Annotated in this window: 50 protein-coding genes (1 of these 50 only partly in view); 23 read left to right on the forward strand and 27 right to left on the reverse strand. The window is 72.9% G+C overall.

What is annotated here, in order from left to right; translation table 11 throughout:
• From AB0H71_RS30140 to yhjD, 3 genes are read left to right on the forward strand one after another with little or no spacing between them, the layout of a single operon-like run.
• On the forward strand, positions 1-915 hold the full coding sequence (locus AB0H71_RS30140) for an oxygenase MpaB family protein (RefSeq protein ID WP_357027579.1): 915 nt from the start codon (positions 1-3) through the stop codon (positions 913-915).
• A 22-nt stretch (positions 916-937) separates the two neighbouring features.
• The gene (trpS, locus tag AB0H71_RS30145; RefSeq protein WP_357027581.1) at positions 938-1,963 is read left to right on the forward strand and encodes a tryptophan--tRNA ligase; all 1,026 of its coding nucleotides are present in this window, start codon (positions 938-940) and stop codon (positions 1,961-1,963) included.
• A 33-nt stretch (positions 1,964-1,996) separates the two neighbouring features.
• Entirely contained in the window at positions 1,997-3,016 is a 1,020-nt protein-coding gene (gene yhjD / locus AB0H71_RS30150) for an inner membrane protein YhjD (RefSeq protein ID WP_357027584.1), read from the forward strand.
• 91 nt (positions 3,017-3,107) lie between these two features.
• Here the strand turns inward: yhjD and AB0H71_RS30155 are convergent, their stop codons facing one another.
• Both AB0H71_RS30155 and AB0H71_RS30160 read right to left on the reverse strand, forming a co-directional pair.
• Complete coding sequence (locus AB0H71_RS30155; RefSeq protein ID WP_357027586.1) at positions 3,108-4,391, reverse strand: D-alanyl-D-alanine carboxypeptidase family protein; 1,284 nt, start codon at positions 4,389-4,391, stop codon at positions 3,108-3,110.
• A gap of 54 nt (positions 4,392-4,445) precedes the next feature.
• On the reverse strand, positions 4,446-5,342 hold the full coding sequence (locus AB0H71_RS30160) for a phenylalanine 4-monooxygenase (RefSeq protein WP_357027589.1): 897 nt from the start codon (positions 5,340-5,342) through the stop codon (positions 4,446-4,448).
• Positions 5,343-5,497: 155 nt separating this feature from the next.
• Between AB0H71_RS30160 and AB0H71_RS30165 the strand changes: the two genes are divergently transcribed.
• The gene (locus tag AB0H71_RS30165; RefSeq protein WP_357027592.1) at positions 5,498-5,701 is read left to right on the forward strand and encodes a type II toxin-antitoxin system VapB family antitoxin; all 204 of its coding nucleotides are present in this window, start codon (positions 5,498-5,500) and stop codon (positions 5,699-5,701) included.
• A gap of 60 nt (positions 5,702-5,761) precedes the next feature.
• Positions 5,762-6,439, forward strand: coding sequence for a DNA repair protein RadC (gene radC / locus AB0H71_RS30170; protein ID WP_357027595.1), 678 nt, complete (start codon positions 5,762-5,764; stop codon positions 6,437-6,439).
• 59 nt (positions 6,440-6,498) lie between these two features.
• On the opposite strand, the gene AB0H71_RS30175 is transcribed toward radC, so the two are convergent.
• Genes AB0H71_RS30175 through sdhC form a run of 4 tightly spaced genes read right to left on the reverse strand, consistent with a single transcriptional unit; the run spans position 6,499 to position 9,888 of the window.
• On the reverse strand, positions 6,499-7,272 hold the full coding sequence (locus tag AB0H71_RS30175) for a succinate dehydrogenase iron-sulfur subunit (protein ID WP_357027598.1): 774 nt from the start codon (positions 7,270-7,272) through the stop codon (positions 6,499-6,501).
• Positions 7,272-9,041, reverse strand: coding sequence for a succinate dehydrogenase flavoprotein subunit (gene sdhA / locus AB0H71_RS30180; protein WP_357027601.1), 1,770 nt, complete (start codon positions 9,039-9,041; stop codon positions 7,272-7,274). Before sdhA ends, AB0H71_RS30175 begins: the two co-directional genes overlap by 1 nt.
• A gap of 15 nt (positions 9,042-9,056) precedes the next feature.
• Positions 9,057-9,488, reverse strand: coding sequence for a succinate dehydrogenase hydrophobic membrane anchor subunit (locus AB0H71_RS30185; protein ID WP_357027603.1), 432 nt, complete (start codon positions 9,486-9,488; stop codon positions 9,057-9,059).
• A 1-nt stretch (position 9,489) separates the two neighbouring features.
• A complete protein-coding gene (gene sdhC / locus AB0H71_RS30190; RefSeq protein WP_357027606.1) occupies positions 9,490-9,888 on the reverse strand; it encodes a succinate dehydrogenase, cytochrome b556 subunit in 399 nt (132 codons plus the stop codon).
• Between the two features lie 492 nt (positions 9,889-10,380).
• Here sdhC and AB0H71_RS30195 point away from each other — a divergent pair, with 492 nt between their 5' ends.
• The 3 genes from AB0H71_RS30195 to AB0H71_RS30205 all read left to right on the forward strand — a co-directional run bounded on the left by AB0H71_RS30195 (position 10,381) and on the right by AB0H71_RS30205 (position 13,582).
• Positions 10,381-10,782, forward strand: a complete 402-nt coding sequence (locus tag AB0H71_RS30195) for a cytidine deaminase (protein ID WP_357027609.1) — start codon at positions 10,381-10,383, stop codon at positions 10,780-10,782.
• Between the two features lie 78 nt (positions 10,783-10,860).
• Positions 10,861-12,150, forward strand: coding sequence for a thymidine phosphorylase (locus tag AB0H71_RS30200; protein WP_357027612.1), 1,290 nt, complete (start codon positions 10,861-10,863; stop codon positions 12,148-12,150).
• A 334-nt stretch (positions 12,151-12,484) separates the two neighbouring features.
• Positions 12,485-13,582, forward strand: coding sequence for an adenosine deaminase (locus AB0H71_RS30205; protein ID WP_357027614.1), 1,098 nt, complete (start codon positions 12,485-12,487; stop codon positions 13,580-13,582).
• Between the two features lie 4 nt (positions 13,583-13,586).
• Here the strand turns inward: AB0H71_RS30205 and AB0H71_RS30210 are convergent, their stop codons facing one another.
• The 5 genes from AB0H71_RS30210 to AB0H71_RS30230 are packed head-to-tail and all read right to left on the reverse strand — an operon-like array spanning position 13,587 to position 16,996.
• Positions 13,587-14,843, reverse strand: coding sequence for a primosomal protein (locus AB0H71_RS30210; RefSeq protein WP_357027617.1), 1,257 nt, complete (start codon positions 14,841-14,843; stop codon positions 13,587-13,589).
• Positions 14,844-14,876: 33 nt separating this feature from the next.
• Entirely contained in the window at positions 14,877-15,218 is a 342-nt protein-coding gene (locus AB0H71_RS30215; RefSeq protein WP_357027620.1) for a YbaB/EbfC family nucleoid-associated protein, read from the reverse strand.
• Complete coding sequence (locus tag AB0H71_RS30220; protein WP_357027622.1) at positions 15,215-15,565, reverse strand: hypothetical protein; 351 nt, start codon at positions 15,563-15,565, stop codon at positions 15,215-15,217. The genes AB0H71_RS30215 and AB0H71_RS30220 overlap by 4 nt, the downstream gene beginning before the upstream one ends.
• Positions 15,562-16,674, reverse strand: a complete 1,113-nt coding sequence (locus tag AB0H71_RS30225; RefSeq protein WP_357027625.1) for an NlpC/P60 family protein — start codon at positions 16,672-16,674, stop codon at positions 15,562-15,564. Before AB0H71_RS30225 ends, AB0H71_RS30220 begins: the two co-directional genes overlap by 4 nt.
• 4 nt (positions 16,675-16,678) lie before the next feature.
• A complete protein-coding gene (locus AB0H71_RS30230; RefSeq protein WP_357027628.1) occupies positions 16,679-16,996 on the reverse strand; it encodes a hypothetical protein in 318 nt (105 codons plus the stop codon).
• Between the two features lie 120 nt (positions 16,997-17,116).
• Between AB0H71_RS30230 and upp the strand changes: the two genes are divergently transcribed.
• Positions 17,117-17,740, forward strand: a complete 624-nt coding sequence (gene upp / locus AB0H71_RS30235) for a uracil phosphoribosyltransferase (protein ID WP_357027631.1) — start codon at positions 17,117-17,119, stop codon at positions 17,738-17,740.
• 10 nt (positions 17,741-17,750) lie between these two features.
• On the opposite strand, the gene AB0H71_RS30240 is transcribed toward upp, so the two are convergent.
• Both AB0H71_RS30240 and AB0H71_RS30245 read right to left on the reverse strand, forming a co-directional pair.
• Positions 17,751-19,253 carry a phospho-sugar mutase gene (locus tag AB0H71_RS30240; RefSeq protein ID WP_357027634.1) on the reverse strand — a complete coding sequence of 501 codons (1,503 nt, stop codon included), beginning with the start codon at positions 19,251-19,253 and terminating at the stop codon, positions 17,751-17,753.
• Entirely contained in the window at positions 19,254-20,033 is a 780-nt protein-coding gene (locus tag AB0H71_RS30245; RefSeq protein WP_357027637.1) for a purine-nucleoside phosphorylase, read from the reverse strand.
• Positions 20,034-20,138: 105 nt separating this feature from the next.
• On the opposite strand from AB0H71_RS30245, the gene AB0H71_RS30250 reads away from it, so the two are divergent.
• From AB0H71_RS30250 to AB0H71_RS30260, 3 genes are all read left to right on the forward strand, one after another.
• A complete protein-coding gene (locus AB0H71_RS30250) occupies positions 20,139-20,846 on the forward strand; it encodes an enoyl-CoA hydratase-related protein (RefSeq protein ID WP_357027640.1) in 708 nt (235 codons plus the stop codon).
• A gap of 72 nt (positions 20,847-20,918) precedes the next feature.
• Positions 20,919-22,124: a M20 family metallopeptidase gene (locus AB0H71_RS30255; RefSeq protein ID WP_357027642.1), complete on the forward strand. Its 1,206-nt coding sequence runs from the start codon at positions 20,919-20,921 to the stop codon at positions 22,122-22,124.
• A 35-nt stretch (positions 22,125-22,159) separates the two neighbouring features.
• Complete coding sequence (locus tag AB0H71_RS30260) at positions 22,160-23,305, forward strand: M20 family metallopeptidase (protein ID WP_357027646.1); 1,146 nt, start codon at positions 22,160-22,162, stop codon at positions 23,303-23,305.
• Here the strand turns inward: AB0H71_RS30260 and AB0H71_RS30265 are convergent.
• Positions 23,302-23,781, reverse strand: a complete 480-nt coding sequence (locus tag AB0H71_RS30265; RefSeq protein ID WP_357027648.1) for a gamma-glutamylcyclotransferase — start codon at positions 23,779-23,781, stop codon at positions 23,302-23,304. The genes AB0H71_RS30260 and AB0H71_RS30265 overlap by 4 nt on opposite strands.
• A 161-nt stretch (positions 23,782-23,942) precedes the next feature.
• On the opposite strand from AB0H71_RS30265, the gene AB0H71_RS30270 reads away from it, so the two are divergent.
• The 4 genes from AB0H71_RS30270 to AB0H71_RS30285 all read left to right on the forward strand — a co-directional run bounded on the left by AB0H71_RS30270 (position 23,943) and on the right by AB0H71_RS30285 (position 29,116).
• Positions 23,943-25,343 carry an NAD(P)H-quinone dehydrogenase gene (locus AB0H71_RS30270; protein WP_357027651.1) on the forward strand — a complete coding sequence of 467 codons (1,401 nt, stop codon included), beginning with the start codon at positions 23,943-23,945 and terminating at the stop codon, positions 25,341-25,343.
• Positions 25,344-25,598: 255 nt separating this feature from the next.
• A complete protein-coding gene (locus tag AB0H71_RS30275) occupies positions 25,599-26,645 on the forward strand; it encodes a hypothetical protein (protein ID WP_357027653.1) in 1,047 nt (348 codons plus the stop codon).
• Positions 26,646-26,714: 69 nt separating this feature from the next.
• The gene (locus AB0H71_RS30280; RefSeq protein ID WP_357027655.1) at positions 26,715-27,851 is read left to right on the forward strand and encodes a hypothetical protein; all 1,137 of its coding nucleotides are present in this window, start codon (positions 26,715-26,717) and stop codon (positions 27,849-27,851) included.
• 77 nt (positions 27,852-27,928) lie between these two features.
• Positions 27,929-29,116, forward strand: a complete 1,188-nt coding sequence (locus AB0H71_RS30285; RefSeq protein ID WP_357027658.1) for a PLP-dependent aminotransferase family protein — start codon at positions 27,929-27,931, stop codon at positions 29,114-29,116.
• A gap of 61 nt (positions 29,117-29,177) precedes the next feature.
• On the opposite strand, the gene glpK is transcribed toward AB0H71_RS30285, so the two are convergent.
• On the reverse strand, positions 29,178-30,677 hold the full coding sequence (gene glpK / locus AB0H71_RS30290) for a glycerol kinase GlpK (RefSeq protein ID WP_357027661.1): 1,500 nt from the start codon (positions 30,675-30,677) through the stop codon (positions 29,178-29,180).
• 331 nt (positions 30,678-31,008) lie between these two features.
• On the opposite strand from glpK, the gene AB0H71_RS30295 reads away from it, so the two are divergent.
• Positions 31,009-32,742 (forward strand): glycerol-3-phosphate dehydrogenase/oxidase, encoded by a 1,734-nt coding sequence (locus AB0H71_RS30295; protein WP_357027664.1) that lies wholly within the window; start codon positions 31,009-31,011, stop codon positions 32,740-32,742.
• A gap of 65 nt (positions 32,743-32,807) precedes the next feature.
• Here the strand turns inward: AB0H71_RS30295 and AB0H71_RS30300 are convergent, their stop codons facing one another.
• The 4 genes from AB0H71_RS30300 to AB0H71_RS30315 all read right to left on the reverse strand — a co-directional run bounded on the left by AB0H71_RS30300 (position 32,808) and on the right by AB0H71_RS30315 (position 40,876).
• Positions 32,808-33,950: a hypothetical protein gene (locus AB0H71_RS30300; protein ID WP_357027667.1), complete on the reverse strand. Its 1,143-nt coding sequence runs from the start codon at positions 33,948-33,950 to the stop codon at positions 32,808-32,810.
• A gap of 24 nt (positions 33,951-33,974) precedes the next feature.
• Positions 33,975-35,351 (reverse strand): hydroxysqualene dehydroxylase HpnE, encoded by a 1,377-nt coding sequence (gene hpnE / locus AB0H71_RS30305; protein WP_357027670.1) that lies wholly within the window; start codon positions 35,349-35,351, stop codon positions 33,975-33,977.
• Positions 35,352-35,407: 56 nt separating this feature from the next.
• The gene (locus AB0H71_RS30310) at positions 35,408-36,181 is read right to left on the reverse strand and encodes a DNA-formamidopyrimidine glycosylase family protein (protein WP_357027673.1); all 774 of its coding nucleotides are present in this window, start codon (positions 36,179-36,181) and stop codon (positions 35,408-35,410) included.
• A 105-nt stretch (positions 36,182-36,286) separates the two neighbouring features.
• Positions 36,287-40,876, reverse strand: coding sequence for an ATP-dependent helicase (locus tag AB0H71_RS30315; protein ID WP_357027676.1), 4,590 nt, complete (start codon positions 40,874-40,876; stop codon positions 36,287-36,289).
• Positions 40,877-40,923: 47 nt separating this feature from the next.
• On the opposite strand from AB0H71_RS30315, the gene AB0H71_RS30320 reads away from it, so the two are divergent.
• The gene (locus AB0H71_RS30320; RefSeq protein WP_357027678.1) at positions 40,924-41,460 is read left to right on the forward strand and encodes a histidine phosphatase family protein; all 537 of its coding nucleotides are present in this window, start codon (positions 40,924-40,926) and stop codon (positions 41,458-41,460) included.
• 4 nt (positions 41,461-41,464) lie between these two features.
• On the opposite strand, the gene AB0H71_RS30325 is transcribed toward AB0H71_RS30320, so the two are convergent.
• On the reverse strand, positions 41,465-42,985 hold the full coding sequence (locus AB0H71_RS30325) for an aldehyde dehydrogenase family protein (protein WP_357027681.1): 1,521 nt from the start codon (positions 42,983-42,985) through the stop codon (positions 41,465-41,467).
• Positions 42,986-43,112: 127 nt separating this feature from the next.
• Here AB0H71_RS30325 and AB0H71_RS30330 point away from each other — a divergent pair, with 127 nt between their 5' ends.
• Positions 43,113-43,565 (forward strand): Lrp/AsnC family transcriptional regulator, encoded by a 453-nt coding sequence (locus tag AB0H71_RS30330; RefSeq protein ID WP_067646402.1) that lies wholly within the window; start codon positions 43,113-43,115, stop codon positions 43,563-43,565.
• A 63-nt stretch (positions 43,566-43,628) separates the two neighbouring features.
• Positions 43,629-44,942 carry an L-lysine 6-transaminase gene (gene lat, locus AB0H71_RS30335; protein WP_357027684.1) on the forward strand — a complete coding sequence of 438 codons (1,314 nt, stop codon included), beginning with the start codon at positions 43,629-43,631 and terminating at the stop codon, positions 44,940-44,942.
• Here the strand turns inward: lat and AB0H71_RS30340 are convergent, their stop codons facing one another.
• On the reverse strand, positions 44,943-45,281 hold the full coding sequence (locus tag AB0H71_RS30340; RefSeq protein ID WP_357027687.1) for a hypothetical protein: 339 nt from the start codon (positions 45,279-45,281) through the stop codon (positions 44,943-44,945). It lies immediately after the preceding gene.
• Positions 45,282-45,498: 217 nt separating this feature from the next.
• Between AB0H71_RS30340 and AB0H71_RS30345 the strand changes: the two genes are divergently transcribed.
• Positions 45,499-47,550 (forward strand): protein kinase, encoded by a 2,052-nt coding sequence (locus AB0H71_RS30345; protein WP_357027690.1) that lies wholly within the window; start codon positions 45,499-45,501, stop codon positions 47,548-47,550.
• Here the strand turns inward: AB0H71_RS30345 and AB0H71_RS30350 are convergent, their stop codons facing one another.
• The 3 genes from AB0H71_RS30350 to AB0H71_RS30360 form a co-directional block, all read right to left on the reverse strand.
• Positions 47,551-48,468 carry a patatin family protein gene (locus AB0H71_RS30350; protein WP_357027693.1) on the reverse strand — a complete coding sequence of 306 codons (918 nt, stop codon included), beginning with the start codon at positions 48,466-48,468 and terminating at the stop codon, positions 47,551-47,553.
• A 351-nt stretch (positions 48,469-48,819) separates the two neighbouring features.
• Positions 48,820-50,613, reverse strand: a complete 1,794-nt coding sequence (locus AB0H71_RS30355; RefSeq protein WP_357027696.1) for an acetyl/propionyl/methylcrotonyl-CoA carboxylase subunit alpha — start codon at positions 50,611-50,613, stop codon at positions 48,820-48,822.
• 272 nt (positions 50,614-50,885) lie between these two features.
• Complete coding sequence (locus tag AB0H71_RS30360) at positions 50,886-51,797, reverse strand: sulfurtransferase (RefSeq protein ID WP_357027699.1); 912 nt, start codon at positions 51,795-51,797, stop codon at positions 50,886-50,888.
• Between the two features lie 161 nt (positions 51,798-51,958).
• Here AB0H71_RS30360 and AB0H71_RS30365 point away from each other — a divergent pair, with 161 nt between their 5' ends.
• Positions 51,959-52,768, forward strand: a complete 810-nt coding sequence (locus AB0H71_RS30365; protein WP_357027702.1) for a transcriptional regulator — start codon at positions 51,959-51,961, stop codon at positions 52,766-52,768.
• Here the strand turns inward: AB0H71_RS30365 and AB0H71_RS30370 are convergent.
• The 3 genes from AB0H71_RS30370 to AB0H71_RS30380 form a co-directional block, all read right to left on the reverse strand.
• Entirely contained in the window at positions 52,694-53,326 is a 633-nt protein-coding gene (locus AB0H71_RS30370; RefSeq protein WP_357027705.1) for a nucleoside triphosphate pyrophosphatase, read from the reverse strand. The two genes, AB0H71_RS30365 and AB0H71_RS30370, sit on opposite strands and share 75 nt — an antisense overlap.
• A 2-nt stretch (positions 53,327-53,328) precedes the next feature.
• A complete protein-coding gene (locus tag AB0H71_RS30375; RefSeq protein WP_357027708.1) occupies positions 53,329-53,655 on the reverse strand; it encodes an acyl-CoA carboxylase subunit epsilon in 327 nt (108 codons plus the stop codon).
• Between the two features lie 160 nt (positions 53,656-53,815).
• A complete protein-coding gene (locus tag AB0H71_RS30380; protein WP_357027711.1) occupies positions 53,816-55,456 on the reverse strand; it encodes an acyl-CoA carboxylase subunit beta in 1,641 nt (546 codons plus the stop codon).
• 170 nt (positions 55,457-55,626) lie between these two features.
• Here AB0H71_RS30380 and AB0H71_RS30385 point away from each other — a divergent pair, with 170 nt between their 5' ends.
• Positions 55,627-56,022, forward strand: the 5' portion of a protein-coding gene (locus AB0H71_RS30385) for a biotin--[acetyl-CoA-carboxylase] ligase (protein WP_357027713.1). It continues 390 nt past the right edge of the window; only the first 396 of its 786 coding nucleotides appear in the window; the start codon lies at positions 55,627-55,629; the stop codon falls past the right edge of the window.

A 56,022-nucleotide genomic window follows, 5' to 3' on the forward strand; every position in this document is an offset into this window, starting at 1 on the left:
ATGAGCACCGGATACTTCGCGGACAGCTCGATGGCCAGGCGAGTCATGAGCAAGCGCATCGTCGGCCTCACCTACGGGCAACGCGCCCTGGTGGTCGGGGCGGTGAACCCGCTGCTCTACGTCGGCACCGCGGAGAACACCGCGCACCGCGCCACCCCGTACACCCGGCTCGCGCTCACCGGCAGGCTCTTCGAGGCGGTCTTCCTCGGCACGAAGGACGAGGCCGATCGGGCACTGGCCTACACCGCCCGCAGGCACGCCCCGGTGCGCGGCGCGCTGCCCGAGGACGCGGGCGCGCACCACCCGGCCGGCACCACGTACTCGGCGAACGACCCGCACCTCATGTTCCTCACCATGGCCTTCACCTTCGACTCCGCCGAGGTCATGTACGACCTGCTGGTGCACCGGCTCACCGACGGCGAGCGCGAGGGGCTCTACCAGGACTACGTGCGCTGGGGTGAGCTCTTCGGCATGCCGCGCGCTGCCGCACCGGCCACCTACCGCGGCTTCCGCGCGTACTTCGACGGCTACCTGGCCTCGGACGAACTCTTCCTCACCGAGGAGGCCAAGCTGGTCGGCTCCTACCTGGCCGGGCAGCGGGTGCCGTATCCGCAGCGGCCGCCGCTGCAGCAGGTCACCTCCGGCTTCTTCCTGCTGGTGCAGGGCAGCCTGCCGCCGCGCATCCGGGAGATGTACGGCATGCGCTGGGGGCTGCGCGAGGAGGCCGGGTACCGCGCGCTGGTGCGGGCCGCGAAGGCCGCGCACCTGCGCCCGCCGCTGCTGCCGCCGGTCCTGCGCACCACGCTTGCCGGGCCCAGCGCGCCGATGTACAAGCTGGTCTCGAAGCGCGAGCAGCAGCTGATCCGCACCGGTAGGCCGAGCATGCCGGGGGTGGACACCCGGAATTCCGCTTGATGGGGCGTGCGAAGATCGGGGCATGTCCAGTCCCGCGCAGCCCGGCGAGCGCAAACAGCGTGTGCTCTCCGGGATCCAGCCGACCAGTTCCTCGTTCCACCTCGGCAACTACCTGGGCGCGTTGCAGTACTGGGTCACCATGCAGGACGACTACGACGCCCTGTACTTCATCCCCGACCTGCACGCCATCACCGTCCCCCAGGACCCGAAGGAGCTGCGCGCCCGCACCCGCGGCGCCGCCGCGCAGCTGCTCGCCATCGGCATCGACCCGAAGAAGTCGACGCTCTTCGTGCAGAGCCAGGTGCCCGAGCACGCCGAGCTCTCCTGGGTGCTGAGCTGCATCACCGGCTTCGGCGAGGCGAGCCGGATGACTCAGTTCAAGGACAAGTCGCTGAAGCAGGGCGCGGAGAACGCGACCGTCGGGCTCTTCACCTACCCGGTGCTCATGGCCGCCGACATCCTGCTCTACCGCCCGCACCAGGTGCCGGTCGGCGAGGACCAGCGCCAGCACCTGGAGCTGACCCGGAATCTGGCGCAGCGCTTCAACACCCGCTTCAAGAAGACCTTCGTGGTCCCCGAGGCGCACATCGTGAAGGGCACCGCCAAGATCTACGACCTGCAGGACCCGACGGCCAAGATGAGCAAGTCGGCCTCGACCGACGCCGGGCTGATCAACCTGCTGGACGACCCGAAGGTGACGGCCAAGAAGATCCGCTCCGCGGTCACCGACACCGAGCGCGAGATCCGCTTCGACCAGGAGGCGAAGCCGGGTGTCAGCAACCTGCTGGTGATTCTGAGTTCGATCGCCGGTACCCCGATCGCGACCCTGGAGAAGGACTACGAGGGCAGGGGTTACGGCGATCTGAAAGCCGACGTCGCCGAGGCGCTGGTGGAGTTCGTCACCCCGCTGCGCGCGCGGGTCGACGAGTACCTGAGCGATCAGGGCGAACTCGACCGGGTGCTCGCCGCGGGGGCGGCGCGGGCGCGCGAGATCGCCGGCAACACGCTCGCGCAGGTTTACGATCGGGTGGGGCTGCTCACTCGGTGAGTAAGCGCGGGGGCCGAGCCGAGGGGCGAGACCATGCAGGTGATCGACGACACCAAGGCCGGGATCGAGCGGCGCATCCAGGCCCGGCCGTGGCTGGACCACCTGGTCCGGGCCGGTGGCCGCTACCAGCGGCAGCGTGGTGACTACTACGCCGCCGGCATCACCTACTTCACCGTGCTCTCGCTCTTCCCGCTGCTCATGGTGGCCTTCGCCGTCGCCGGGTTCGTGCTCGCGGGCAACCCCGACCTGCTCGCCGAGCTGCAGCAGAAGATCGTCGAGAACATCCCCGGCTCGATGGGCGACCAGCTCAACGACCTGATCGACCAGGCCATCCGGTCCCGGAGCACGGTGGGTGTGCTCGGTCTGCTCATCGGCGTCTACACCGGGCTCGGCTGGATGGCGAACCTGCGCGCCGCGCTCACCGAGCAGTGGGACCAGAAGACCGAGGAGGGAAACTGGTTCACCACCAAGCTCTCCGACTTCATCGCGCTGGTCGGGCTCGGGCTCGCCATGGCGATCTCACTCGGGCTCTCCGGGCTGGCCTCCAGCGGGCTGGGGGAGGGGCTGCTGCGGTTCTTCAAGCTCTCCGAGCTGCCGGGGGCGCGGTTCCTGCTCGTCCTGATCGGCATCGTCCTCGGCGCGCTCGCCTCGTGGGCGGTGTTCTGCTGGATCATCGCCCGGCTGCCGCGCGAGCCGGTCACGCTGAAGAGCGCGGCCAAGGCGGCGGCCATCGCCGCGCTGGTCTTCGAGGTGTTCAAGCTGGTGGCCTCGCTCTACCTGCAGATGGTGCTGAGCAGCCCGGCCGGGGCCACCTTCGGGTCGATCATCGGGCTCATGGTGTTCAGCTACATCACCTACCGGATCGTGCTCTTCGCGACGGCGTGGGCGGCGACCGCCACGGAGAACGAGCGGGAGGCGGCGGTTCCGGCCCCCGCGCCGGCGATCATCGAGCCGCGGGTCGGGCCCGCCGGGACCACCGCCGCCGCGGGTGCCGCGTGGTTCGGGGCGGGGGCGCTTGCGGCGCTCGGGCTTTCGCTGCTCCGCAAGCGGTGAGCCGGGCGGCGGGTAGCGCTGCGCCACCGGCGGTGTGGTGCTCGACGCGCGCCGGGCGCTGCGTGCGGCCGACACGCAGCGCGAGTGGCTCTCAGCGGCGGCGGCGGTTGACGCTGCGCGCGGCGACGAGCAGCGCCAGCACCACGAAGACGCCGGCGGCGATGAAGAATAGGCGGGCGCGGTCGCGGGCGTCGCTGGACGCGGGCAGGTCCCGATCGCCGGGATCGGCGGCGGGCGGCGCGGCCAGCGTCGGCCCCCCGCTGGACGGCGCGGCGGAGGCGTCCGGCAGGGTGCCGACCCCGGCCCCGCGCTGCACGGCGAACCCGTAATCCAGCAACCGCGCCGCCTGCTCCCACGGCCGCAGCGGCAGCACATCCGCCTTGAGCAGCGTCACCACCAGCCTGCGGCCCCCGCGCTCGGCCCCGGCCACGAAGGTCTGCCTGGCGTCGTCGGTGAACCCGGTCTTGCCGCCGAGCGCCCCCTCGTAGTTGTAGAGCAGGTGGTTGTCGTTGCCGATCACGAAGCCGGGGTGGTCGGTGTCGCCGGGGATCCTCGGGTCCGGCGGGAAGCCGGGGAAGTCGATCTGCTCGGTGTGGATGAACTCGGCGAACCTCGGCTCGGTCATGGCCTCGCGGAAGAGCACCGCCATGTCGTAGGCGGAGGTGCTCATGCCGGGCCCGTCCAGCCCCGACGGCGTCGCGGCCCTGGTGTCCAGCGCGCGCAGCGAACGGGCCAGGTCGTTCATCTTGGCGACGGTCACCGGGTCGCCGCCGAGCTGGGCGGAGAGCGCGTGCGCGGCATCGTTGCCGGAGGCCATCACCAGCGCCTGCAGCAGCTGGCGGTTGGTGTAGCGGCCACCGGGGCCGATGCCGACCCGGGTGCCCTCCACATCGGCGTCGGCGGCGGTGCCGGTGATGACGGTGTCCAGCTTCAGCGCGCGCAGCGCGACCGTGGCGAGCAGCACCTTGATGGTGCTGGCCGGCCGGTAGCGGCCGTGCGGGTCCTTGGCGGCGAGCACCTCGCCGGTGTCCAGGTCGGCGACGACCCAGGCGGTGGCGGAGATGTCGGCGGGCGCGGGTCCGGCCGAATCGGGCAGTACGACACCACATTCCGCCATCCGTTTGCCGCCGACGGCGGGCGACGGCACCGGCAGCGGGTCGGGCGCGCGCTCACCCGGCTCGGGCACCTCGGAGGCGTCGATCGGGGCGGGCGGCTTGGTCCGCTGCGCGCAGTCGCCGGTATCCGGCGTGCGGAACGGGGTGGTGGTGGACGGTGCAGCGGGCTGGGCGAGGGCAGGCGCGGCCACGGCGCCTGCCAGCACGGCGGCGGTGGCCAGCACCGCGGCGACCGCGCGCCACGGGTCGCGAGTGTTCATCACCGCAAAGGGTATCGGGGTCTGGACAGGGCTCGCACCCGGCGGCCGCCGGGGTCAGACGGGGAGCCGCCCGTCCCTGGCACAGCGCGCGGGGGTGTCGTCGTCCATCGTGCTGAAGAAGGCGCCGAGCACCTGCTCGACCTCGGTGAAGGAGCGGGCGCAGTACAGCACCGGCTGGTAGTGGGTGATGTCGTAGGCGGCGGTGCCCATGGCGGCCACGTCGAGCGGGCGCAGCCGGGCGGCGCGGAACTCCTCGATCTCGCCGTACGAGGAGAGCAGCCCGGCGCCGTAGCAGCGGAGCTCACCGCGCTCCCGGAGCACCCCGAACTCCAGCGAGAACCAGAAGACGTCGGCCAGGAACTTCAGCGCGGCATCGGTGCGCAGCCGCCGGGCCGCCGCGCCCACCGCGACGTACAGCGCGGCCAGCCGCGGACTGGCCAGCTGGGTGCCGTGCCCGACGATCTCGTGCACCGCGTCCGGCTCCGGCGTGTACAGCGGCGCGCTGTGGTGCCGCAGGTACTGGGTCGCGTGGAAGACCCGGTCCGCGAACGAGCCGAAGAACGTCCGCAGCGGCACCAGCCCGGCCGCGGGCGCGTAGCGGAACCCGCTCAACGGCGCCAGCGCGGCGGAGACCTGGTCCAGCTGCGGCACGTGCTCCGCGGGCAGCCCGAATTCCCTGGTCGCGAGCCGGATCTCGGCGCAGGCGTAGCTGCGGTGCTTGCGCGCGAGCTCGGCCGCGACGGTGCGCCAGACGGCGTGCTCGCGCTCGGTGTAGGCCACCCGCGGCGCCGGCTCGCCCGCGGTGTGCGCCAGGGCGAGCGCCGCGATGGCATCGCGGCGCTCGCGGTACTCCGGGTCGTGCGCGCCCGGGTGGTCCGCGCTCAGCCGGACCCGGACCGCGCCGTCGCCGCCGCGGCTCACCGGCGAGTAGAGCTGCGCTTCGGTGAACATGCTCCGATGCAAGCACCGCGGGCCCGGCGCGGCAATCCGCCCCGCCGCAGCTGTACACACTGCGCAGCTGGGCGGGCCGAGCTGCGTGATTCGGGCCGAAGCCTCGCGCCCGCGCCGTTCTCGATGCAAGATGGCGAATGTAATAAGGAGGACGCATGCGTACAGTGCGGATCGATCTGGACCAGCGGCTGCTGGCCGCTGCCGCCGCCATCATGGGCACGTCGAGCAGCGATGCCACGATCAACGAGGCACTGCGCCGGATCGTGGTGCACGAGCGCCAGCTGCGCCACCGCGAGCTGCTCGGCGTGGATGCGCCGGCCGCGCTGCCGCCGCGCGAGCCGGTCGTGCTCGACGGCTGACCGGTCTGTCGGTACCCCCTGGCATCATGGCGACCCTGCACCGTGCATGGAGGGGGTTCGATGTCGGTACCGTTGGCAGGTCTGCCCGGCGATCAGCGTCCGCGGGAGCGGCTGCTCGCGCTCGGGGCGCACGCGCTCACCGATGGTGAGCTGCTGGCACTGTTGTTACGCGAGGGCAATCGCGGCATCGGCGTCGTCGACCTGGCGCTCGCCCTGCTCGCCGAGTACGGCGGCCCCGCCGGGCTGGCGGCGGCCAGGCCCGAGGAGCTGGCCAGGCGCACCGGGATGGGCGTGGCCAAGGCGTCGACGGTGGTCGCCGCCTTCCACCTGGCCGCGCGGGCCCGCGGCGCCGCCCCCGGCCGGGTGCTCACCGGCGCCGCCGATGTCGCGGCGGTGGCGGCCCCGCTCTTCACCGGCGCCCGGGTGGAGTGGCTGCTGGTGCTGGTCTGCGATGCCAGGCACCGGCTGCGGCACCGGGTCTTCGTGGCGCAGGGCGCGCTGGACGAGGTCGCGGTCCCGGTCCGGGAGATCCTGAACACCGTGCTCAGGCACGACGGCCGCGCCTTCGCCGTGGTGCACAACCACCCGTCCGGCGATCCCTCGCCCAGCTACGACGACCGGCGCGCCAGCACCGTGCTCGGCGCCGCCGCCGGCACCGTCGGGCTGCGCTTCCTCGGCCACGTCGTGCTCGCCGGCGACCGCTGGTCCCGCGCGGAGCCGCTGCCGGAGGGCTGGTGAGACGCCGACGGCCGCCCTCGCGCGGGGCGGGGGCGGCCGTCGGAGCGGTATCGCGGAGCTCAGCGGGCGAAGAGCAGCGCCCGCTTGACCTCCTGGATCGCCTTGGTCACCTCGATGCCGCGGGGGCACGCGTCGGTGCAGTTGAAGGTGGTGCGGCAGCGCCACACGCCCTCGACGTCGTTCAGGATGTCGAGCCGCTCGCGCGCGCCCTCGTCCCGGCTGTCGAAGATGAAGCGGTGCGCGTTCACGATCGCGGCCGGGCCGAAGTAGCTGCCGTCGTGCCAGTACACCGGGCACGAGGTGGTGCAGCAGGCGCAGAGGATGCACTTGGTGGTGTCGTCGAACCTGGCCCGGTCGGCCTGGCTCTGGATCCGCTCGCGGGTCGGCTCGTTGCCGGAGGTCATCAGGTAGGGCTTGACCGCGCGGAAGGCGTCGAAGAACGGCTCCATGTCCACCACGAGGTCCTTCTCCACGGGCAGGCCGCGGATCGGCTCGACGGAGACGGTGATGCTCTTGCCGTCCTTGGGCAGCATGTCCTTCATCAGGACCTTGCAGGCCAGCCGGTTCACCCCGTTGATCCGCATGGCGTCGGAGCCGCAGACCCCGTGCGCGCAGGAGCGGCGGAAGGTGAGCGTGCCGTCCAGGTAGGACTTGATGTAGATCAGCACGTTCAGGAACCGGTCGGTGGAGAGCACCGGCACCTGGAACGACTCCCAGTGCGCGCCGAGGTCGTCCTCCGGGTTGAACCGCGCCACCTTGACGGTGATCATGGTCGAGCCCTCGGGCACCGGCGCGGCAGCGGCCGGGGTGCCCTTGTCCAGTACGGCAGTCATCAGTACTTACGCTCCATCGGCTCGTAGCGGGTCTGCACGACCGGCTTGAAGTCGAGGCGGATGTCGGAGAGCAGCTCCGCGCCCTCCTTGTACGCCATCGTGTGCCGCATGAAGTTGACGTCGTCGCGGTCCGGGTAGTCCTCGCGGGCGTGGCCGCCGCGCGACTCCTTGCGGTTCAGCGCGCCGACCACGGTGACCTCGGCCAGCTCCAGCAGGAAGCCGAGCTCGACCGCCTCCAGCAGGTCGCTGTTGTACCGCTTGCCCTTGTCCTGCACGGTGATCCGCGCGTAGCGCTCCTTGAGCGCGTGGATGTCGGTGAGCGCCTGCTTCAGCGTGTCCTCGGTGCGGAACACCGACGCGTTGTTGTCCATCGACCGCTGCAGCTCGGTGCGGATGTCGGCCACCCGCTCGTTGCCGTGGTCGGAGAGGATCAGCGCGAGCCAGTCCTGCACCATGGCCGCCGGGTTCTCCGGCAGCTCGACGAACTCGGAGCGCTCCGCGTACTCGGCGGCGGCGATGCCCGCGCGCCTGCCGAAGACATTGATGTCGAGCAGCGAGTTGGTGCCGAGCCGGTTGGCGCCGTGCACCGAGACGCAGGCGCACTCGCCGGCGGCGTACAGCCCGGGCACCACGTTCTCGTTGTCGCGCAGCACCTCGCCGCGGATCCGGGTCGGGATGCCGCCCATCACGTAGTGACAGGTCGGGAAGACCGGGACCAGCTCCTTCACCGGGTCGACGCCCAGGTAGGTGCGGGAGAACTCGGTGATGTCCGGCAGCTTCTCCTCGAGCACGTCCTCGCCGAGGTGGGTCACGTCGATGTAGACGTAGTCCTTGTTCGGCCCGGCGCCGCGGCCCTCCAGCACCTCGAGCACCATCGAGCGGGCGACGATGTCGCGCGGCGCGAGGTCCTTGATGGTGGGGGCGTAGCGCTCCATGAACCGCTCGCCCTCGGCATTGCGCAGGATGCCGCCCTCGCCGCGGACCGCCTCGGAGATCAGGATGCCGAGCCCGGCCAGCCCCGTCGGGTGGAACTGGTGGAACTCCATGTCCTCCAGCGGCAGCCCCTTGCGGAACACGATCGCCATGCCGTCGCCGGTCAGGGTGTGCGCGTTCGAGGTGGTCTTGTACATCCGGCCGGAGCCGCCGGTGGCGAAGATGATCGACTTCGCGTGGAAGACGTGCAGCTCACCGGTGGCCAGCTCGTAGGCGACGATGCCGGTGGCGACCGGGCCGTGGTCGGTCTCGGTGAGCACCAGGTCGAGCGCGTAGAACTCGTTGAAGAACTCCACGTCGTGCTTGACGCAGTTCTGGTACAGCGTCTGCAGGATCATGTGACCGGTGCGGTCCGCGGCGTAGCAGGCGCGGCGCACCGGCGCCTTGCCGTGGTCGCGGGTGTGCCCGCCGAAGCGGCGCTGGTCGATCCGGCCCTCGGGCGTCCGGTTGAACGGCAGCCCCATCTTCTCCAGGTCGAGCACCGCGTCGATGGCCTCCTTGGCCATGATCTCGGCGGCGTCCTGGTCGACGATGTAGTCGCCACCCTTGACGGTGTCGAAGGTGTGCCACTCCCAGTTGTCTTCTTCGACGTTGGCCAGCGCCGCGCACATGCCGCCCTGGGCCGCGCCGGTGTGGCTGCGGGTCGGGTACAGCTTGGTCAGGACCGCGGTCCTGGCGCGCGGCCCCGCCTCGATCGCCGCGCGCATGCCCGCGCCGCCCGCACCGACGATCAGGACGTCGTAGCGGTGCTCTTGAACAGGACGAATGTCTGTCATCGAGGGTGCCTGTTCCTAACTGATGTTGGGGTCGAAGGTGAAGATGACGTACGTGCCGACGCTCACGATCAGGAGGATCGAGACCGCCAGCAGCGAGTTCAGCCAGAACCGGGTCGAGTCCTTGCGGGAGTAGTCCGCGATCACGGTGCGCAGCCCGTTGCCGCCGTGCAGCTGCGCGAGCCAGAGCATCGACAGGTCCCAGACCTGCCAGAAGGGGCTGGACCAGCGGCCCGCCACGAAGGCGAAGTTGAGCCGCTTCACGCCGCCGTCGAGCAGCAGCATGATCGACATGTGGCCGATCACCAGCACGATCAGCAGCAGCCCGGAGAAGCGCATGAACAGCCAGGCGTACTTCTCGAAGTTGTTGCTCGACCGGCCGCGCGGCGCGCGCGGCAGATCGAGGCTGGCCGGACGGTCGTAGGACTTACCGAGGACGGGTGCAGACATCTCAGTGCTCCGTGAAGAGGTAGAAGAACATCCGGCCGATGGCACCGCCGGCCAGCACCGCGGTGAGGCCGAGGATGATCCAGAGCATCAGCTTCTGGTAGCGCGGCCCCTGCGACCAGAAGTCGACCAGGATGACCCGCACGCCGTTCAGCGCGTGGAAGAGCACGCAGACGACGAGCCCCATCTCCATGAGCGCGACCAGGGGGTTCTTGTAGGTCTCGATCGTGTCGTTGTAGGCCTCGGGGCTCACCCGGACCAGGGCCGTGTCCAGCACGTGGACGAAAAGGAAGAAGAAGAGCGTGACGCCGGTGATCCGATGCAGCGCCCAGGACCACATTCCGGGGTCGCCTCGGTACAGCGTCTTCCGCTTCGGCTGAGCCGGAGCTTCGATCGTGGTCATAGAGTGCGGTGCCTCCAACGTCGTTGATGGACCCGGTCACAGATCCGACGCCGGCTGCGTGGAGGGGGCGAATGCCCAGGTGGCTGCGCTCCGGCCCGCCGCCGGGAAACTGAACCGTTCTGCGATCGACTCTAATCCTCCGGGTTTGCCGGAACTAATTCGGCGTGCCGTGCGTTAGCCGACACCGGTCCGAGTTAGGTTTACCTTTGTCGCAGCGGAAAGGGTTGTCGTGCGGTCGCCGCGCGCCCGTTTCCGGCACCTCGCAGTGGGTGCCCCGGTGCCTGTTTCCGGGTCTAAAATCCCTGCGTAGCAAGCGAAAAGGGGACTAAACCGGGTTCGTTCCCCGACTTCTCCGCATTCCGTGCCGGTAGCGGGGCGGTGATGCGTTGCTCGGCATTGCGGACCGGCGCAATGTGGAAAATGTCTCACCGCGTTGCCGCCTGTACCCGGAAAGCTACCCGGCGGTAATGAAGAGAACGAAAGTGGGTGCCGATGACGATCGACTGGAGCGGCTTGCGGGCGAGCGCGCGGGACGCGATGCACCGAGCCTACGCGCCCTATTCGCGATTCCCGGTCGGCGCGGCCGGGCTGGCCGGGGACCGGGTGGTGACCGGGTGCAATGTGGAGAACGTGTCCTACGGGCTCGGGCTGTGCGCGGAGTGCGTGCTGGTCGGCAATGCCGTCGCCACCGGTGGGGGGCGGCTGCGGGCGGTGTCGGTGTGCGATTCCCGCGGCGCGATCCTGATGCCGTGCGGGCGGTGCAGGCAGGTGCTCTTCGAGCACGGGGGTGCGGAGTTGCTCATCGATCACCCGTCCGGGCCCAAGCCGCTCGGCGCCCTGCTGCCCGATGCCTTCGGGCCGGACGATCTCGCCGCGGGCGAGCGGGAGCGCTGAACTCCCTTCCGGTAGCCGCCGCCCACACGGCGGTTTCCGGCCCGGCGGGGGCGAGCAGCCCTGTGCCACACTCGGCCCGTGACGGCACTCGACGCGATTTCCATCATCACGGCCAAGCGGGACGGCGGGGAGCTCACCGACGCGCAGATCGACTGGGTCATCGATGCCTACACCCGCGGCGCGGTGGCCGACGAGCAGATGTCCGCGCTGGCCATGGCGATCGTCTGGCGCGGGCTCGACCGCAGGGAGACCGCGCGCTGGACCGCCGCCATGATCGCCTCCGGGCGGCGGATGGACTTCACCGACCTGCCCCGGCCCACCGTGGACAAGCACTCCACCGGCGGCGTCGGCGACAAGATCACGCTGCCGCTGGCGCCACTGGTCGCCGCCTGCGGCGCCGCGGTGCCGCAGCTCTCCGGACGCGGGCTCGGGCACACCGGCGGCACGCTGGACAAGCTGGAGGCGATCCCGGGCTGGCGGGCGGACGTCCCCGTTCCCCGGATGCGGGAGATTCTGGCCGACCCGGCGATCGGCGCCGTGATCTGCGCGGCCGGCGCCGATCTGGCCCCGGCGGACAAGAAGCTGTACGCGCTGCGCGACGTCACCGGCACGGTGGAGTCGGTGCCGCTGCTCGCCAGCTCGATCATGAGCAAGAAGATCGCCGAGGGCACCGCGGCGCTGGTGCTCGACGTCAAGGTCGGCGCCGGAGCCTTCCTGCCCGACCTGGCCGACGCCCGGGTACTCGCCCGCACCATGGTCGAGCTCGGCACCGACGCCGGGGTGCGCACCGTCGCGCTGCTCACCGCCATGGACACCCCGCTCGGCCGGACCGCGGGCAATGCGCTCGAGGTCGCCGAATCGGTCGAGGTGCTGGCCGGGGGCGGGCCGGACGATGTGGTCGCGCTGACCCTCGCGCTCGCCGGCGAGATGGTGCGGGCCGCCGGGGCGGACGCCGACCCGGCCGATGTGCTCGCCTCCGGGCGGGCCATGGATCACTGGCGGGCCATGATCGCCGCCCAGGGCGGTGACCCGGATGCCCCGCTCCCGCGCGCGGCGCACACCGAGACCGTGGTCGCCTCCGCCGACGGCGTGCTCACCCGGCTCGATGCCCGCGCGGTCGGCATCGCCGCCTGGCGGCTGGGAGCAGGCCGCGCGCGCCAGGGCGATCCGGTGCAGGCCGGTGCGGGTGTGGTCCTGCACGTCAAGCCCGGCGAGCGGGTCCGCGCGGGCGCCCCGCTCTGCACCCTGCACACCGACACCCCCGCGGCCTTCGACGGCGCCCGCGCCGCGCTCGACGGCGCGACGACCATCGCCCCCGAGGGCGACACGTCACCCGCCGCCCCGCTGGTACTCGACCGCATCGGCTGACCCGGCCGGTGCATCAACCGGGCAGGCCCCGGCGACTCCCGCACGGAGCCCGCCCCGCAGCACACGGGCGGCGGTGAGGCGCGGCGGTGAGGCGCGGCGGTGAGGCGCGGCAGTCAGGCGCGGCGGTGAGGCGCGGCGGTGAGGCGCGGCAGTCAGGCGCGGCAGTCATGCGCGGCGGGGCGGGCTCGGTGGGGCGCGGGCGCGGCGGGCGGTCATCCGGCGGGTGACGCGTCGGCCAACCGGATTCGGCCCGGGGGCGAGCGCCCGGTGAACCAGCACTGCCACAGCCGGTAACCAGCGGTACGCGGGCGCCGAGGGCGGCTAACGTTGGGTCATGACAGGACCGATGCCGCTCACCCTCGCCTCGATCCGCCGCGCGCCCAAGGCGCTGCTGCACGACCACCTGGACGGCGGGCTGCGCCCCGCCACGGTGCTCGAACTCGCCGAAGCCTGCGGCTACGCCGAGCTACCCGCCGCCGACGCCGAGAGCCTCGGCACCTGGTTCCGCGATGCCGCCGACAGCGGTTCGCTGGAGCGCTACCTGGAGACCTTCGCGCACACCGTCGCCGTCATGCAGACCCCGGAGGGGCTGCGCCGGGTGGCCCGCGAGTGCGTCGAGGACCTGGCCGAGGACGGCGTGGTCTACGCCGAGGTGCGCTTCGCCCCGGAGCAGCACCTCTCCCGCGGCCTCACCCTGGACGAGGTGGTCGAGCACACCCTGGATGGCTTCCGCGAGGGCGAGCGGCTGGTGGCGGCGGCGGGCGGCCGGATCACCGTGGTCTGCCTGCTCACCGCCATGCGGCACGCGGCCCGCTCGCGGGAGATCGCCGAGCTCACCGTGCGCTTCCGGGACCGCGGCGTCGGCGGCTTCGACATCGCGGGCGCCGAGGCCGGGTACCCGCCCACCCGGCACCTGGACGCCTTCGAGTACATGCGGGCCAACAGCGCGCACTTCACCATCCACGCCGGCGAGGCCTTCGGCCTGCCCTCGATCCACGAGGCGCTGGCCTACTGCGGCTGCGACCGGCTCGGCCACGGGGTGCGGATCACCGACGACATCACCGTGCCGGGCGCGGTGGCCGACGCCGAGCTGGGGCTGGTGGCGAAGTACGTGCGGGACACCAGGATCCCGCTGGAGCTCTGTCCCTCGTCCAATGTGCAGACCGGCGCCGTCCCCTCGCTGGACAAGCACCCGTTCGACCTGCTCGCCCGGCTCCGCTTCCGGGTCACGGTGAACACCGACAACCGGCTGATGAGCGACACCAGCATGAGCAGGGAGATGCTCAAGCTGGTGCAGACCTTCGGCTACGGCTGGAGCGATCTGGAGCGCTTCACCATCAATGCCATGAAGTCGGCGTTCATCCCGTTCCCGGACCGGCTGAAGATCATCGACGACGTGATCAAGCCGGGCTACGCGGTGATGCTCGGGTAGCGCTTCACTTCCGCTGGTCGAGCTTGGTCTCGAACCAGGTCTCCAGCTCGCGCCAGGCGGTGGCCTCGGCCTGGAACGGCGGGCTGGGGGCCAGCCGGGTCGGGTCCGGGTTCAGCAGGTAGGAGACGTACCAGCCGAGCGGGGTGGAGGGGGCGAGCGCCTTCTCCACCGCGTCGTCCTCGGCGTAGTCGGCGGTGTCGGTGAAGAGTTCCACGGCCAAGTCCAGCTGGTCGACGTCGACGGTGCGCGGGCCCTCGCCGAGGTCGTCGCCGAGGCCGGGCAGCACGTAGACGTTCTCGTCGGTGACCTCGACCTCCAGCGAGCCGTCGATGGCCGCGGTCTGCACCTCGTCGTAGGTGCTCACCCGGGCCAGGTCGTGCTCGTGGTCGTCGGCGAGGTGCCTGGCCAGCGCGCGCTCCGAGTCGAAGACCGCGATGGCGCCGTTGCGGCCGAGGAAGATCGGCTCGTCGTCCAGGTAGCAGCGCAGGGTGAACCAGGTGCCGTCGGCGGTGATGATCTTGACCGGGTCGATGCCGACCTCGGCCCAGAACGACTCGTCCTCGTCGTCGTCCTCGGTGTCCTCGTCGTCGGCCTTGGTGAGGTCGACGGCCTCGAACTCCTCGCTGTCCGCGGCGTCGTCGGCGTCGACCACGTTCTCCTCGGCGGCGAGCAGCTCGGCCTCGGCCACCGCGACCGCCTCGGCATCCACGTCGGGGGATTTCACCACGCCGTCGATGGCGTCGAGCACGGCGTCCCAGCCCTTGGCGATGGCGGCGCCGACCTGGTCCCAGAGCTCCTCGCCGTCGCGCCCGGTGAAGGCGTTCGGCCCGCCGGGGAGCGCGCCGAGCACCGGGTTCCCACCGAAGAACTTGGTGACGGTGTCCAGCTCGCAGACCTCGCCGATATTGCGCACCATCTCGAGCGTGTCCTCCAGCTCGGCGACGGTGTCACCGTCCGGGTCGCCCGCGGCCAGCTCCGGAACACCGACCAGATCGAAGGTGTGCTCCTCCTCCGGCTCCAGCTCCGCCGCCGACAGCCCGGCCACGACCTTCCAGGCCGGATGGTCGACGAGATCGTTGTCCGAGTCGGTGCGGATGAACGCGGCGAGCTCCGCGACGGACTCGAATCCGTACAGGCTGTCCTCGTGCCCGAGGAACGCCTCCCACTCGTCGTCACCGTCCCGCCAGCGCGGTGCCCAGAGGGTGACGAGATCGCCATCGGTCAGACCGAGCTCGATCGGGACGATGTCTCCAGAAGCCATGGGCGGAAGCCTATCGACCTTCCGGCTCAGGCACTATCCCGCCTGCCCGGCCCCGGGCCCGGCACCGGGAGCGGGCTCGGGGGCGAACGACTCGTTCAGTGTCGCAACGACCTTCGAGCGCTGTCCGCCCGCCTCCTCGGCGGCCTGCCTGCACGCCCACACGATGAGCTTGCCCACCTCGGCCGGGGGCAGCGCGGTGACCGCCTCGGAGAGCCGCAGCGCGGTGAGCGCGCCGTCGCTGTCCACCTCGACCTCGACCGCGCCATCCTCGGTGGCGAACCGGCCGCGCACCTGCTTCAGGCCGTGCAGCGCCGCCTCCAGCGCCTCCAGCTTGCTGGTCGCCCTGGCGACCAGCGCGTCCATCTCCGCGCTCATACCGGCCTCATCCAGCTCGTCGGGCCGGTGTCGGCATCGTCCATCCGGTCCAGCTCGTCCACCGCCTGGTGCCTGGTCGGCAGGCCGAGCCGGTCCAGGATGTCGGCGGGCATGCCCGCCTCGGCCAGCGCCTCGCGCCGCTTGGCCTTCGCCGCGATGGTGGAGCGCCGCGTGAGCCGCAGGATCTCAGCGGCGAGCGCCTGTGCGCCGTACCGGTACTCGCTGCGCTCGAAGCCGATCTCCACCGGCATGCCCTGGTCCGTGGCGCGCACCGTGACGGTGCCCGCCCGATTGCTGCTGGCCGCCACGGTGACCGGCGGGACGCCGGGCTCCTGCTGCTCGCTCACGATGTCGGCCTGTAGAAGCCGTAGAAGTCCATCCCCGAATTCTCCGTTCGCACCGAACTGATCTGGACCGGGTCGCCGGCCTCGACGAACTGGCCGTTGCCGATCACCATCGCCACGTGGCCGTCCCAGATCGCCAGGTCGCCGGGCATGAGATCGCCGGCCGAGACCTGGGTGGCGCCATTGCCCTGCTCGGCGGCGAGCCGCGGCAGCTCCACCCCGGCCTCGCCGTAGGCGTACTTGGTGAGCCCGCTGCAGTCGAGCCCGGCGCCGGGGGAGTTGCCGCCCCAGACGTACGGGGTGCCGACCGTGCCGAGCGCCGCCTGCACCGCGGTGGCGGCCCGCTCGTTCGGCGCCTCCACCCGGCTGCCGTCCGGCAGCGTGATCTCCACGCCGTCGCGGGTCGGCGCCGCGGAGCCGGTGTCGGGCTGCTGGGTGCCGGGCGACGGCGTGGTTGCCGATGGCGTCGCCGCCTTGGACGCCTCGGTGACCAGCGGATTGTTCAGCACCGTGCTGAGCAGCGAACCGGCGCTGCTCGCCACCCCGCTGGCGCCGGAGAGCAGCTGCTGCGGGATGCCGGAGGACGCGAGGGTGGAGGCGAGCGAGGTAGAGGGCGGCGGTGTCAGCCCGGTCATGCTCGCGGTGTGCGTATCCAGTTCGTTCTGCACCCGCCCGACCACGCCGACCGCCTGGTTGATGTGGTCGATGGCGGAGCCGATCACCGCGGTGAGCCCGGGCGGGGTGGCGATGGCGGGGCCGAGCGCGGTGGCGGTGGAGACGAAGGACTGCAGGATGCCGTTGAGATCCTTCTGGCCGCTCTCCACCTCGGCGGCGGCCTGGTTCACCACCGTCGCCATCTCGGTGCCGTTGTCCGAGATGGTCGCGGCCGAGGTCTGCACCCGGAGCGCCTTCGAGGTGGTGGCGTCGGCCGCGGTGCCGTCCCAGGCGGTGTTCACCTGGTTGATGCTGCTGCGGCCGAGCTCGTGGATCCGGTCCACCGCGGCGGAGGTGGCGCGCAGCGCGTCGGCCGGGCCGCCGGTGGGCAGGACGCCGGAGCCGAATGAATTCAGCAGGTCGACCAGGGGTTTCGCCAGTGCGTCGATATCGATCACGCGCTCACCCGTTCGGATCGGTGGCCGCGATGGCGGCCGCGCTGCCGAGCTCGGTGTCCGCGATGGCGCCCGCCGCGGCCGTGGCCGAGCCGCCCATGCTGCTCAACACCGCGGAGAGCTGGCCGATGGCGGCGACCTGGCCCGCGTGCGCGGCGGCGTACGCGGCCATGAAATCACCGCCGATCAGCCCCATGATCGGCCCGAGCAGCGCGGGCCCCGCCCCCGCCGCCGCCGCGCCCGCCGCGGCCATCTCCCCGGCCATGACTTGCGCGGACGCACCGTAGGCGACGATGCCATCGGTATCCGCCGACGTCTTGTCCATAACAGCCCCCCATCCGTTCCCCAGGCAGAGTACGTCATCCACTCTCTTCGACGCGCCCGCTCGGCCGCCGGTTCCCTGGCTCGGCGGTGAATTTCCGCGGCGCGGTTCTATCGTTCCACCATGCGCACCCACACCGTGGACCATCCGCTGGCCGCCGCCCTGCTCACCACGCTGCGCGACGCGCGCACCGTGAACGCCGAGTTCCGCTCCGCGCTGCGCGACCTCACCGGGATCCTCGTCTACGAGGCCCTGCGCGACGCCCCGGTCACCCGGTTCGACGTCACCACCCCGGTCTCGATCGCCGAGGGCACCCGGCTCGCCGCGCCGCCGCTGCTGGTCCCGGTGTTGCGGGCCGGGCTCGGCATGGTGCACGCCGCCGCAGGGTTCGTGCCGGACGCCAGGATCGGCTTCGTCGGCATGGCGCGGGACGAGGCGACGCACGAGCCGGTGCCCTACATGGAATCGCTGCCCGAGGACCTCTCCGACGTGCCGGTCTTCGTGCTCGACCCCATGCTCGCGACCGGTGGCTCCATGCGGCACACGCTGGAGTTGCTGGTGGCGCGGAAGGCGCGGGACATCACCGCGCTCTGCGTGGTCGCCGCGCCCGAGGGCATTGCCACGCTGGGCGATTCCGGGCTGCCGGTGCGGCTCGTCACCGCCGCCATCGACACCGGCCTGAACGCCGACGCCTTCATCGTCCCCGGCCTGGGCGACGCGGGCGATCGTCAGTTCGGACCCCGGTAGAGAATCCTGTTCAGGCGGGTTGCAGGCCGGTGCAGAACTCGCGGAGGGCGGTCAGGCGCTCGGCGGCCGACTCGCGGGCGTCGGGGAGTGCGGTGGGGGCGGGGACCGGGCGGACGACCTCCAGGTAGCACTTGAGCTTGGGCTCGGTGCCGGAGGGGCGGATGACGATCCGGTCGGTCTCGTTCTCGAAGACCAGGGCGTCGGTGCGCAGCGGGCCGCGGGTGGCGGCCAGGTCGGTGTAGCGCACCGGGGCGCCCGCGATCCGCTCCGGCGGGGCTTGCCGGAGCGCGGCGACCAGGGCCGCGGCGGCGTCCTGGCCGGCCAGGCGGAGCGAGACCTGGTCGCCCGCGTGCACGCCGAACTCGACGGCGTAGCGGTCCAGCTCGGCGAGCAGGGTGCCGCCCGCGGCACGGCGCCGGGCCACCAGGTCGGCGGCGAGCACGGCGGCGGAGATGCCGTCCTTGTCCCGGACGGCGGCCGGGTCGACGCAGTGCCCGATGGCCTCCTCGTAGGCATAGACCAGGCCGGTCCCGGCCCTGGCCAGCCACTTGAAGCCGGTGCGCGTCTCGGCGTAGCGGGCGCCGCGCGCGGCGGCCACCCGGCCGAGCAGCCGGGAGGAGACCAGCGTCGTCGCGACCAGGGCACCCGCCGGGGCGGTGCGCAGCACGTCGGCGCCGAGCAGCACCCCGGTCTCGTCGCCGCGCAGCATGCGCCAGCCGTCCGGGCCGGGCACGCCGAGCGCGCAGCGGTCGGCATCCGGGTCCAGCGCGATGGCCAGGTCCGCCCCGGCCCGCTCGGCCAGCGCGAGCAGCAGGTCGGCCGCGCCCGGCTCCTCCGGGTTGGGGAAGGCGACGGTGGGGAAGTCCGGGTCCGGCTCGAACTGCTCCGGCACCACGTGCACGTCGTCGAAGCCCGCCGCGGCCAGCGCGCGCAGTGCCACCGCGCCGCCGACGCCGTGCAGCGGGGTCAGCGCGATCCGCACCGGCGCGCGCTCGCCCGGCCCGCCGATCCGCTCCGGGATCCCGGCCACCCGGGCCAGGTACGCGGCGAGCGCGCCGCCGTCGGCCGTTGGCACGGCGGTGCGCGGAATCGGCTCGGTGACGGCCTGGATGGCCCGCTCGATCTCGGTGTCCGCCGGGGCCACCAGCTGCGCGCCGCCCTCCAGGTACACCTTGTAGCCGTTGTCGGCGGGCGGGTTGTGCGAGGCGGTGATCTGCACCCCGGCCACCGCGCCGGTCGCGCGCACCGCGTGCGCCAGGACCGGGGTCGGCAGCGGCTCGGGCAGCAGCGTCACCGGGAACCCGGCCGCGGCGAAGATCTCCGCGGTCACGGTGGCGAACTCCGCCGACCCGTGCCGCGCGTCCCGGCCGACGACCACCCGGCCGCCGCCGAGGCAGCGGTCGCGCAGCCAGGCGGCGAGCCCGGCGGTGGCGCGCGCGACGGTGACCGCGTTCATGCCGTCCGGGCCGTCCCGCAGCGGGCCGCGCAGCCCGGCGGTGCCGAAGCGCAGCATCTAGAGCCGCTCCAGGATGCCGCGCAGCAGCTTGCCGAGCCGCGGCGCGGCGGCATTGCCCTCGGCCAGCACCTCGGCGTGCGAGAGGTTGGCCCCGGTGACCCCGGCGGCCAGATTGGTGACCAGCGAGATGCCGAGCACCCGGACCCCGAGCGCGCGCGCCGCGATCGCCTCCAGCACGGTGGACATGCCGACCAGGTCCGCGCCGATGGTGCGCAGCATCGTGATCTCCGCGGGCGTCTCGTACTGCGGGCCGATCAGCCCGGCGTACACCCCCTCGGCCAGGCTCGGGTCGACCTCGCGGGCCAGCGCGCGCAGCTCGGGATCCCAGGCGTCGACCAGGTCGACGAAGGCCGGGCCGGTGAGCGGGGTGCGGGCGGTGAGGTTGAGGTGGTCGGCGATGAGCACCGGCTCGCCGACGGCCATGCCGTCCCTGATGCCGCCCGCGGCATTGGTGAGCAGCACGGTCTCCGCGCCCGCCGCGACGGCGGCGGTCAGCGGGACCACCACCTCGGCGGGGGAGTAGCCCTCGTAGAGGTGCTGGCGGCCCATGAGCAGCAGCACGTCGGTGCCGCCGACCGGCACCGAGTGCACGGTGCCGACGTGGCCCTGCGCGGTCGGCGTGCCGAAGCCGGGTAGCTCCGGCATCGGCACCGAGGCCCGCGGCGTGCCGATCTCCGCGGCCGCGTCCTGCCAGCCCGACCCGAGCACCACCGCGACCCGGTGGCGCGCTACCCCTGTCCGCTCGGCGATCACCGCGGCGGCCTCTTCGGCAAGCATGGGGTCACGATAGCCGGGGGCGGTGCGGGCTCCGCGCGGGTGTGGCCCCGGTCACCGCCCGGCCTCGGCTACCCGCCGGTAGGGTCGCCCGGTTAGGCTGCCCGCATGCCGTATCTGGAGCGCCGGGGTGACGTATTCGTGCTGTACCTGGGATCGGAGGAGCAGCACGGGGCGGACGAGGAGAACCGCTTCCACCCGGACCTCCTCGCCCGGCTGAACGCGCTGCTCGACGAGGTCGAGCGCTCCGCGGGCCCGGCGGCGCTGGTCACCACCGCCACCGGCAAGTTCTTCAGCAACGGCCTGCACACCGAGTGGCTCTTCGCCAACCCCGGCGAGATGCACGGCTACCTGGACAGCGTGCACGCGCTCTACGCGCGGCTGCTCACCTTCCCGCTGCCCACCGTCGCCGCGGTGAACGGCCACGCCTTCGGCGCGGGCGCCATGCTCGCCACCGCGCACGACTTCCGGGTCATGCGCGCCGACCGCGGGTACTGGTCGCTGCCGGAGGTCCACCTCGGCATGCCCTTCACCGTCGCGATGAACGCGCTGCTCACGCACCGGCTCACCAACCAGGTCGCGGTCAAGGCGATGACCACCGGGCACCGCTTCGGCGCCGACGAGGCGATCTCGGCGGGGATCGTGGACGCCAAGGCCGGGGCGGACAGCCTGCTCGATATCGCGGTCGAGCAGGCCGCGGGGCTCGCGGCCAATCGCAAGCCCAACCTCGCCGTCATCAAGCGCGCCCTGCACGGCGCCGTCCTGCCGGGCCTCACCACCCCCACGACCCCCGAGAACCTCGCCTTCGGCGCGTGATCGTCCGCAACCGTTCCGCTCACGCTGGGTTGAACGGGCGGTAACCACCGGGGTAATGCCAGACTGGTCGGCATGCCCGCTATCGACGCACCGACGGATGGTGCCGTCGCGCGGGTGCATGCCGCGGTCGAGGTTGCCCGAGACGGGTTGATCGGGCTCTCGCACGCCCTGCACGCGGAGCCGGAACTCGCCTTCGACGAGGTACGCAGCGCCGCGCGGACCATCGAACCGCTGCGCGAGCGCGGCTTCGCGGTGACCACCGGGGTGGCCGGGCTCCCCACCGCCTTCCGCGCGGTCTACGGCAGCGGCGAGCTGACCGTCGGGCTGTGCGCGGAGTACGACGCGCTGCCGGAGATCGGCCACGCCTGCGGGCACAACATCATCGCCGCCGCCTCGGTCGGCGCGGGGCTCGCGCTGGCCGACGTCGCCGACGAGCTCGGGCTCACCGTGGTGGTGCTCGGCACCCCGGCCGAGGAGAGCGGCGGCGGCAAGGTGCTCATGCTCGACCACGGCGTCTTCGACGACCTGGCGCTGGCCATGATGGTGCACCCCGGCCCGTTCGACGTGGTGGGCGCGCGCTCGCTGGCGCTCAGCGACCTCTCGGTGCTCTTCCACGGCCGCGCGGCGCACGCCAGCGCGGCGCCGGAGCGCGGCCGCAACGCCGGCGACGCCGCCACCGTCGCGCAGGTGGCGCTCGGGCTGCTGCGCCAGCACCTCGGCCCCGGCCAGCAACTGCACGGTATAGTCAACGACGGTGGCGTGGCCCCCAATATCGTGCCCGGACGTGCGGAATTGCTGTATTACCTCCGCGCAGCCGATTCCGCGTCGCTGGACGATCTGACGCGGCGGGCGTCGGATTGCTTCGCGGCGGGCGCCCTCGCGACCGGCTGCACCCACGAGATCCGGACGCTCGCGCCGACGTACACCGAGCTCACGCCCGATCCGGCCCTGCTCGCGGTGTACCGCGAGCAGATCACCGGCCTCGGCCGGACGCCGCTGCCGCCGGAGTTCGAGGCGCAGCGGCCGCTGGGCAGCACCGACATGGGCAATGTCACCAACATCGTCCCGGGCATCCATCCGGTGATCGGCATCGAGGCCGGCGGCGCGGTGACGCACCAGCCGGAGTTCGCCGCGGCGAGCGTCACCGCCTCCGCCGATCGCGCCGTGCTGGACGGTGCGGTCGCGCTGGCGTGTACCGCCGTGGCCGTGGCCCGCGATGAGCAACACAGGAGCAGTCTGTTGCAGCGACTCGTTCGACGACAGGAGGACATTCGGTGAGCACGAGCGGTCATCTGGTGCGGTCGGGCCGGAACGTGGTTGACACGTGGCTGGCCGAGCACCAGGTGGACCTGGTCCAGTGGCGCAGGCACATCCACGCGAACCCGGAGCTGTCCAGGACCGAGTTCGCGACGACGGAGTTCGTCGCCGCGTGGCTGACCAAGGCGGGGCTCGCGCCCCGGGTCCTACCCGGCGGCACCGGGCTGATCTGCGATATCGGCCCGGACGGGCCGCGGATCGGGCTGCGCGCCGATATGGACGCGCTGCCGCTGCAGGAGTTCACCGGGCTGCCGTTCTCCTCCACCGTGCCCGGCGTCTCGCACGCCTGCGGGCACGACGCGCACACCACCATCCTGCTCGGCGCCGCGCTGGCGCTGGCCGATGCCGAGCTGCCGGTCGGGGTGCGGTTCGTCTTCCAGCCCGCCGAGGAGGTCATGCCGGGCGGCGCGATCGACGTGGTCGCCACCGGGGCCATGGAGGGGGTCGAGCGGATCTTCGCGCTGCACTGCGACCCGCGGCTGGAGGCGGGCCGGGTCGGGGTGCGGGTCGGGGCCATCACCTCGGCCGCCGACACCGTGGAGCTGGTGCTCGACTCGCCCGGCGGCCACACCTCGCGGCCGCACCTCACCAGCGACCTGGTGTACGCCATCGGCACCGTCATCACCGGGCTGCCCGGCCTGCTCAGCCGCCGGATCGACCCGCGTACCAGCACCGTCATGGTCTGGGGTGCGGTGAGCGCGGGCAAGGCGCCGAACGCCATCCCGCAGACCGGCATGCTCACCGGCACCGTGCGCACCGGCGACCACGCCACCTGGGAGCTGCTGGAGCCGCTGGTGCGCGAGATCGTGGACGCGCTGCTCGCCCCGACCGGTGTGCGCTACCAGCTCAACTACCGGCGCGGCGTGCCGCCGGTGGTGAACGACGAGCGCTCCACCCGGATGTTCGAGGCCGCGATCAACGACCTCGGCCCCGGCGCGCTCGCCGACACCCCGCAGTCCGGCGGCGGCGAGGACTTCTCCTGGTACCTGGAGGAGGTGCCGGGCGCCATGGCCCGGCTCGGCGTCTGGTCCGGCCGGGGCGAGCAGCTCGACCTGCACCAGCCCACCTTCGACATCGACGAGCGCGCGCTCGCCGTCGGCGTGCGCGTGCTCACCAATATCGTGCTGCAGGCCAGGCGCTAGACCGAGAAGTTGCCGGGCCCGACGTTGCGGCTGTTCCTGGTCCGCAGCGCGTGCACGTAGTCGGCGGGGGCGCCCGCCTTCTCCGCCGCATCGGCCATCACGCCGATGTAGCGCGCGGAAGGCAGCCCGCCCTCGTACGCGTCGAGCACGTAGAGCCAGGCCAGCACCGGCGGGGCGCCGCTGCCGGTGCTGGGGGTGACGCGCAGCCGGATCTTCTTGTGGATGCCGAAGTCCGAGCCCTCCCAGCGGTCCAGCCGCTCCTCGTCCTCCGGGGAGACGTCGTAGAGCACGACGAAGACCCGCGAGCCCGGCTCCTCGACGACGGTTGCCAGCGGCCCCTCCCAGCCGATGTCGTCACCGGCGAAGGTCAGCCGCCACCCCTCCAACCAGCCCGTTCCCGACATCGGGGAGTGCGGACAGCGCTCGAGCATCTGTGTGGAGTCCATGTTGGATCCGTAGGCGGCGTATATCGGCACCCGGAGAGCGTATCCAATGTCGCCGCCGCGGCCACCGGGTCCCGGCGGACCGGCTCGACATCGGGCGCCGCGCGGGCTGCCGAGCCGGTCCGAGCTCGGCCGATTACGGTTGAGCACGGAGCACCGGAGATCCCGGGACCAGCACGAGCGAGAGGTGACCCATGACCCGCATCGCGATCATCGGCGGCGGCCCGGCCGGCTACGAGGCCGCGCTGGTGGCGGCGCAGCACGGCGCGGCGGTGACGCTGATCGACTCGGACGGCGTCGGCGGCGCCTGCGTGCTCTGGGACTGCGTCCCCTCCAAGACCTTCATCGCCTCCACCGGCATCCGCACCGATCTGCGCCGGGCCCGCGATCTCGGCATCACGCTCGACCCGGGGCAGGCCGGGGTGCGGTTGCCCGAGGTGAACCAGCGCGTCAAGGCGCTGGCGCTGGCGCAGTCCTCGGACATCCGCTCCAAGCTGCGGGCGGCCGGGGTCACGCTGCTGTCCGGGTACGGCTCGCTGCTGGAGCCGGTGGGCCGGGCCGAGCACCGGGTGCTGGTCCGGGACGGCGACGGCGCCGAGCAGACCGTCGACGCCGAGGTGGTGCTGATCGCCACCGGCGCCAGCCCGCGGGTGCTGCCCGGCGCCGAGCCGGACGGCGAGCGCATCCTGACCTGGCGCCAGCTCTACGACCTGGCCGAGCTGCCGGAGACGCTGGTGGTGGTCGGCTCCGGCGTCACCGGCGCCGAGTTCGTCTCCGCCTACACCGAACTCGGGGTGCAGGTGAAGCTGGTCTCCAGCCGGGACCGGGTGCTGCCCGGCGAGGACGCCGACGCCGCGCTGGTGCTGGAGGACGCGCTCGCCGAGCGCGGCGTCGAGCTGGTCAAGCACGCGCGGGCGGACGCGGTCGAGCGCACCGCGGACGGCATCGTGGTCAAGCTCTCGGACGGGCGCACGGTCGCCGGATCGCACGCGCTCATGACCGTCGGCTCCACCCCGAACACCGGCGGGCTCGGGCTGGAGAACGCCGGGATCGAGCTGGACCGCGGCGGCTACCTGCGGGTGGACCGGGTCTCCCGGACCGCCGTCACCGGGATCTACGCGGCGGGCGACTGCACCGGGCTGCTCCCGCTCGCCTCGGTCGCCGCCATGCAGGGCCGGATCGCGATGTACCACGCGCTGGGCGAGGGGGTGAGCCCGATCCGGCTGAAGACGGTCTCCTCGGCGGTCTTCACCCGGCCGGAGATCGCCACCGTCGGGGTCAGCCAGACCGCGATCGACAATGGCGAGACGCCGGCGCGCACCGTCATGCTCCCGCTGAACACCAATCCGCGGGCCAAGATGTCCGGGCTGCGCCGCGGCTTCGTGAAGATCTTCTGCCGACCGGCCACCGGCGTGGTGATCGGCGGCGTGGTGGTGGCGCCGATCGCCTCCGAGCTCATCCTGCCGATCGCGCTCGCGGTGCAGAACAACCTGACCGTGAACGACCTGGCCCAGACCTTCTCGGTCTATCCCTCGCTCACCGGATCGGTCATCGAGGCGGCGCGACAGCTCATGCGGCACGACGATCTGGACTGAGCGGCCGACGAAAACCAGGTGTCACCTGCGTGAACAGTGTTGTGCGGCAGCACGGTTGACGCGGCGGGCAGCGTACTCTCCACATTGCCCCTGTCGGACAACTGTGGTTCACTCCGTTGCGGAGACGTGATCGGCGGGTTGGTCGCGGCGTTTCGGGGTTTGGGGGGTTTCCTCCGGGAACGGCCGTGTGCCTCCCGTACGGAAAGGGATAAGCGAAAAGTGAAACATCGTAAGCCGACCCGGGCGCAGCGAGCGATGGCGAGCACCTCGCTGCCGCTGGCGACAGCGGCAGCCGTGGCAACCTTCTTCGCGGCGCCGGCGGGGGCAGTGCCGAACGATCAGCCCAGCACGCCGGCGACGCCGGCCCCGGTCCAGCCGGGCACCAACGCGACGCCGGAGCAGCAGCCGCAGGGCCCCACCCAGCCGGGCACCGGCCCGCAGAGCCAGCAGACGCCGGAGAGCAAGCCGACGCCGAGCCAGCCGGGTGTGACCACGCCCGAGCAGGATCAGGCCATGCCGGAGAAGAAGGATCCGAAGCTCAACCGGCCGACCCAGCCCGGGGTGACGACGCCGCGGGTGGCGCCGCTGCCGGTGCCGGGTCAGGAGGGCCAGCCCGCGCCGGGGCAGGCGGCCCCCGGCGCGGTCGCGCCGGACCAGGCCACCCCGCAGGCGCCGGGCGCCCAGGATCAGCCGGCGGCCACCCCGTCCACTCCCGGCGGCAATACCCAGCCGGGCCCGGGCACGGCACCGCAGAGCCGGGCGCCGCAGAGCGACACCCAGGCCGACTCGTCCCCCTCGCAGACCCTGGTGCAGCCGCGCTGGGAGGCGCCGCGGGTGGACGCCGCCCCGGCCGCGCCGGTGGTCGAGATGACCGGCCCGCACGCCGAGATCGGCGCCGCGGTGGACGGCGGCGCGCTGCTGCCCGGCTACGTGGCCAACACCCACCACTTCAGCAACGAGGCCGGGTACGTCGGCACCGTCGGCTACACCACCCCCACCGGCTCCGGCGAGGCCGGGGTGTCGGTGGAGTTCGTGGACAGCAACACGATCCACGTCTCCAGCTTCACCGGTGGGGAGGGGCTGGCGGACGCGAAATCCAGCGTCGTGCTCGACACCACGCAGGTGAACCTGGCCAAGGCGGCGGTCGAGGACTGGATCAAGGCCCAGCCGGGCGGCGCCGCCGCGCTGGATGCGGCCGCGCAGGTTAAACTTCCGCCGATCGTGCCGCCGGGCGACACCGCGCCAACGACGGTCAACGTGGGTGGCGTCACCACGCAGTGGGGTGGTTCACTCCAGTACTGACACGTACCGATTGACGGGGTGGGGCGGTCGTTCGCGGCCGCCCCATTTCGTGCGTTCGAGAGGATTGGTGTGGGCTCCGAGGGTGATGCCAGAGGCAACGAGTCCGGCCGCCGGGCCGGCTTCGGCCCGCCGGTGGACGGGAGCGAGGGCGCCGGTGGAAAGGACTCCGGCGCTTCCGGTTTCGGACCTCCGGTAGACGGCGGCCAGGACGAGCCGACCACCAGGTCGGGCAGCGCCTTCGGCGCCCCGATCGGGCCGGGGCAGATCCCGGGGTGGCAGCCGCCCGCCGGGTCGCGGCCCGAGGTCGGCTGGCGCCCGGCGGGCGGGTTGCTGCCCGCGGGCGGGAGCACCAGCAGCAGCGCCCCGCGGCCCGCGGCACCGTCCACGCCGTTCGGCGAGAGCGTCACCGGAGCGGGGGCCGGGCCCGCCGGCCCGTCCGCGCCGTTCGGCACGGACGTCACCGGCGCCGACGGGGACGACCCGGCGGCCCCGACCGTGCGGCACCAGGTGGCCCCCGCCCCCGCCGCGCAGCCGGACGCCGAGCCGCCGCAGTGGTGGAACCAGTCGGACGAGGCGGGCGGCGTGCCGAAGCCGCCACCGATACCCGATCCGAGCGGCCTCGCCTGGTCCGACGACCCCATCGCGCGGCGGCTCGCGCCCGGCGGCTCCACCGCGGTCGAGCGGGCCCCCGCCCCCAACCGCGGCACCCTGTACGGCGCGCTCGCGGCGGCGCTGGCGCTGCTCATCGCGGTGGTCGTGATCGTGGTGACGGTGCGCGGCGGTAGCGACGACGAGCCCGCGGTGGCCGCCCCCGTGCCGAGCACCGCCGCGCTGAGCTGCCCGGCCAGCGAAGACGGCACGGTGACGGTCGGCAACGGCACCGGGACCACCGAGGACGGCGCCGGTGCCATCCTCGGCTTCCAGTACGCCTTCTACGTGGAGCGCAACGGCGAGCGGGCGCGCAGGTACGTCGACCCGGACGCCGCCAACATCTCCTCGGCCCAGGTCATCCAGAGCGCCATCGACGAGCAGATCCCGGTGGGCACCACGCACTGCCTGCGCGTTACCGAGCTCGCCACCGACACCTTCGAGGTCGACCTCACCGAGCACCGCCCGGACGGCGTGACCACCGTCTACCAGCAGACCGTCGCCACCGTCGTGAAGGACGGCAAGCACCTGGTGCACTCCATCGAGAACCGACCCTGATTCTCATAGTGTGAGACGCAGTTTCATAGTCTGGTAATCCGTGCGACAGTGGGGAGACATCGCACGGAGGTATCGCCATGTCGCCAACCGCTCCGCCGCTGGCCGGGAAGCTCGCCGGGCTGCGCAGCTCCGCCATTCGTGACCTGCTGGAACTCACCGAGCGGCCGGATGTGCTCAGCCTCGCGGGCGGGCTGCCGGACGCCGAGCTGATGCCGAGGGAGCGGATCGCGGCGGCGGCCGACGCGGCGCTCACCGACGCGCGCAGCCTGCAGTACACCGGCTCGCCGGGCTGGGGCCCGCTGCGCGAGGTGCTCGCCGCGCGCGAGTCGGCCAAGCTGGGCCGGGCGGTGCCGACCGCCGAGGTCTTCGTGACGCACGGCTCGCAGCAGGCGCTCGCGCTGCTGGCCGAGGTGCTGCTCGACCCGGGCGCACTGGTGGTGGTCGAGGACCCGGCCTACGTGGGTGCGCTCCAGGTGTTCCGCGCGGCGGGGGCGCGGATCGCGGCGGTGCCGCTGGACGACGAGGGTATGCGGCTCGACCTGCTCGCCGAGCTGCTCGCCCGCGGCGAGCGCCCGGCCGTGGTGCACACGGTGAGCACCTTCCACAACCCGGGCGGGGTCACCATGAGCGCGGCGCGCCGCGCCGAGCTCGCGGAACTGGCCGCCGCGCACGGCTTCTGGGTGATCGAGGACGACCCCTACGGCGAGCTCTGGTTCGACGGCCCGCCCCCGGCGCCGGTCGCCGCGCACGGCTCGAATGTCATCCGGCTCTCCAGCGCCTCCAAGATCCTGGCGCCCGCGCTGCGGGTGGGGTGGATGGTCGCGCCGGTCCGGGTGGCGCGCGCGGTGGAGCTGCTCAAGCAGGGCGCCGACCTCTGCGGCTCGGCGCTCACCCAGCAGGTCGCGGCCGAGCTGCTCGCCGACGCGGGGTGGCTGGCCGGGCACATCGATCGGGTGCGCGCGGCCTACGGGCAGCGGGCGAAGGCGCTGGTCGGCGCGGTGCGCGAGGAGTTCGGCGCCCGGTTGCGCTGCACCGACGCGGCGGGCGGGATGTTCGTCTGGGGCGAGTTCACCGACGGCACCGACACCGCCGACCTGCTGCCCGCCGCGGTCGAGGAGGGCGTGGCCTTCGTTCCGGGTGCGGCCTTCGCGGTCGAGGCGGGGTACCGCTCGGCGCTGCGCATGTGCTTCACCACCTCGGACGCGGCGTCGCTCACCGAGGCCGTCGCCCGGCTGGGGCGCGCGGCGCGGGTCGCCGCGGAGTAGCTCGCGGTCGTGCATGGAGCCGTGCCGGTCGGGCGGCTCGCGGTAGCCCTACCGGGGGCGGTCAGTCGACCCAGCTGTAGGTGCGCTCGACCGCCTTGTTCCAGGCGGCCAGGTGCCCGGCCCGCTCGTCCGCGCCCATCTCCGGGTGCCAGGTGGTGTCGGCGGACCAGTTCGCCCGGATCTCGTCGGTGCCGGACCAGTACCCCACCGCGAGCCCGGCCGCGTAGGCGGCGCCGAGCGCGGTGGTCTCCTCCACCACCGGCCGCACCACCGGGACGTCCAGGATGTCGGCCTGGAACTGCATGAGCAGGTCGTTGCGGACCATGCCGCCGTCCACCTTGAGCGTGGTGAGCTCCAGCCCGAGCCGCTGGGACTCGGCGTCCGCGCGCATGGCGTCCACCACCTCCCTGGTCTGGAAGGCGGTGGACTCCAGCACCGCCCTGGCCAGGTGCGCCCGGTTCACGAAGCGGGTGAGCCCGGCGATCACGCCGCGCGCGTCCGGCCGCCAGCGCGGCGCGAAGAGCCCGGAGAAGGCGGGCACGATGTAGGCGCCGCCATTGTCGGGGACGCTGCGCGCCAGCGGCTCGATCTCGTCGGCGGAGGCGATGATGCCCAGGTTGTCCCGGAACCACTGCACCAGCGAGCCGGTGACCGCGATCGACCCCTCCAGCGCGTACACCGCGTCCTGCTCCCCGAGCCGGTAGCAGACCGTGGTGAGCAGCCCGTGCTTGCTCACCACCGGGGTGGTCCCGGTGTTCAGCAACATGAAATTGCCGGTGCCGTAGGTGTTCTTGGCCTCACCGGGCGCCAGGCAGGCCTGGCCGAAGGTGGCGGCCTGCTGGTCGCCGAGGATGCCCGCGATCGGGACACCGGCCAGCGGGCCGGATTCCGGCACCGCGTACACCTCCGACGAGCTGCGGATGGCGGGCAGCATCGCGGCGGGGATGCCGAACTCGGCGCAGATCTCCCGGTCCCAGTCCAGCGTGCGCAGGTCCATGAGCATGGTGCGCGAGGCGTTGGTGACGTCGGTGATGTGCTCGCCGGTGAGGTTCCACAGCACCCAGCTGTCGATGGTGCCGAAGCACAGCTCGCCCGCCTCGGCGCGGTCCCGCGCGCCCTCGACGTGGTCCAGGATCCAGCGCAGCTTGGGCCCGGCGAAGTAGGTGGAGAGCGGCAGCCCGGTGCGCTCCTGGTAGCGCTCCGGCCCGGCCGCACCGCCGAGCTCGACGCAGAGCTTGTCGGTGCGGGTGTCCTGCCAGACGATGGCGTGGTGGATCGGCCTGCCGGTCGCGCGCTCCCACACCACGGTGGTCTCGCGCTGGTTGGTGATGCCGACGGCGGCCAGGTCGTCCGGGCCGAGCTCCAGGTCGCGCAGCACCTCGGCGACCACGGATTCGGTATTGCGCCACAGGGTCTCGGCGTCGTGCTCGACCCAGCCGGGGCGCGGGAAGAGCTGCTCGTGCTCGCGCTGGGCCACGCCGATCACCGCGCCGCCGCGGTCGAAGACGATGCACCGGCTCGATGTCGTTCCCTGATCGATGGCGGCCACATAGCGACGCATCCCCGCAGGCTACTGGATGCGCGGCGCGCCGCGCATCACATCGCGGGGGGCGGCGGAGATGGCTAGGGTGGGTCTTGTTACCGGCGGGTAGCGGCAGCGGTTCCGAGCGTGCGTCGGCGCGCATGCCTGGCAAGGCCCCGCGGCCGACGTGACCCGAACGGGCGGCGCGGCAGCGTCACCCCGGATGGCTGCGCGGCGGCGCGACCCCGGATGGGCCGCGCGGCACGCCACCGCCGGGGCGCCGCAAAGTATCCGCCGCGCTCGCATAGCCTGAACCCGCAGGCAGCGGGTAGTACCGCCCGCAGGACGGAGCCGGCCGAAGGAGTCGAGCATGACCATCACCCCGGATTCCCAGTTCCTCGGCCCCGACCAGCGCCGGGACGCCTGGGAGCGGCTGGGCAAGGACCACTTCGACATCGTCGTGATCGGCGGCGGCATCGTCGGCGCGGGCATCGCCCTGGACGCCGCGACCCGCGGGCTGCGGGTGGCGCTGGTGGAGGCGCGCGACCTGGCCTCCGGCACCTCGAGCCGCTCGTCCAAGATGTTCCACGGCGGGCTGCGCTACCTGGAGCAGCTGGAGTTCGGGCTGGTGCGCGAGGCGCTGCGGGAGCGCGAGCTCTCGCTCGCCACCCTGGCCCCGCACCTGGTGAAGCCGCTGCGCTTCCTCTACCCGCTCACCAACCGCGGCTGGGAGCGGCCGTACGTGGCCGCCGGGCTCATGCTCTACGACTCCATGGGCGGCGCGAAATCCGTTCCCGGCCAGCGCCACCTGACCCGCGCCGGCGCCCTGCGGCTGGCGCCGGGGCTGCGCCGCTCCGCGCTGATCGGCGGGGTCAGCTACTACGACACCGTGGTGGACGACGCCAGGCACACCATGACCGTTGCCCGCACCGCCGCGCACTACGGCGCGGTGCTGCGCACCTCCACCCAGGTGGTCGGCTTCCTGCGCGAGGCCGACCGGGTGGTCGGGGTGCGGGTGCGCGACACCGAGGACGGCCGCACCGCCGAGATCCACGCGCACGTGGTGATCAACGCGACCGGGGTGTGGACCGACGAGGTGCAGGCGCTCTCCCGCAACCGCGGCCGCTTCCACGTGCGCGCCTCCAAGGGCGTGCACATCGTGGTGCCGCGGGACCGGATCGTCAGCGACACCGCCATCATCCTGCGCACCGCCACCTCGGTGCTCTTCGTCATCCCGTGGGGCGCGCACTGGATCATCGGCACCACCGACTCCGACTGGAACCTCGACCTGGCGCACCCCGCGGCGACCAAGGCCGATATCGACTACCTGCTGGCGCGGGTGAACGAGGTGCTGGTCACCGAGCTCACGCACGCCGATATCGACGGCGTCTACGCCGGGCTGCGCCCGCTGCTGGCCGGGGAGAGCGACGAGACCTCCAAGCTCTCCCGCGAGCACGCGGTGGCCCGCACCGCGCCCGGGCTGGTCGGCATCGCGGGCGGCAAGTACACCACCTACCGGGTGATGGCCGCCGACGCCGTGGACGAGGCGGCCGAGGACATCCCGGCCCGGGTCTCGCCCTCGATCACCGAGAAGGTGCCGCTGCTCGGCGCCGACGGCTACTTCGCGCTGGTCAACCAGACCGTGCAGCTGGCCGAGGCGTACGGCGTGCACCCCTACCGGATCAAGCACCTGCTCGACCGCTACGGCTCGCTCATCGACGAGGTGCTCGCCCTGGCCGACGGCAAGCCCGAGCTGCTGCAGCCGATCACCGACGCCCCCGCCTACCTCCAGGTCGAGGCGGTCTACGCGGTCGCCGCCGAGGGCGCCCTGCACCTCGACGACATCCTGGCCCGGCGCACCCGCATCTCCATCGAGTACCCGCACCGCGGCGCCGCCTGCGCCGAGCAGGTCGCCCGCCTGGTCGCCCCGATCCTCGGCTGGGACGAGGCCGAGATCGACCGCGAGATCAGCACCTACCAGGCCCGCGTCGACGCCGAGATCCGCTCCCAGACCCAGCCCGACGACGGCTCCGCCGACGCCCTGCGCGCCGCCGCGCCCGAGCCGCGCGGGGAGATCCTGGAGCCGGTGCCGAGCGAGGGGTGAGCCCGGTCGATCCCGAGGGACCAGAAGTGGCGTCACGGAGCCGGTGCGGGCCCGCTCGCCGGGCATCACGCCTCCGGCGCGCTCCGCTGCGCTGACCGGTCGCCCGCGTCGGTCCAGCGGGGACGCTCCCCGGTGGTGTCGCACACCCAAGTCCGGGTATCGCCGTCGAATCCGGCGGTATCGGTGAGCCAATAGGTGGCGTCGGGTGCCCAGCCGGCGATGACGCTCGCGGCCCCCGCGGTGGTGTCGATCGCGGTGCCCGCGGCGGTCAGGTACCCCGTCACGGTGAGGTGCACGCCCGCGTACTCCGCGGCGACCCGCGTCCAGTCCGGGACGACCCATCGTCCGGCCCGCCCGGTGGTCCGGTACCAGTCGTGTCGCTTCTGGGCGGTGACCTCGAGGGGGAACTGGGCACACAGCGCCGCCCAGGCCCGCGCGCTGTCGAGTTCGTACACACGGGCTTCGGCGGGGACGTGCACGCGGCGCGTCACGGCCTGCTCCCCGATCGTCCTGTCCTCGACGAACCACAACTCGGCGGGTGTTCCGCCGGGAAGCTGCCTGGTCGACGACCGGGTCGGTGGGGTCGACCACCATACGGCGGAGAAGTTGGCCGTCGGATCGGCCGGGCGCTCCCTGGCGGCCCGCTCTTCTTCCGCCACGGTGCGTTTGCGCCAGCTCCGGAGCTGTTCGGCGAGGGTCGATGCGGCGGGTACGGGGTGGCCGGGACCGTCGACGCCCCAGCTCCACACCGTGCACTGAGCGGTAGCCGCGGGGCCGGTCGTCCACCAGTCCGTGTGGGGTGATCGGGCGATGTGCTCGGCCACCCGGCGGAGTTCGCGACGGACGGGTTCGGTGGCGGCGAGAACGTCCTTGCCCTCGGGCTCCTGCCAGTACCGCGCCGAGTCCACTGCGTCGGCGAGCGCCCAGCGGAGCCCGACCGGCGTCACCTCGGGAAGGGGCGTTTGGGCCAGGCGGCTGGCCACCTCCTCCGCTGTGACGACGGTCCCTTCGGCGTCCTCCGCGCCGGGGCCGAACAACACCACCGAGCGACCGCGACCCGGATCGAGGTGGTACGAGGCCAGCATGACCGCGGAGAAGAGGGTGTCGTCGGGGTCGGCGGCCTCGTGGAGCCGGTCGCCCTCGAGCGCGAACGCCAGCAATAGCCGCCGTCCGCGCGGACCCGCCAGCAGGATATCCGCTGTATCCACCCCGCGATCGTATGCCGAGCAGGTCTACCGCGAACGGTTTCGCGCCAGCAGCAGATTCACCGCCGTCGCGGCGCTCTGGACGGCGCTCTCCATGGTGGCGGACCAGTCGGTGGCGGTCCAGTCACCGGCCAGGACCAGGCCGGGGATGGAGGTGCGCTGGGCGGGGCGCAGGTCGTGGGTGCCGAGCACCTGGGAGAAGGTCGCCTTCGGCATGCGCACGACGTGGCCCTGGACCACCTTCGCGGCGCGGGCTGCGGGGTAGTAGCGGCGCAGCAGCTCCAGCTGCTCGGCGACGATCTCCTCGTTGGTCTTGTGGATCTGCTCGTACGCGCCGCTGGTGGTGAGGCAGTAGAGCCAGGCCTTCTCGGTGCTGCGGCCGGTCATGAGCTGGCGGTCGAAGACCTCGTCGATCACGCCGGTGCCGCCGATCAGCGCCTCGAACTCGGAGCGGGTGCCGAGCGGGCGGTCCAGGTAGAGGTTGGTGCTGACGATGGGGGTGTAGCCGAGTTTGTCGGCGCGGGCGTAGATGTCGGCGTGCTCGGGCAGGTCGTCGAGGAGGCCGCCGATATTGCCGTTCGGCACCGCGCAGACCACGGCGTCGGCGGGCACCACGCTGCCGTCGGCCAGGGCGACGCCGGTGACCTTCCCGTCCTCGATGACGATCCGCCGGGCGACGGCCCGGTGCCGCACCTCGACGCCGTGCTCGCGGAAGTACTTCTCGGCGCCGGTGACGTAGAGCGTGTCCAGGTCGGTGGTGGGGTAGCCGATGGTGACGGCCCGCCGGTGCGCGATGCCGTGCCTGATGCCGGTGGCCAGCACCCGGGCGAAGACCGCGGCCGACTCCTGGTGCACCGGTTCGGCGGCGATGCCGAGCGCCAGCCAGTCCCAGATGGCCTCGCGCGCCTTGGCGGGCATACCGACCCGGTCGAACCACTGCGCGGTGGTGAGGTCGGCGAGGTCGGCGGGCTGGTGCAGCGCCTGCCAGCCGAGCCGGGCGGTGGCGACGGCGGCGCGCGCCCGCTCCAGCGGGCTCGCGTCCGGGTGCCCGCCGAAGAGCGTGCCGAGCGCGCGCACGCCGCGGGTGTACATGTCGACGCTGCGCCCGTCCGGCCAGCGCAGCGTGCCGCGCTTCGGGAAGGCGACGTACTCGCGGGTGCCGATGGTGCGCAGGTACCGGAAGAGGTGCTCGTAGCCGCTGGCGATCACGTGCTGCCCGTTGTCCGGCAGGTCGTCGACGGCATCGACCTTCATGGCGTGCGTGCGGCCGCCGAGCCGGCCGCGGCGCTCCAGCAGGGTGACCCGCTTGCCCGCCTCGGCCAGCCAGACCGCGCTGGCGAGGCCGGCCAGGCCACCGCCGATCACCACGTACTGCCCGGGATCGTCCTGTTCTCCGGCCACCATCGCCGCCCTCCACACTTATTGACAGAGTGCCAGTTAAGGCGGGGCGGCGGAATCCGTCAAGGGTCGGGCTGGCAGCGCGGGCAGAACCAGATGCCGCGCTCGCGCTGGGCAATTCGGTCGTTCTCCGGGCCGGTGTCGCCGAGCACCCGGCGCACGATGCGGGTGCCGCAGCGGCGGCAGCCCCAGTTGTGCCGGTTGTAGGCGAGCGGCACGTAGCGGTCGTGCGCGGCCTTGCTGAGGATGCGCTGGGCCTCGTTCACCAGGGCGAGCAGATCGCCGGCTTCGCGCACCGGGGTCGCTGGGTGCACCTTGCGCAGGTAGCAGACCTCGCTGCGGTAGATATTGCCGATCCCGGCCAGGTTGCGCTGGTCGAGCAGGGCGACGCCGATGGTCTGCTCGGGGTACCGCTCCAGCCTGCGCACCGCCTCGGCCGGATCCCAGTTCGGGCCGAGCAGGTCGGGGCCGAGGTGATCGATCACGGTGTGCTCGTCGGCGAGCGGGAAGACCTCGACCTTGCCGAGCGAGAAGCCGACCGCCTCCACGTCCTCGGTGCCGAGCACCAGCCGGGCGGTGGCGCGGGGCTGGGTCCAGCGCTGGCCGCAGCGGTAGGTGCGCCACAGCCCCTCCATCTTCAGGTGGGTGTGGATCGACGCGGCCGGGGTGCGCACGAAGAGGTGCTTGCCGTAGGAGCCGACGCTCTCCACCGGCTGGCCGCGCAGGTCGACCGTGGCGTACCGGGGGACGCGGAAATCGCTGCGGGTGAGGATTTTCCCGGCCAGCGCGGTGCGCAGCCGCGCGGCCGCGCGGTAGACGGTGTCACCCTCGGGCACGGGGCTGCTCCTCTCGCGGTGCGCGGGCCGACTTCGCGGCGCCTTCGCCCCCGTGGCAGGCCCACGGCGAAGGGGATGTCCGGCGCCGGCCGTTCCACACCACCGTCACCGGCCGAACTCCGGGCGCCGCACGGCCCGCTGCGGCCGCTCCTCGCGCCGGGGCGCCCCGCGGCGCAGCCGGAGCCCGCGCGGGGTGGCGGAGAAGCCGGCGGCGGTGAGGAACCCGGCGAAGGTGTGGCCGTGCACCGTCTGCCCGTCGACCCGGTCGATGACCAGCGCGTCCACCCCGCCCTCCCACACCAGCTCGGCCAGCGCGTTCGCGGCGGCCTGCCTGGCGTCCGGGTCCTCGGTGAAGGTGAGCAGCGTCTTCCCGCCGCGCTCCAGGTAGGCCACCAGCTCGCCGTCGAGCAACACCACCATGGCGCCCGCCTTGCGGCCGGGCCGGTGCCCGCCCTCCACCTCGCCCTTGGGCCAGGGCAGCGCCGCGCCGTACGGGTTGGCGGGGTCGGTGGCGGCCAGCGCGAGCGCGGTGGCGGTGCTCCGCTGCCCGTCGGCCGGTTCGTGCGCGCGCAGCCGGTCGACCACGTCGGTGGTGGAGAACTGCGCGCCGCCCAGCGAATCCACGAAGTAGCCGCGGCGGCAGCGGCCCCGGTCCTCGAACTCGGTGAGCACCCGGTACATGAGCGCGAAGCCGCCCGGCACCCCCTCGTTCTGCACCGAGCCGCGGGTCAGCACGCCGTACCGCTCCAGCAGCTGATCGGCGGTGGCGTGCGCGCGCACGGTGGTGTCGGCGGCGCGCTCGGGCAGCAGCGACCAGCGCCCCGCCACCGTCGGCGGGCCGCTGCGGGTGGGCAGCGCGGGCCGCGGCAGGTAGGCGCGGGCCCGCGGCGCCCGGCGCGGGGCGCGGTGCGCGGTGGTGGCCCGCGTCGTGCCGCCGAGCAGCGCGCGGACCGGGGCGAAGGTGTCGCCGGAGACCAGCCCGGCCCAGACCAGGTCCCAGAGCGCCGCGGCGACGGCGGTGTCATCGAGCAGCCCGGTGGCGTCGGAGAGCTGCCGGAAGAAGTAGGCGCCGCCGCTCTGCGGCATCGCACCGTCCACCGCGCCGAGCGCGGTGAGCAGCCGCAGGTGCGCCTCGGTGAACTCCGGCTCGTCGGCGGGCGGAAGGGTGAGCGGTGCCTGCTCGGCCAGGTGCAGCGCCACCCAGCCGTCCTTGCCGGTGATCGAGCCGTGCCCGGACCACAGCACCTCGCCGGTCGCGGTGAGCTCGTCCAGCATGGCGGGCGAGTAGTCGCGCACCCGCGCGGGCAGCACCAGCGATTCCCACGCCGACGCCGGAATCGGCACCCCCGCCAGCTGCTCGACCACGGTGGCGACGCCGTCGACCCCGCGCAGCGTGCGGGTGCGGACGTGCTGCCAGGCGGGCAGGAAGCGGCCGAAGGCGGCGGTCGGCACCGGCTCCACCTCGTGCCGCGCGGCCGCCAGCGAGCGCCGCCGCAGCCGCCGCAGCACCTGGGTGTCGCACCACTCCGACCCCACCGCCGCCGGCGTGAACTCGCCCTCCACCACCCGCTTCTCGGTGCCGAGGCGGTGCAGCGCGGCGGCCGCGACCGCGGTGCCGAGGCCGAACCTGGCCGCCACCGCCGCGGTGTCGAAGGGGCCGTGCGTGCGCGCGAAGCGGCCGACCAGATCGCCGAGCGGATCCGGCACCGGCTCCACGAAGGCGGCCGGGGTGCCGATCGGCAGCGGCACGCCGAGCGCGTCGCGCAACCGCGCCGCGTCCTCCACCGCGACCCACCAGGTGCGCCCGGCGAAGCTCACCTCCAGCGCCCGCCGGGCCACCCGCAGCTCGGCGAACCAGTCGAGCGGGTCGGCGGTACAGCGCGCGGCGGCCTCCTCGGCGGTGAGCGGCCCGAGCAGCCGCAGCAGGTCGGCCAGCCCCTCCAGGTCCCGCGCGTGCCGCTCGGGGGTGAGCCGCTGCAGCTCCAGCTCGGTCTGCTCCAGCACCGCGGCGTCGAGCAGCTCGCGCAGCTCCACCCGGCCGAGCAGCTCGGCGAGCAACCCGGAGTCCAGCGAGAGCGCGGCGGCCCTGCGCTCGGCCAGCGGGTTGTCGCCCTCGTACATGAACTGGCCGATGTAGTCGAAGAGCAGCGCGTTGGCGAAGGGCGACGGGGTCGGCGTCTCCACCTCGACCAGCCGCACCTGCCTGCGCGCCACCCGCCCGAGCAGCTCGGTGAGCGCGGGCAGGTCGTAGACGTCGCGCAGGCACTCCCGCGCGGTCTCCAGCAGGATCGGGAAATCGGGGAACTTCCGCGCCACATCCAGCAGCTGCGCCGAGCGCTGCCGCTGCTGCCAGAGCGGCGCGCGCTTGCCCGGATCGCGGCGGGGAAGCAGCAGCGCGCGGGCCGCGCACTCGCGGAAGCGCGAGGCGAAGAGCGCCGAGGTGCCGACCTGCTCGGTGACGATCTCGTCGATCTCGTCCGGCTCGAAGACGAAGAGCTCGCTGCCGGGCGGCTCGTCGGTGGTGTCCGGCAGCCGGACCACGATGCCGTCGTCCGAGGCGGCGGGCGCCGCGTCCACCTCGAACCGCTCGCGCAGCCGAGCCCCGATGGCCAGCGCCCAGGCGGCGTGCACCGGCATGCCGTACGGCGAGTGCAGCACCAGCCGCCAGTCGCCGAGCTCGTCCCGGAACCGCTCCACGACCAGCGTCTTGTCGGTGGGGAGGCGGCCGGTGGCGGTGCGCTGCTCGGTGAGCAGCGCGGCCAGGTTGTCCCTGGCGAAGGCGTCGAGCCCGGCCGCGCCGGTGAGCTGCTCCAGCCCGCCGTCGTCCAGGTGCCTGCCCGCGCTGCGCACGAACTCGCCCACCGCCTCGCCCAGCTCGGCCGGGCGGCCGAGCCCGTCGCCGTGCCAGAACGGCAGCCGCCCCGGCTGGCCGAAGGCGGGCGTCACCAGCACCCGGTCGTAGGTGATCTCCTCGATCCGCCAGCTGGTGGCGCCGAGCGCGAAGACATCACCCACCCGGGACTCGTAGACCATCTCCTCGTCCAGCTCGCCCACCCGGCTGGCCTTCTCACCGACCATGTACACCGCGAACATGCCGCGGTCCGGGATGGCGCCGCCGGAGGTCACCGCGAGCCGCTGCGCGCCGGGGCGGCCGGTGAGCGTGCCCGCGTCCCGATCCCAGACCAGCCGCGGCCGCAGCTCGGCGAACTCGTCCGAGGGGTAGCGCCCGGCCAGCAGGTCGAGCACCGATTCGTAGGCCGAGCGCGGCAGCCCGCTGTAGCTGCCGGTGCCGCGCACCAGCTCGAACCAGTCGTCCACGTCGATGGGTTCCAGCGCGCAGGCGGCGACGGTCTGCTGGGCGAGGATGTCGAGCGGGTGCGCGGGCATGCGCAGCGCCTCGATCTGCCCGGAGAGCATGCGGTGCGCGGTGACCGCGGTGTGCACCACGTCGGTGCGGTGCTTGGGGAAGAGCACGCCGCGCGAGACCTCGCCGACCTGGTGCCCGGCCCGCCCGACCCGCTGCAGCCCGCTCGCCACCGAGGGCGGCGCCTCCACCTGGACAACCAGATCCACCGCGCCCATATCGATGCCGAGCTCCAGGCTGCTGGTGGCGACCACGCAACGAAGCCGGCCGCTCTTCAGATCGTCCTCGATGAGCGCGCGCTGCTCCTTGCTCACCGAGCCGTGGTGTGCCCGCGCCAGCAGCTGCCCGGCGCCGTGCACCACCTCGGTCGAGGCGCCGAGCTGGGCGGGCGGGCCGTGCGCGGTGTCGACCGGCTCGCCCATCCGCTCGGCGTAGGTCTCGTTCAGCCGGGCGGTGAGCCGCTCGGCCAGCCGCCGGGAATTGGCGAAGACGATGGACGAGCGGTGCTCCAGCACCAGGTCCACGATGGCCGCGTCCACATGCGGCCAGATCGAGCCGGGCTGGTCGGACTCGCCGTCGGAATCCGGCTCGGTCATATCCGCCACCGGGACCCGCACCGAGAGGTCGAAGGTCTTCGGCGCGGGCGGGGCCACGATGGTGATCGGCGCCGGGCCGACCAGGAAGCGCCCCACCTCCTCCGGCGGGCGCACGGTGGCGGAGAGCCCGATGCGCTGGGCCGGGCGCTCGGCCAGCGCGTCCAGCCGGGCCAGCGAGAGCGCGAGGTGCGCGCCGCGCTTGCCACCGGCGATGGCGTGCACCTCGTCCACGATCACGGTGTGCACCTCGCGCAGCGTCTCCCTGGCCGCCGAGGTGAGCATGAGGAAGAGCGACTCCGGGGTGGTGATCAGGATGTCCGGCGGGGTGCGCTGCATGGTGCGGCGCTCGCCCGCCGGGGTGTCGCCGGAGCGCACGCCGACGGTGATCTCCGGCGGCTCCAGCCCGAGCTTGGCCGCGGTGCGCGCGACCCCGGCGAGCGGGGCGCGCAGGTTGCGCTCGACATCAACCGCGAGCGCCTTGAGCGGGGAGACGTAGAGCACCGAGGTGCCGGCGGGCGGCTCACCGCGCTCGCGCACCTTCTCGGCCGGGTCGCGGGTGGCGAGCCGGTCGATGGCCCACAGGAAGGCGGAGAGCGTCTTGCCCGAGCCGGTCGGGGCGATGACCAGGGTGTGCGCGCCCGCGGCGATCGATTCCCAGGCACCGAGCTGTGCGGCCGTCGGAGCCGGGAAGGCGCCGTCGAACCACTGCCTGGTTGCGGGGGAGAACCGGTCCATGGCCCCAGTGTGCACCGGGGCACCGACAGCGCGGTTAACCTGCCGGTATGGCGGGGATGGTGCGGCTCGATCTGGTGAGCCACGGAATCACCGGGGCGCTGCGGGCCGGGCGGTTCCCGGACGACGAGCCGCTCGTCGGCTCCTGGACCGCTGAGCCGGTCGCGCGGCCGCCCGCGGTGCTGCTGTGCGGGCCGGAGCGGCGGGCGGTGCAGACGGCTCGGCTGCTCGGTGTGCGGGCCGAGGTCGAGCCGGCGCTGCGCGATCTCGACGCCGGGGAGTGGCGTGGGCTCGATATGGGTGCGCTGCCGCCCGAGCAGCTGCACGCGTGGCTCACCGACCCGGCGTTCGACGGGCACGGGGGTGAGTCGGTGGTCGCCGTGGCCGCGCGGGTCGGGGAGTGGATGCGGGACGTCGCCGCGGCCGCGGAGCCGGTGCTGGCGGTGACGCACCCGGCGATAGTGCGGGCGGCCGTCGTCCACGCCCTCGGCGCGCCGCCGAGCGCCTTCTGGCGGGTGGACGTCCCGCCGGGCTCCCGCACCCGCCTGCACTTCCGCGGCAGGTGGACCCTGCGCCTCCCGGCTTGACCTCCTACTCGAACCGAATACCCTGCGCCAGCGGCAACTCCGCGGAGTAGTTCACGGTATTCGTCGCCCTCCGCATGTACGCCTTCCAGGAATCCGACCCCGACTCCCGCCCGCCCCCGGTCTGCTTCTCCCCGCCGAACGCCCCGCCGATCTCCGCCCCGGAGGTCCCGATATTCACATTGGCGATCCCGCAGTCCGACCCGTCCGCGGCCAGGAATCGCTCCGCCTCGCGCTGATTCCCGGTGAAGATCGCCGACGACAACCCCTGCGGGACGGCATTGTGCAGCTCGATGGCGGTGTCCAGGTCGTCGTAGGTGAGCACGTAGAGGATCGGCGCGAAGGTCTCCGCCCGGACGATCGCGGTCTGCGCGGGCATCCGCACCAGCGCGGGCCGCACGTAGTAGGCATCCGGCCCGAAGCCGTCCACCCTGGTCCCCCCGCAGACGATCTCGCCGCCGTCGGCCACCGCGCGCTCCAGCGCCGCCGTCATGGCGCGGTACCCGCGCTCGTGGATCAGCGGCCCGACCAGGACGCCCGGCTCGGTGGGGTCGCCCACCCGCAGCTGTTCGTAGGCGGCGGCCAGCCTGCTGACCAGTTCGTCCGCGATCGAGCGGTGCGCGATCAGCCTGCGCAGCGAGGTACAGCGCTGGCCCGCGGTGCCCGCCGCCGCGAAGACGATGCCGCGCACCGCGAGCTCGAGATCGGCCGACGGGGTGACGACGGCGGCATTGTTGCCGCCCAGCTCCAGCAGGCAGCGGCCGAACCGCGCGGCCACCCGCGGCGCGACCGCCCTTCCCATCGGCACCGACCCGGTGGCGCTGAGCAGCGCGACCCTGGCATCGTCCACCAGCACCGCGCCGTTCTCCGCGCCGCCGAGCGCCAGCTGGTGCACCTCGGGATCGGCGCCCACCTCGGCGGCGGCCCGGCGCAGCAGGGTGTGGCAGGCCAGCGCGGTGAGCGGGGTCAGCTCGGAGGGCTTCCAGACCACGGTGTCGCCGCAGACCAGCGCGAGCGCGGTGTTCCAGGCCCACACCGCGACCGGGAAGTTGAACGCCGAGATCACCCCCACGACCCCGAGCGGATGCCAGGTCTCCAGCAGCCGGTGCCCCGGCCGCTCGGACGGCATGGTGCGCCCGTACAGCTGCCGCGAGAGCCCGACCGCGAACTCGCAGACGTCGACCATCTCCTGCACCTCGCCGACCGCCTCCGCCGGAATCTTCCCGGCCTCCAGCGTGACCAGCCCGCCCAGCTCCTCCCGATGGGTCACCAGGAGTTCGCCGAGCCGCCGCACCACGGCCGCGCGCACCGGCGCAGGCACGGTGCGCCAGCTCCGGAAGGCGTGCGCGGCGCGCTCGATCGCGGCCTCGGTGCCGGCGGGCGAATCGGTGCGCACCGGGAACAGCACGGCGCCGGTGATCGGGGTGCGGGCGCCGAGCTCGCCCGGCTCCGGCGCGGGCACGCCGAGCGCGGCGAGCAGGCCGAGCGCGCGGGTGGCGATCGGATCGGTGGTGACGGTATCGGTCACGGGGTCCTCCATGGACAGCGCGGGGTTGCGAACATCGTTGGGTCCGAACGCGATGCGCCGGTGCGGCGGGGGGGAACGCCCCGAATTTCGGCGCACCTGCGCGGTTCCGCTGGGTTAGCCTTCGGTGATGGCGGATTCACCTGCACGACCCGTTCTCGACGACATCGATCGTCTGCTGATCCGTGAGCTGATGGCCGACGGACGGGCGACGCTGTCGAATCTCGCGGAGAAGGCCAGCCTCTCGGTCTCGGCGGTGCAGTCGCGGGTGCGCAGGCTGGAGGCGCGCGGCGTGATCCGCGGGTACACCGCCAAGGTCGATCCGGAGGCACTCGGGCAGCTGCTCTCCGCATTCGTCGCCATCACCCCTCTCGATCCGTCGCAGCCCGACGATGCGCCCGCGCTGCTGCAGAGCATCCCCGGAATCGAGGCATGCCACTCGGTTGCCGGCGACGAGAGCTACGTCCTCACCGTCCGGGTGGCCTCGCCGCGGCACCTGGAGCAGCTGCTGCAGGAGATCCGGGCCACGGCCAATGTTCGCACCCGAAGCACCATCATCCTGCAGACATTCTATGACAAGTAGGCTTGCGCAGTAATTTATACGGATCTGTCTAGAGATTCCGCAAATTTTCCTTACAGTTGAGGGGTGACCCTCGAACTCGAACGCCCCGGCATCGCTCCGGCCGATGTCCGCGAGCTGCTCGCGGGCAGCATCCTCGCCGATGGCTTCGACCTGGTGCTCGACCTGCGGCGCTCCGCGGGCAGGCGGCTCGTCGACGGGCGGGACGGCACCGCCTACCTGGACATGTTCGGCTTCTTCGCCTCCAACGCGCTCGGCATGAACCACCCCGCGCTCGCCGCCGACCCGGACTTCCGCGCCGAGCTGCTGGAGGCGGCGCTGAACAAGCCGAGCAACTCCGACATCTACACCGTGGCCATGGCCCGCTTCGTGCAGACCTTCGTCCGGGTGCTCGGCGACCCGCGGCTCCCGCACCTGTTCTTCGTCGACGGCGGCGCGCTCGCGGTGGAGAACGCGCTGAAGACCGCCTTCGACTGGAAGAGCAGGCACAACCAGCTGCGGGGCCGCTCCGCCCCCGGCTCGCGGGTGCTGCACCTGACCGGCGCCTTCCACGGCCGCTCCGGCTACACGCTGTCACTCACCAATACCGATCCGGTCAAGACCGACCGCTTCCCCAAGTTCGACTGGCCGCGCATCGAGGCGCCGTACCTGCGCGCGGGGCGCGATGTGCGGGCCGCCGAGGAGCGGGCGCTGGCCGCCGCGCGCCGCGCCTTCGCCGAGTACCCGCACGACATCGCCTGTTTCATCGCCGAGCCCATCCAGGGCGAGGGCGGGGACCGGCATCTCCGCCCCGAGTTCCTGCTGGCCATGCAGGAGTTGTGCCGGGAACACGATGCCCTGTTCGTGCTCGACGAGGTGCAGACCGGCGTGGGGATCACCGGAAGCACCTGGGCGTACCAGCAATTGGGGTTGACGCCGGATGTGGTGGCCTTCGGGAAGAAGACCCAGGTCTGCGGAATCATGGCCGGTGGGCGGGTGGACGAGGTGCCGGACAATGTCTTCCGGGTCGGCTCGCGGCTGAACTCCACCTGGGGCGGGAATCTCGCCGACATGGTGCGGGCGCGGCGGATTCTCGAGGTGATCGAGGGGGAGGGGCTGGTCGAGCGGGCCGGGGTGCTCGGGGCGCATCTGCTCGAGCGGCTGCGCGGGCTGGTTCCGCTGGTGAGCGAGCCCCGCGGGCGCGGGTTGTTCTGCGCGGTCGACCTGCGCTCCGGGGAGTTCCGGGACGAGGTGGTGCGGGTGCTGCGCGAGCGGGAGCACGTGCTGCTGCTCGGGACCGGGGAGCAGGGGATTCGCTTCCGTGCCCCGCTCACGGTGACCGTGGCGGAGTTGGACGAGGCGGTCGACGCGCTGGGGCGGGTGCTGGTGGAGCTGGGTTGATCAGCGCACCCGGAGGTCCAGCGCACCCTCCGTGAAGCGGACGACCGCGGCGCGGGCGGCGGCCAGCGCCTCCTCGAAACCCTCGCGCGCCCAGCCCGCCACCACGGCCGTTCCATCGGCGGCGGGCGTGACGCCGATTTCGGCGACCAGCTCGGCGGTCGTCGGCTCGCACACCGCCCAGGAGAGGTGCGTGCCGTCGGCCCACTGCGCGGTGCGATCGCTCACATGGGCCGGGTCGGTGATGCCGCCGGCGCGCAGGGCGGGGCGGTCGTCGATCCGGTCGTCGGCGCGGAGCGCGCGCAGGTACCAGGAGCCCGCGTTGATCTCGACGGGCTCCATCAGCGGGTGCCGTTCCGCGGCGAGGTTCGCATGGGGCAAGGGTAGGGGGTCGGCCGGGTCACAGGAATCGGCACTGGGCGGCGCGACGGTCCGGGGTTACGCTGCGTTCGGGGGTGGGGATCGGATTCCCGAGCTCCGATGCCGGCCCCGGCGACGGGAGGTACGTGATGGGACCCGTGCGAGCGGGCTGCGCCCGGCTGCCCGGCGGGAACCGCTGATGGCGGCCGCGCGCTTCGGCCGCTACCGGCTGGACCGGCTGCTCGGCAGCGGCGGCATGGGCCAGGTCTGGCTCGCGCACGACACCGAGGCGGGCAGGCGCTGCGCGCTGAAGCTGCTCTCCACCGAGCTCACCGCCGACGAGACCTACCGGCGCCGCTTCGAGCGCGAGGCGCGGGCGATCGCCGGGCTGGACAGCCCGCACATCGTGCCCATCCACTCGCACGGCGCCGTCGACGGGCGGCTCTACATCGAGATGGCGTACGTCGAGGGCACCGACCTGGGTGCCCGGCTGGCGTCCGGGGGGCCGCTGCCCGCCGGGGTCGCCGTCGCGGTGATCACGCAGGTGGCGCGGGCCCTGGACTGCGCGCACGCGGCCGGGCTGGTGCACCGGGATGTCAAGCCCTCCAATATCGTCGTCCGGCCGGACGGCTTCGCGGTGCTCATCGACTTCGGGATCGCGCACGGCGTGGGGCACACGCAGATGACCACCGCCGGAATGGCGATCGGCACCTGGGCGTACATGGCGCCGGAGCGGTTCTCCGGGAGCGCCGACGCCCGTGCCGACGTGTACTCCCTGGCCTGCGTGTTCTACGAGTGCCTCACCGGGAAGCGGCCGTTCGGGGACACCGACCCGGCGCGGCAGATGCACGGGCACCTCATGACGGTGCCGCCCAGCGTCGCCGGGGTGCCTGGGGTGCCCGCGGGGTTCGACGCGGTGATCGCGCGGGGGCTGGCCAAGGAGCCGGGGGACCGGTACCCCTCGGCCGGGGAGTTCGCCGCCGCGGCGGTGCGGTTGCTGCCCGGGTCGGGCGGGCCGATGCCCACGCTGTCCATGCCCGTTCCCGGCCCGGAGCCCACGCTGGTCGCCACGCGGTACGAGACGCGGCATGCCGGGGGCGCGGTCGGCGGTGCCCGCGCGGGGTCGGGGGTGGGCGGTGCCGGCGCGATCGGACAACCGGGTGTCGCGGTGGGACAGGTCGGGCCGGGTGCGGTCGGGCGGCCCGGTGTCGCGGGTGGACAGCGCGGCGGAGTGGAGCAGGCCGGTGCCGCGGGAGCGGCGGCCGGTGTCGCCGCCTGGCTCGGAGCGGCTGTCGGCCGGTCGGGCCGCGGTGGCGAGCCCGGTGCCTCCGGCCGGCCGATCCCGGCGGTGCCGGGTTCCTCCGGCCCCGGCGGCGCGCAGGCCCGGGTGGCGCCGCACGGCGCCGTGCCGCGACCGGTGCCCGCGGGCAGCCCTCGGCCCGCCGCGACCGGATACCCGGTCCCCGGCCGGGTGGTGGCTCCCGCCAGCAGCGGCAGTGCACCGGACCGCAAGTGGTACCTGCGCCGCCCGGCACCGGGCGGGACGCGCCCATCGGCGTCGGCCGCCGCCCTGGCCCGCCCCCTCCAGGACTACGCCCGCTCATTCCGCCCGGCGGGCTGGAACGCGGTCCAGCCCCGCCGCCCGGCACACGGCCCGGCCTGGCCCTCCCGCGGCGGCGCGGCGCCGGCGTACCCGGCACCCCCGGCCAGGGCCCCGCGCCGCAGGCGCAAGCGCGGCGGCCTGCTGCGCCGCCTGATCCTGGCGACCATCGTGATCGTCATCGCCCCGTTCGCGGTCGCCGCGGGCTGCCTGGCGCTGATCGCGGCGGGCACCCCCGACGATGCCGAGCGCACCCCGCCCGCCGTGCAGGAGTCGCTGGGCCCGGCCCGGGACGGCAAGTTCGAGTTCCTGGTCACCAAGGTGGAGTCCGGGGTGGCGCGGATCGGGCTGGAGGCGGCCTCCGGCGCCTACACGGTGGTCCGCATGGATATCCGCAATATCTCCGACGAGCCCAAGTGGTACACCCCGTTCGGGCAGAAGCTGATCGACAGCACCGGCCAGGCGCACGACCAGGACACCACCGCCACCGCCTGGCACAGCACCCAGCAGGGCCTCGGCTACTCCTTCGAGCTGGCGCCCGCCGCCTCCGGCTCCACCGTCCTGGTCTTCGACCTGCCGAGCGGCACCGCCCCCGCCTACCTGGAGCTGCACGACTTCGCCTTCTCCGGCGGCGTCACCGTCGGGCTCTGATCAGGCGTCGACGCGCGCGAAGGCAGTGTGCACCGCGCGCCGCCCGATCTCCAGCGCGGCGCCGAGCAGGGTGGTGTCCCGCGTGGTGTTCCCGACGTCCGGTGCGCCGGCGGGCGGGTGCAGTTGCAGTGCCGCGGTGCCGAGCTCGGCGAGGAACCGGTCCTCGGGCCCGCGCTGCGCTTCGCGCGCGATCCAGGTGCGGTAGGCGCCGGGGGCGCGCAGCCGCAGGTAGTTGCCGCCGATCACGCGGTGGGCGCGCGGGGTGGGCGGGCGGAGTTCGTCGGCGCGGCGGGTGCGCAGGACCAGCACGTGCGTCGGGTTCGAGCGGAGCGCGCTGCGGATCGGGACCGGCTCGGCGATACCGCCGTCGAAGTACGGGACGCCGTCGAGCACGACCGGGCCGCCCGCCAGGATCGGCAGGTTGGCGCTGGCCCGGAGCGCGAGCAGCAGGCTCGGCTTGTCCACGATGTGCGGGCGCAGGTCGATGGCGTTGCCGGTGCGGGCATCGGTGGCGATCGGGTGGAAGGTGGTGCTGTTGTTCAGGATGGCGGGGAAGTCCATCGGCTCCAGGCCGTCGTAGACGCGGTGCACCAGGTAGTGCACGTCGAAGGCGGCGCCGCCGCGGAAGAGGCGCCTCGGGTCGATGACGCGGTTCATGATCGCGCTGTCGGTCCAGGAGCGCATGCCGGGGATCGCGCGGCCGCACAGGAGCCAGGCGCCGTTCACCGCGCCCGCCGACGTTCCGTACACCGCGTCGAAGACACTCGCCAGCCCCAGCTCCTCCAGGCCCTGCACCATGCCGCTGGAGTACACCCCGCGGCTCCCGCCCCCCTCGATCACCAGCACCAGCCGGTGCCCGTCGGCCCGCGTTCCCGCCGCGCGCCTGCCCCGGATCACCTCGGCCACGGATCTGGTCATTCGACCGAGATTACGCCTGCGGATGGCGGGCGCTATCGCGCCCACCATCCCGGTGGAGGGAGGAACTCCTCGGGGGCTGCGCCCCCGAACCCCCGCTTCGCCTGACCGGCGGTGGAAGATCGGGGCTGAGTCTCTGTAGACGCGGGGCCTGCCTGTCCGGTGGTGGGGATCCCCGCGTCGCCTGACCGGCGGTGTGAGGCCGAGGTGCCAGGCATGCGACTCCCCGGGCCCGCGCTCGCGAGGCGGCGGCCCGGTCCGGGGGTTCGGGGGCGAACGCCCCCGATTCATAACCAGACAACAACGGAGGGCGGTGAGCGCGTCAGCGCTCACCGCCCTCCGGACGCGGAACTTCTACTTGATCTCCGCCAGCACAGTGCCCTGGGTAATGGCAGCCCCGGCCTCGACGGCAAGCCCGGTCACCACCCCCGCCTTGTGCGCATTGACCGGATTCTCCATCTTCATCGCCTCGAGCACGGCGATCAGATCGCCGGCCTCGACCGACTGCCCCTCCTCGACCGCGACCTTGACCACGGTCCCCTGCATGGGCGCGGTCACCGCGTCACCGGAGGCGGCACCGGCGCCGGCCCCGCCCCGCTTGCGCGGCTTCGGCTTCTTGCGGACGACGCCGTTCCCGGCGGGGGCGGCGCCGCCGCCGATGGAGAAGCTACCGGGCAGCGAGACCTCGACCCGGCGCCCGCCGACCTCGACGACCACCTTCTGCCGCGGCTCCTCCTCGTCCTCCTCGGCGGGGGCGCCGGGGGTGTAGGGCTCGACGGTGTTGTTCCACTCGTTCTCGATCCACTTGGTGTAGACGTCGAACGAGGTGCCGTCGCCGATGAAGGCGGGGTCGTCGATGACGGCGCGGTGGAACGGGATGACCGTGGCCAGCCCCTCGACCTGGTACTCGGCCAGCGCCCGGCGGGCCCGCTCCAGCGCCTGGGTGCGGTTCTCGCCGGTGACGATGAGCTTGGCCAGCATGGAGTCGAACTGGCCGCCGATCACGCTGCCCTGCACCACGCCGGAGTCGACGCGCACGCCGGGGCCGGTGGGCTCGCTGTACACCGCGACCGGGCCGGGGGCGGGCAGGAAGCCGCGCCCGGCGTCCTCACCGTTGATCCGGAACTCGATGGCGTGGCCGCGCGGGGCCGGGTCCTCGGTGATCTCGAGGGCGTCGCCGTTGGCGATGCGGAACTGCTGGCGCACCAGGTCGATGCCCGCGGTCTCCTCGGTGACCGGGTGCTCCACCTGCAGGCGGGTGTTCACCTCGAGGAAGGAGACGGTCTCGCCCTGCACCAGGTACTCCACGGTGCCGGCGCCGTAGTACCCGGCCTCCTTGCAGATCCGCTTGGCGGACTCGTGGATCTGGGCGCGCACGGCGTCCGAGAGGAACGGCGCGGGGGCCTCCTCGACCAGCTTCTGGAAGCGGCGCTGCAGCGAGCAGTCACGGGTGCCCGCGACCACGACATTGCCGTGCGTGTCCGCGATGACCTGCGCCTCGACGTGCCGCGCCTTGTCCAGGTACTGCTCGACGAAGCACTCGCCGCGGCCGAAGGCGGCGATCGCCTCGCGGGTCGCCGACTCGAACAGCTCCGGGATCTCCTCGATGGTGTGCGCGACCTTCATGCCGCGCCCGCCGCCGCCGTACGCGGCCTTGATGGCCACCGGGACGCCGTGCTTCTTCGCGAACTCGACGACCTCGTCGGCGTTCTTGACCGGGTCCTTGGTGCCCGCGGCCATCGGCGCGTTCGCGCGCTCGGCGATGTGCCGCGCGGTGACCTTGTCGCCGAGGTCGCGGATGGACTGCGGCGAGGGGCCGATCCAGATCAGCCCGGCGTCCAGGACGGCCTGGGCGAAGTCGGCGTTCTCCGAGAGGAAGCCGTAGCCGGGGTGGATGGCGTCGGCGCCGGAGCGGGCCGCCGCGTCCAGGATCTTGTCGAACACCAGGTACGACTCGGCCGAGGTCTGGCCACCGAGGGCGAAGGCCTCGTCGGCGAGCTTCACGAACGGCGCGTCGGCGTCGGGTTCCGCGTAGACAGCGACGCTGCCGAGGCCGGCATCCTTGGCCGCCCGGATAACGCGCACCGCGATCTCGCCTCGATTGGCGACGAGTACCTTCGAGATCCGCGCGCTGGCATGGCTGGGCACTGAGCCTCCTGTGTGCATTCTTCTGGTCGCTTCGCGGGGTAGGGTTCTTTTCGCTCCCGTGGGTCGCAACCTACGTTCTCGGCGAGTGTAGGCAGTGTGCCAACACGGGCGGAACCCGGCCAGCCCTACTGGACAGTAGGCCGCAGATCACAATCCCCCCGTTTTCCCCCGCGCGGACCGCCGTTCGCGCACGCGGCGGGGGTTCGAGTGCCATCGGCCCAGGTCGGAAAGGTCTCCGGAGCGCACCTGCCGGGTGGCCGGAAGGGTATGCGTCAGCGGCTGTTTCGGCGGGCTCCGGCGAGCGGCGCCTGCCCCGGCTCGGCACCGCGTGCCACCGGCATCCGGACCGCGCTGCCCCACTCCAGCCAGGAGCCGTCGTAGTTGCGCACCGCGGGGAGGCCGAGCAACTTCGCGAGCACGAACCAGCTGTGCCCGGCGCGCTCGCCGACCCGGCTGTAGACCACCACGTCGTCGGCGCCCGCCACCGCGGCGTAGGCGCGGTCCAGCTCGGCGCGCGGCCGGAAGCGGCCGGCCGGGCCGACCGCCTCGGTCCACGGGATGTTCACCGCGGTCGGGATGTGCCCGCCGCGCGGGGCGGTCTCCCGCGAGCGGTCCGGCTCGTGCGGGTCCTCGCCCGCGTACTCGGCGGGCGAGCGCACATCGACGAGGGGCAGCCCGAGGTGGCGCAGCACGTCGTCGCGGAAGGCGCGGGTGGTGGCGTCGTCGCGCTCCACCGCCGGGTAGCCGACCGCGGGGATGATCGGCGCGTCGAAGGTGGTGTCCCTGGCCTCGGAGATCCAGGCGTCCCGGCCGCCGTCGAGCAGCCGGACGTCCGGGTGGCCGAAGAGCCCGAAGAGCCAGGCGGTGTGCGCGGCCTGGGAGTTGCCGCGGTCGCCGTAGAGCACCACGGTGTCGTCCCTGGCGATGCCCTTGGCCCGCATGAGCTCGGTGAAGCGGGCGCCGTCGAGGTAGTCGCGGCTCAGCTCGTCGCCGAGCTCGGCGCGCCCGTCGATCTTGACCGCGCCCGGGATGTGCCCGATGTCGTAGAGCTGCGGGTCCTCGTTCGCCTCGACGATCCGCAGGCCACGAGCCCCGAGGTTTGCCGACAGCCATTCGGTGGTTACCAAGTGGTCGGGGTGTGCGAACTTGGCGAACGCCGGGTTCGGATCCGGGGCGAGTGGCACGATCTGTTTCCTCCACACTCGATCGAGAAGTGGTAACGGTGGTGTGGTCGCGCGCGGTGAAACCCGTGTGGGTCGGTGAACTCGTTTCAGATCACGATCGGATGAATGGTGATTTCGCCGCACCCCCATCCGATAAAGTCTCCCGGGAGGAGGGGTGAGCTATGTCCGATTCTTGGCCGCGGCGGCGACTGCTCGCGATCCTACGTGGCGCGGAGGAGCCCCTCGACGCCCAGGAGCTGGCCCGGATCACCGGCCAGCACGTGACCACGGTTCGTTTCCACCTGGATGTGCTCACCCGGGAGTCCCTGGTCCGGCAGTTCCAGCAGCCGCCGCGCGGCCGCGGCCGGCCGCGGATCGGCTACTCCGCGGTGCAGCGATCGGTGGGCTACCAGGATCTCGCGCAGGCGCTCGCCGATCAGCTCGGGCCGGACCGCAGGGCCCGCACCGAGGCCGGGATCGCCGCGGGCCGGGCCTGGGGCGCCAAGCTGGACGCCGGCGAGGAGCGGGTGGAGACGCTGGACGGCGCCAAGGACCTCTCCATGACGCTCTCCTCGGAGCTCGGCTTCGCGCCGGAGCGCGACCCCGGCGCCGACACCGCGGAGCAGGTGCAGATCCGGCTCACCGCCTGCCCGCTGCGCGAGCTGGCGCGCACGCACTCGGATGTGGTGTGCGGCGTGCACGTCGGGCTGCTGCAGGAGGTGCTGGACCGCAGCGGCGCGCGCGACCGGGTGAAGGTGTGGATGCGGCCGTTCGTCGAGCCGGAGCTCTGCCTGGCCCGGCTGGAGCTGGTGCGCGGCCGCCCGGAGCCGAGCGCGCGCTCGGAGGAGCCGCGCGAGGTGCCGACGCTGCCCATCGTGGACACCCCGGTGGCGGCCGAGCCGCTGATCGCCCCGCCCTCAGCCGGGCGGATCCCCCCACAGCTGCGCAATGGAGAGACCGACGTCGTGAAGGAGTCGGCGAAGCAGTGGTAGCCCGATCCCGATGACGCTGGAGGGATCGCCCTCCAGCCGCTCCACGAACCAGCCGCCACGGCCGTCGAGGGTGAAGGCCCCCGCCACCTGCAGCGGCTCGCCGGTGGCGATGTAGGCATCCAGGTCGGCCGGGTCGGGGTCGGCGAAGTGCACCGTCGTCGTGCTGGTGTCGACCGCCGAGGCGATCACCGCGCCGTCGGCCAGCCGCAGCACGCAGTGCCCGGTGAGCAGGTCGGCGCTGCGCCCGGCCACCGCCTTCCAGCGCTCGCGGGCCACCTCGGGGGTGTACGGCTTGCCCTGGAGTTCGCCGTCGACCAGCAGCATGGAATCGCAGCCGACGACGACGCAGTCGGCGGGCAGGTCACCCGCCGCGACGACCGCGTTCGCCTTGGCCTTCGCCAGCTCCTCGACCACCGTGCTCGGCGCGGAGTCCGGCGGCAGCGCGGCGGCCACCGCGTCCTCGTCGACATCGGAGATCCGGACGATCGGCTCGATGCCGGCGGCGCGGAGCACCGCCCGGCGGGCGGGCGACGCCGAGGCCAGGACCAGAACGGGCACGGTCAGTCGCGGCCGTACGCCAGCGCGGGGAAGGCGTAGGGCGAGAACGGCGCGGCGCCGCGGTGCAGCAGGGTGGGGCTGCCCCACAGGTCGAGCGGCCCCTGCTCGCCCGGCGCGGCCGAACCGGCAGCCGCCGCGGTGAACACACAGACCAGCGCGGCGATCTCGGCGTCCGAGGGGTTGCCGCGCTCGACCCGGATCAGCGGGGCGATGCTCGCCTCGGCCGCGGCCGGCTCGGCGCTCGCCGCCTCGGTCTCCGCCGGGATCGAATCGGCCGTGAGGTCGAGTTCGACGGCGGACAACACCTCGTCTTCTGCCACGGTCGTCACAGTGCAGATCCTCTCTCTACCTCGGGCGGGTGCACCCTTCTGGGGTATACCCGGCCGAGCGCCGCTGGCACCGGCGAATGTGAAGGCAGCTGCCTCCGCATCCACCAGTGTGCGGCTACATCGTTACCAGTGTGCGCGGCCTACGAAGGGTATCGCGCGATCAGAGCGGGATGTTGCCGTGCTTCTTGGGCGGCAGGCTGACCATCTTGCGCTCCAGCAGCCGCAGCGCGGAGACGATCTGGCCGCGGGTGTGTGAGGGCGGGATGACCGCGTCCACGTAGCCGCGCTCGGCCGCCACGTACGGGTTCACGAGCGTGTCCTCGTACTCGTTCTGCAGCTCTACCCGCAGCGCATCGACGTCGGCGCCCTCGGCGGCGGCGTCCTGGAGCTTCTTCCGGTAGACGAAGCCGATGGCGCCCGAGGCGCCCATGACGGCGATCTGCGCGGTCGGCCAGGCCAGGTTCACATCGGCGCCGAGGTGCTTGGAGCCCATGACGTCGTAGGCGCCGCCGTAGGCCTTGCGGGTGATGATGGTGATCTTCCCCACAGTGGCCTCACCGTAGGCGTAGAGCAGCTTGGCGCCGCGCCGGATGATGCCGTTGTACTCCTGCCCGGTGCCGGGCAGGAAGCCGGGAACATCGACCAGGGTGATGATCGGGACGTTGAAGGCATCGCAGGTGCGGACGAAGCGCGCCGCCTTCTCCGAGGCGTCGATATCGAGGCAGCCGGCGAACTGGGTGGGCTGGTTGGCCACGATGCCGACGCTGCGGCCGTCGATCCGGCCGAAGCCGACGATGATGTTCATCGCGCGCTCGGCCTGCACCTCGAGGAACTCGTCGTCGTCCAGCAGCCGGCGGATGACCTCGTGCATGTCGTACGGCTGGTTCGGCGAGTCCGGGATCAGCGAGTCGAGCTCCAGATCCTCCTCGGTGAGCGACTCCTCGATGGCGCCGGTCACCGGGTCGGTCGCGGGGAAGCGCGGCGCCTCGGCGCGGTTGTTGCTCGGCAGGTAGGAGAGCAGGTCCTTGACGTAGTCGAGCGCGTCCTGCTCGCCGGAGGCGACGTAGTGCGCGACGCCGGACTTCACCATGTGCGTGTGCGCGCCGCCCAGATCCTCCATGGTGACGTCCTCGCCGGTGACCGTCTTGATGACGTCGGGGCCGGTGACGAACATCTGGCTGGTCTGATCGACCATGACCACGAAGTCGGTGAGCGCGGGGGAGTAGACGTGCCCGCCCGCGGCCGGGCCCATGATCAGCGAGATCTGCGGGATCACGCCGGAGGCCTGGATATTGCGGTGGAAGATCTCGCCGTAGAGGCCGAGCGAGACGACGCCCTCCTGGATGCGCGCGCCTGCGCCCTCGTTGATGCCGACCAGCGGGCGGCCGGTCTTCAGCGCGAGATCCATGACCTTGACGATCTTCTCGCCGTACACCTCGCCGAGGCTGCCGCCGAAGACGGTGACGTCCTGGCTGAAGATGCAGACGTCGCGGCCGTCGACGGTGCCGTAGCCGGTGACGACGCCGTCACCGAGCGGGCGGTTCTTGTCCAGCCCGAAGTTCACGCTCCGGTGCCTGGCCAGGGCGTCGAGCTCGACGAACGAGCCCTCGTCCAGCAGCGCGAGGATGCGCTCGCGGGCCGTCATCTTGCCCTTGGCGTGCACCTTGTCGACGGCGGCCTCGCCCATCGGGTGCTTGGCCTCGTCCAGCCGGTTGCGCAGGTCAGCGAGCTTCCCGGCGGTCGTGTGGATATCGGGTTCGCCCGCCGATCCGGATGCGGGCTGCTGCTGGACACTCGTCATGGGTTCGGAGTGTAACCAGTGCCTGTGGTACCGGGTAACACCTCCTCCGCTACTCATCGGTAGAAAAGCCCTGGTCGCCGTCGGATTTCCGGAGTTGTGCACAGCTGGCGCAAGGGGTCTGCCGACCCCGGAATCGCAGGTCGCGGGGTGCGGCCGAGTAGCCTGCCGCTGTGCAGCGGACACCCCTTGACGCCGAGCGGCTGCGCCGCGAACTCGCCTCCTCCTTCACCCGGCTCGATGTGGTCGAGACCACCGGCTCCACCAATGCCGACCTGATCGCGCGGGCCGTCGCGGAGCCGGATGCCGACCGCCAGGTGCTGCTCGCGGAGCTGCAGGAGAGCGGGCGCGGCAGGCACGCCAGGGCGTGGGGCAGCCCGCCGCGCACCCAGATCTCGGTCTCGATCCTGGTCCGGCTGGCGGGCGTGAACCCCGAGGTGCTCGGCTGGTTGCCGCTGCTCACCGGGATCGCCGTGGTGGACGCCGTGCGCACGGCGGCGGGGGTGCCCGCCGAGCTCAAGTGGCCGAACGACGTGCTGGTCGGCGGCCGCAAGCTGGCGGGCATCCTG

The organism is Nocardia sp. NPDC050697 (assembly GCF_040654395.1).
Classification (GTDB): Bacteria; Actinomycetota; Actinomycetes; order Mycobacteriales; family Mycobacteriaceae; genus Nocardia.

What these genes read in the sequence shown, in the direction of transcription:
- AB0H71_RS30295 (WP_357027664.1), top strand. Translation starts at nt 31,009, where the DNA reads ATGACCATCACCCCGGATTCCCAGTTCCTCGGCCCCGACCAGCGCCGG.
- radC (WP_357027595.1), top strand. Translation starts at nt 5,762, where the DNA reads ATGTCGGTACCGTTGGCAGGTCTGCCCGGCGATCAGCGTCCGCGGGAG.
- trpS (WP_357027581.1), top strand. Translation starts at nt 938, where the DNA reads ATGTCCAGTCCCGCGCAGCCCGGCGAGCGCAAACAGCGTGTGCTCTCC.
- AB0H71_RS30255 (WP_357027642.1), top strand. Translation starts at nt 20,919, where the DNA reads ATGCCCGCTATCGACGCACCGACGGATGGTGCCGTCGCGCGGGTGCAT.
- sdhA (WP_357027601.1), bottom strand. Translation starts at nt 9,041, where the DNA reads ATGACAGACATTCGTCCTGTTCAAGAGCACCGCTACGACGTCCTGATC.
- AB0H71_RS30340 (WP_357027687.1), bottom strand. Translation starts at nt 45,281, where the DNA reads ATGGAGCCCGTCGAGATCAACGCGGGCTCCTGGTACCTGCGCGCGCTC.
- AB0H71_RS30210 (WP_357027617.1), bottom strand. Translation starts at nt 14,843, where the DNA reads ATGGCTTCTGGAGACATCGTCCCGATCGAGCTCGGTCTGACCGATGGC.
- AB0H71_RS30185 (WP_357027603.1), bottom strand. Translation starts at nt 9,488, where the DNA reads ATGTCTGCACCCGTCCTCGGTAAGTCCTACGACCGTCCGGCCAGCCTC.
- sdhC (WP_357027606.1), bottom strand. Translation starts at nt 9,888, where the DNA reads ATGACCACGATCGAAGCTCCGGCTCAGCCGAAGCGGAAGACGCTGTAC.
- AB0H71_RS30330 (WP_067646402.1), top strand. Translation starts at nt 43,113, where the DNA reads ATGGCGGATTCACCTGCACGACCCGTTCTCGACGACATCGATCGTCTG.
- AB0H71_RS30165 (WP_357027592.1), top strand. Translation starts at nt 5,498, where the DNA reads ATGCGTACAGTGCGGATCGATCTGGACCAGCGGCTGCTGGCCGCTGCC.
- AB0H71_RS30140 (WP_357027579.1), top strand. Translation starts at nt 1, where the DNA reads ATGAGCACCGGATACTTCGCGGACAGCTCGATGGCCAGGCGAGTCATG.
- AB0H71_RS30155 (WP_357027586.1), bottom strand. Translation starts at nt 4,391, where the DNA reads ATGAACACTCGCGACCCGTGGCGCGCGGTCGCCGCGGTGCTGGCCACC.
- AB0H71_RS30285 (WP_357027658.1), top strand. Translation starts at nt 27,929, where the DNA reads ATGTCGCCAACCGCTCCGCCGCTGGCCGGGAAGCTCGCCGGGCTGCGC.
- AB0H71_RS30270 (WP_357027651.1), top strand. Translation starts at nt 23,943, where the DNA reads ATGACCCGCATCGCGATCATCGGCGGCGGCCCGGCCGGCTACGAGGCC.
- AB0H71_RS30315 (WP_357027676.1), bottom strand. Translation starts at nt 40,876, where the DNA reads ATGGACCGGTTCTCCCCCGCAACCAGGCAGTGGTTCGACGGCGCCTTC.
- AB0H71_RS30205 (WP_357027614.1), top strand. Translation starts at nt 12,485, where the DNA reads ATGACAGGACCGATGCCGCTCACCCTCGCCTCGATCCGCCGCGCGCCC.
- AB0H71_RS30215 (WP_357027620.1), bottom strand. Translation starts at nt 15,218, where the DNA reads ATGAGCGCGGAGATGGACGCGCTGGTCGCCAGGGCGACCAGCAAGCTG.
- AB0H71_RS30175 (WP_357027598.1), bottom strand. Translation starts at nt 7,272, where the DNA reads ATGACTGCCGTACTGGACAAGGGCACCCCGGCCGCTGCCGCGCCGGTG.
- AB0H71_RS30160 (WP_357027589.1), bottom strand. Translation starts at nt 5,342, where the DNA reads ATGTTCACCGAAGCGCAGCTCTACTCGCCGGTGAGCCGCGGCGGCGAC.
- AB0H71_RS30345 (WP_357027690.1), top strand. Translation starts at nt 45,499, where the DNA reads ATGGCGGCCGCGCGCTTCGGCCGCTACCGGCTGGACCGGCTGCTCGGC.
- AB0H71_RS30230 (WP_357027628.1), bottom strand. Translation starts at nt 16,996, where the DNA reads ATGGACAAGACGTCGGCGGATACCGATGGCATCGTCGCCTACGGTGCG.
- glpK (WP_357027661.1), bottom strand. Translation starts at nt 30,677, where the DNA reads ATGCGTCGCTATGTGGCCGCCATCGATCAGGGAACGACATCGAGCCGG.
- upp (WP_357027631.1), top strand. Translation starts at nt 17,117, where the DNA reads ATGCGCACCCACACCGTGGACCATCCGCTGGCCGCCGCCCTGCTCACC.
- hpnE (WP_357027670.1), bottom strand. Translation starts at nt 35,351, where the DNA reads ATGGTGGCCGGAGAACAGGACGATCCCGGGCAGTACGTGGTGATCGGC.
- AB0H71_RS30365 (WP_357027702.1), top strand. Translation starts at nt 51,959, where the DNA reads ATGTCCGATTCTTGGCCGCGGCGGCGACTGCTCGCGATCCTACGTGGC.
- AB0H71_RS30195 (WP_357027609.1), top strand. Translation starts at nt 10,381, where the DNA reads ATGACGATCGACTGGAGCGGCTTGCGGGCGAGCGCGCGGGACGCGATG.
- yhjD (WP_357027584.1), top strand. Translation starts at nt 1,997, where the DNA reads ATGCAGGTGATCGACGACACCAAGGCCGGGATCGAGCGGCGCATCCAG.
- AB0H71_RS30320 (WP_357027678.1), top strand. Translation starts at nt 40,924, where the DNA reads ATGGCGGGGATGGTGCGGCTCGATCTGGTGAGCCACGGAATCACCGGG.
- AB0H71_RS30350 (WP_357027693.1), bottom strand. Translation starts at nt 48,468, where the DNA reads ATGACCAGATCCGTGGCCGAGGTGATCCGGGGCAGGCGCGCGGCGGGA.
- AB0H71_RS30275 (WP_357027653.1), top strand. Translation starts at nt 25,599, where the DNA reads ATGGCGAGCACCTCGCTGCCGCTGGCGACAGCGGCAGCCGTGGCAACC.
- AB0H71_RS30250 (WP_357027640.1), top strand. Translation starts at nt 20,139, where the DNA reads ATGCCGTATCTGGAGCGCCGGGGTGACGTATTCGTGCTGTACCTGGGA.
- AB0H71_RS30380 (WP_357027711.1), bottom strand. Translation starts at nt 55,456, where the DNA reads ATGACGAGTGTCCAGCAGCAGCCCGCATCCGGATCGGCGGGCGAACCC.
- AB0H71_RS30240 (WP_357027634.1), bottom strand. Translation starts at nt 19,253, where the DNA reads ATGCTGCGCTTCGGCACCGCCGGGCTGCGCGGCCCGCTGCGGGACGGC.
- AB0H71_RS30245 (WP_357027637.1), bottom strand. Translation starts at nt 20,033, where the DNA reads ATGCTTGCCGAAGAGGCCGCCGCGGTGATCGCCGAGCGGACAGGGGTA.